The 42,489-nt window shown below is 66.3% G+C and carries 46 protein-coding genes, 1 tRNA gene and 1 pseudogene (1 of these 48 running past the window's edge); 31 read left to right on the forward strand and 17 right to left on the reverse strand.

The window, feature by feature from the left end:
* Positions 1 to 39, reverse strand: the 5' end (the start) of a protein-coding gene (gene rpmB / locus AB0H00_RS25265; RefSeq protein ID WP_067474136.1) for a 50S ribosomal protein L28. 198 nt of this gene lie to the left of the window's left edge; the window shows 39 of its 237 coding nt (coding positions 1-39); the start codon lies at positions 37 to 39; the stop codon falls past the left edge of the window.
* 101 nt (positions 40 to 140) lie between these two features.
* On the opposite strand from rpmB, the gene AB0H00_RS25270 reads away from it, so the two are divergent.
* From AB0H00_RS25270 to rpmF, 3 genes are read left to right on the forward strand one after another with little or no spacing between them, the layout of a single operon-like run.
* Positions 141 to 1,472 (forward strand): GTP-binding protein, encoded by a 1,332-nt coding sequence (locus AB0H00_RS25270; RefSeq protein ID WP_357270785.1) that lies wholly within the window; start codon positions 141 to 143, stop codon positions 1,470 to 1,472.
* Positions 1,469 to 1,735, forward strand: coding sequence for a type B 50S ribosomal protein L31 (locus AB0H00_RS25275; protein ID WP_357270787.1), 267 nt, complete (start codon positions 1,469 to 1,471; stop codon positions 1,733 to 1,735). Before AB0H00_RS25270 ends, AB0H00_RS25275 begins: the two co-directional genes overlap by 4 nt.
* Before the next feature lies 1 nt (position 1,736).
* On the forward strand, positions 1,737 to 1,895 hold the full coding sequence (gene rpmF, locus AB0H00_RS25280) for a 50S ribosomal protein L32 (protein ID WP_357270790.1): 159 nt from the start codon (positions 1,737 to 1,739) through the stop codon (positions 1,893 to 1,895).
* A 538-nt stretch (positions 1,896 to 2,433) separates the two neighbouring features.
* On the opposite strand, the gene AB0H00_RS25285 is transcribed toward rpmF, so the two are convergent.
* From AB0H00_RS25285 to AB0H00_RS25315, 7 genes are all read right to left on the reverse strand, one after another.
* Positions 2,434 to 2,877, reverse strand: a complete 444-nt coding sequence (locus AB0H00_RS25285) for a hypothetical protein (RefSeq protein ID WP_357270793.1) — start codon at positions 2,875 to 2,877, stop codon at positions 2,434 to 2,436.
* Complete coding sequence (locus AB0H00_RS25290) at positions 2,874 to 3,050, reverse strand: hypothetical protein (RefSeq protein ID WP_357270796.1); 177 nt, start codon at positions 3,048 to 3,050, stop codon at positions 2,874 to 2,876. Before AB0H00_RS25290 ends, AB0H00_RS25285 begins: the two co-directional genes overlap by 4 nt.
* A gap of 206 nt (positions 3,051 to 3,256) precedes the next feature.
* Positions 3,257 to 4,066 carry an MHYT domain-containing protein gene (locus AB0H00_RS25295; RefSeq protein WP_357270799.1) on the reverse strand — a complete coding sequence of 270 codons (810 nt, stop codon included), beginning with the start codon at positions 4,064 to 4,066 and terminating at the stop codon, positions 3,257 to 3,259.
* The gene (locus AB0H00_RS25300) at positions 4,059 to 4,616 is read right to left on the reverse strand and encodes an ATP/GTP-binding protein (protein WP_357270899.1); all 558 of its coding nucleotides are present in this window, start codon (positions 4,614 to 4,616) and stop codon (positions 4,059 to 4,061) included. Before AB0H00_RS25300 ends, AB0H00_RS25295 begins: the two co-directional genes overlap by 8 nt.
* Before the next feature lie 100 nt (positions 4,617 to 4,716).
* Positions 4,717 to 5,088 carry a DUF742 domain-containing protein gene (locus AB0H00_RS25305; RefSeq protein WP_357270802.1) on the reverse strand — a complete coding sequence of 124 codons (372 nt, stop codon included), beginning with the start codon at positions 5,086 to 5,088 and terminating at the stop codon, positions 4,717 to 4,719.
* Between the two features lie 5 nt (positions 5,089 to 5,093).
* Positions 5,094 to 5,504, reverse strand: coding sequence for a roadblock/LC7 domain-containing protein (locus AB0H00_RS25310; RefSeq protein WP_327110218.1), 411 nt, complete (start codon positions 5,502 to 5,504; stop codon positions 5,094 to 5,096).
* Positions 5,501 to 8,566, reverse strand: coding sequence for an ATP-binding protein (locus AB0H00_RS25315; protein ID WP_357270805.1), 3,066 nt, complete (start codon positions 8,564 to 8,566; stop codon positions 5,501 to 5,503). Before AB0H00_RS25315 ends, AB0H00_RS25310 begins: the two co-directional genes overlap by 4 nt.
* 48 nt (positions 8,567 to 8,614) lie before the next feature.
* Here AB0H00_RS25315 and AB0H00_RS25320 point away from each other — a divergent pair, with 48 nt between their 5' ends.
* From AB0H00_RS25320 to AB0H00_RS25355, 8 genes are all read left to right on the forward strand, one after another.
* Entirely contained in the window at positions 8,615 to 9,301 is a 687-nt protein-coding gene (locus AB0H00_RS25320) for a response regulator transcription factor (protein WP_357270808.1), read from the forward strand.
* Between the two features lie 79 nt (positions 9,302 to 9,380).
* Positions 9,381 to 10,766 (forward strand): HAMP domain-containing sensor histidine kinase, encoded by a 1,386-nt coding sequence (locus tag AB0H00_RS25325; protein WP_357270901.1) that lies wholly within the window; start codon positions 9,381 to 9,383, stop codon positions 10,764 to 10,766.
* A gap of 376 nt (positions 10,767 to 11,142) precedes the next feature.
* Positions 11,143 to 12,564, forward strand: a complete 1,422-nt coding sequence (locus AB0H00_RS25330) for a trypsin-like peptidase domain-containing protein (RefSeq protein WP_357270811.1) — start codon at positions 11,143 to 11,145, stop codon at positions 12,562 to 12,564.
* Positions 12,565 to 12,665: 101 nt separating this feature from the next.
* Positions 12,666 to 13,160 carry a MogA/MoaB family molybdenum cofactor biosynthesis protein gene (locus AB0H00_RS25335; protein WP_357270904.1) on the forward strand — a complete coding sequence of 165 codons (495 nt, stop codon included), beginning with the start codon at positions 12,666 to 12,668 and terminating at the stop codon, positions 13,158 to 13,160.
* Positions 13,157 to 13,336, forward strand: coding sequence for a hypothetical protein (locus tag AB0H00_RS25340; RefSeq protein ID WP_357270907.1), 180 nt, complete (start codon positions 13,157 to 13,159; stop codon positions 13,334 to 13,336). Before AB0H00_RS25335 ends, AB0H00_RS25340 begins: the two co-directional genes overlap by 4 nt.
* Positions 13,337 to 13,845: 509 nt before the next feature.
* Positions 13,846 to 14,520 (forward strand): MspA family porin, encoded by a 675-nt coding sequence (locus tag AB0H00_RS25345; RefSeq protein WP_357270814.1) that lies wholly within the window; start codon positions 13,846 to 13,848, stop codon positions 14,518 to 14,520.
* 66 nt (positions 14,521 to 14,586) lie between these two features.
* The gene (locus AB0H00_RS25350) at positions 14,587 to 15,258 is read left to right on the forward strand and encodes an MspA family porin (protein ID WP_357270817.1); all 672 of its coding nucleotides are present in this window, start codon (positions 14,587 to 14,589) and stop codon (positions 15,256 to 15,258) included.
* Between the two features lie 429 nt (positions 15,259 to 15,687).
* Positions 15,688 to 16,356, forward strand: coding sequence for an MspA family porin (locus tag AB0H00_RS25355; RefSeq protein ID WP_357270819.1), 669 nt, complete (start codon positions 15,688 to 15,690; stop codon positions 16,354 to 16,356).
* Between the two features lie 75 nt (positions 16,357 to 16,431).
* Here the strand turns inward: AB0H00_RS25355 and mscL are convergent, their stop codons facing one another.
* The 4 genes from mscL to AB0H00_RS25375 form a co-directional block, all read right to left on the reverse strand.
* Complete coding sequence (gene mscL, locus AB0H00_RS25360) at positions 16,432 to 16,836, reverse strand: large conductance mechanosensitive channel protein MscL (RefSeq protein ID WP_357270822.1); 405 nt, start codon at positions 16,834 to 16,836, stop codon at positions 16,432 to 16,434.
* 127 nt (positions 16,837 to 16,963) lie between these two features.
* On the reverse strand, positions 16,964 to 17,626 hold the full coding sequence (locus AB0H00_RS25365; protein WP_357270825.1) for an SAF domain-containing protein: 663 nt from the start codon (positions 17,624 to 17,626) through the stop codon (positions 16,964 to 16,966).
* 87 nt (positions 17,627 to 17,713) lie between these two features.
* Positions 17,714 to 18,025: an FmdB family zinc ribbon protein gene (locus tag AB0H00_RS25370; protein WP_357270828.1), complete on the reverse strand. Its 312-nt coding sequence runs from the start codon at positions 18,023 to 18,025 to the stop codon at positions 17,714 to 17,716.
* A gap of 69 nt (positions 18,026 to 18,094) precedes the next feature.
* Positions 18,095 to 18,703 (reverse strand): 5-formyltetrahydrofolate cyclo-ligase, encoded by a 609-nt coding sequence (locus tag AB0H00_RS25375; RefSeq protein ID WP_357270831.1) that lies wholly within the window; start codon positions 18,701 to 18,703, stop codon positions 18,095 to 18,097.
* A gap of 67 nt (positions 18,704 to 18,770) precedes the next feature.
* Here AB0H00_RS25375 and AB0H00_RS25380 point away from each other — a divergent pair, with 67 nt between their 5' ends.
* The 5 genes from AB0H00_RS25380 to AB0H00_RS25400 all read left to right on the forward strand — a co-directional run bounded on the left by AB0H00_RS25380 (position 18,771) and on the right by AB0H00_RS25400 (position 23,359).
* Positions 18,771 to 19,727 (forward strand): UTP--glucose-1-phosphate uridylyltransferase, encoded by a 957-nt coding sequence (locus tag AB0H00_RS25380; protein ID WP_357270834.1) that lies wholly within the window; start codon positions 18,771 to 18,773, stop codon positions 19,725 to 19,727.
* Between the two features lie 141 nt (positions 19,728 to 19,868).
* Entirely contained in the window at positions 19,869 to 21,125 is a 1,257-nt protein-coding gene (gene glp / locus AB0H00_RS25385; protein ID WP_357270837.1) for a gephyrin-like molybdotransferase Glp, read from the forward strand.
* Positions 21,126 to 21,137: 12 nt separating this feature from the next.
* Positions 21,138 to 21,788, forward strand: a complete 651-nt coding sequence (locus AB0H00_RS25390; RefSeq protein WP_357270840.1) for a GNAT family protein — start codon at positions 21,138 to 21,140, stop codon at positions 21,786 to 21,788.
* A 272-nt stretch (positions 21,789 to 22,060) separates the two neighbouring features.
* Complete coding sequence (gene glpR, locus AB0H00_RS25395) at positions 22,061 to 23,197, forward strand: gephyrin-like molybdotransferase receptor GlpR (RefSeq protein ID WP_357270843.1); 1,137 nt, start codon at positions 22,061 to 22,063, stop codon at positions 23,195 to 23,197.
* An 89-nt stretch (positions 23,198 to 23,286) separates the two neighbouring features.
* Positions 23,287 to 23,359 (forward strand) — tRNA-Ala (locus tag AB0H00_RS25400).
* A gap of 535 nt (positions 23,360 to 23,894) precedes the next feature.
* Here AB0H00_RS25400 and AB0H00_RS25405 read toward each other — a convergent pair.
* Complete coding sequence (locus AB0H00_RS25405) at positions 23,895 to 24,566, reverse strand: GntR family transcriptional regulator (RefSeq protein WP_357270846.1); 672 nt, start codon at positions 24,564 to 24,566, stop codon at positions 23,895 to 23,897.
* An 80-nt stretch (positions 24,567 to 24,646) separates the two neighbouring features.
* Here AB0H00_RS25405 and AB0H00_RS25410 point away from each other — a divergent pair, with 80 nt between their 5' ends.
* The gene (locus AB0H00_RS25410) at positions 24,647 to 25,063 is read left to right on the forward strand and encodes a VOC family protein (protein WP_357270849.1); all 417 of its coding nucleotides are present in this window, start codon (positions 24,647 to 24,649) and stop codon (positions 25,061 to 25,063) included.
* Entirely contained in the window at positions 25,060 to 25,821 is a 762-nt protein-coding gene (locus AB0H00_RS25415; protein WP_357270852.1) for an SDR family oxidoreductase, read from the forward strand. The genes AB0H00_RS25410 and AB0H00_RS25415 overlap by 4 nt, the downstream gene beginning before the upstream one ends.
* A 983-nt stretch (positions 25,822 to 26,804) precedes the next feature.
* Here the strand turns inward: AB0H00_RS25415 and AB0H00_RS25420 are convergent.
* A complete protein-coding gene (locus AB0H00_RS25420) occupies positions 26,805 to 27,191 on the reverse strand; it encodes a MerR family transcriptional regulator (protein WP_357270855.1) in 387 nt (128 codons plus the stop codon).
* A 31-nt stretch (positions 27,192 to 27,222) separates the two neighbouring features.
* Positions 27,223 to 28,236: an NADP-dependent oxidoreductase gene (locus AB0H00_RS25425; RefSeq protein ID WP_357270858.1), complete on the reverse strand. Its 1,014-nt coding sequence runs from the start codon at positions 28,234 to 28,236 to the stop codon at positions 27,223 to 27,225.
* A gap of 398 nt (positions 28,237 to 28,634) precedes the next feature.
* On the opposite strand from AB0H00_RS25425, the gene AB0H00_RS25430 reads away from it, so the two are divergent.
* The 4 genes from AB0H00_RS25430 to AB0H00_RS25445 all read left to right on the forward strand — a co-directional run bounded on the left by AB0H00_RS25430 (position 28,635) and on the right by AB0H00_RS25445 (position 31,683).
* The gene (locus tag AB0H00_RS25430) at positions 28,635 to 29,276 is read left to right on the forward strand and encodes a TetR/AcrR family transcriptional regulator (RefSeq protein ID WP_357270861.1); all 642 of its coding nucleotides are present in this window, start codon (positions 28,635 to 28,637) and stop codon (positions 29,274 to 29,276) included.
* A 78-nt stretch (positions 29,277 to 29,354) separates the two neighbouring features.
* The gene (locus AB0H00_RS25435; RefSeq protein WP_357270863.1) at positions 29,355 to 30,833 is read left to right on the forward strand and encodes a cytochrome P450; all 1,479 of its coding nucleotides are present in this window, start codon (positions 29,355 to 29,357) and stop codon (positions 30,831 to 30,833) included.
* Positions 30,830 to 31,018, forward strand: coding sequence for a ferredoxin (locus AB0H00_RS25440; RefSeq protein WP_357270866.1), 189 nt, complete (start codon positions 30,830 to 30,832; stop codon positions 31,016 to 31,018). The genes AB0H00_RS25435 and AB0H00_RS25440 overlap by 4 nt, the downstream gene beginning before the upstream one ends.
* 431 nt (positions 31,019 to 31,449) lie before the next feature.
* Positions 31,450 to 31,683, forward strand: coding sequence for a hypothetical protein (locus AB0H00_RS25445; RefSeq protein WP_357270869.1), 234 nt, complete (start codon positions 31,450 to 31,452; stop codon positions 31,681 to 31,683).
* Positions 31,684 to 31,712: 29 nt separating this feature from the next.
* On the opposite strand, the gene AB0H00_RS25450 is transcribed toward AB0H00_RS25445, so the two are convergent.
* A complete protein-coding gene (locus AB0H00_RS25450; RefSeq protein WP_357270872.1) occupies positions 31,713 to 32,450 on the reverse strand; it encodes a uracil-DNA glycosylase in 738 nt (245 codons plus the stop codon).
* A 357-nt stretch (positions 32,451 to 32,807) separates the two neighbouring features.
* On the opposite strand from AB0H00_RS25450, the gene AB0H00_RS25455 reads away from it, so the two are divergent.
* From AB0H00_RS25455 to AB0H00_RS25485, 7 genes and pseudogenes are all read left to right on the forward strand, one after another.
* Complete coding sequence (locus AB0H00_RS25455; protein WP_357270875.1) at positions 32,808 to 33,251, forward strand: GyrI-like domain-containing protein; 444 nt, start codon at positions 32,808 to 32,810, stop codon at positions 33,249 to 33,251.
* Positions 33,248 to 33,682, forward strand: a complete 435-nt coding sequence (locus AB0H00_RS25460; protein ID WP_357270877.1) for an effector binding domain-containing protein — start codon at positions 33,248 to 33,250, stop codon at positions 33,680 to 33,682. The genes AB0H00_RS25455 and AB0H00_RS25460 overlap by 4 nt, the downstream gene beginning before the upstream one ends.
* A gap of 250 nt (positions 33,683 to 33,932) precedes the next feature.
* The gene (locus AB0H00_RS25465) at positions 33,933 to 34,706 is read left to right on the forward strand and encodes a hypothetical protein (RefSeq protein ID WP_357270880.1); all 774 of its coding nucleotides are present in this window, start codon (positions 33,933 to 33,935) and stop codon (positions 34,704 to 34,706) included.
* Complete coding sequence (locus tag AB0H00_RS25470; protein ID WP_357270883.1) at positions 34,696 to 36,831, forward strand: Rv1355c family protein; 2,136 nt, start codon at positions 34,696 to 34,698, stop codon at positions 36,829 to 36,831. The genes AB0H00_RS25465 and AB0H00_RS25470 overlap by 11 nt, the downstream gene beginning before the upstream one ends.
* 67 nt (positions 36,832 to 36,898) lie before the next feature.
* Positions 36,899 to 38,716 carry an EAL domain-containing protein gene (locus AB0H00_RS25475; protein WP_357270910.1) on the forward strand — a complete coding sequence of 606 codons (1,818 nt, stop codon included), beginning with the start codon at positions 36,899 to 36,901 and terminating at the stop codon, positions 38,714 to 38,716.
* Between the two features lie 199 nt (positions 38,717 to 38,915).
* Positions 38,916 to 39,032, forward strand: a pseudogene (locus AB0H00_RS25480) (alpha-(1-2)-phosphatidylinositol mannosyltransferase); the annotation flags it as partial.
* A gap of 99 nt (positions 39,033 to 39,131) precedes the next feature.
* Positions 39,132 to 40,022, forward strand: a complete 891-nt coding sequence (locus AB0H00_RS25485) for an SDR family oxidoreductase (RefSeq protein WP_357270886.1) — start codon at positions 39,132 to 39,134, stop codon at positions 40,020 to 40,022.
* Here the strand turns inward: AB0H00_RS25485 and soxR are convergent.
* On the reverse strand, positions 39,991 to 40,476 hold the full coding sequence (gene soxR, locus AB0H00_RS25490; RefSeq protein WP_357270889.1) for a redox-sensitive transcriptional activator SoxR: 486 nt from the start codon (positions 40,474 to 40,476) through the stop codon (positions 39,991 to 39,993). The two genes, AB0H00_RS25485 and soxR, sit on opposite strands and share 32 nt — an antisense overlap.
* Positions 40,477 to 40,609: 133 nt before the next feature.
* On the opposite strand from soxR, the gene arcA reads away from it, so the two are divergent.
* The gene (gene arcA / locus AB0H00_RS25495) at positions 40,610 to 41,887 is read left to right on the forward strand and encodes an arginine deiminase (protein WP_357270892.1); all 1,278 of its coding nucleotides are present in this window, start codon (positions 40,610 to 40,612) and stop codon (positions 41,885 to 41,887) included.
* Positions 41,888 to 41,893: 6 nt separating this feature from the next.
* Positions 41,894 to 42,253: a GntR family transcriptional regulator gene (locus AB0H00_RS25500; protein WP_357270895.1), complete on the forward strand. Its 360-nt coding sequence runs from the start codon at positions 41,894 to 41,896 to the stop codon at positions 42,251 to 42,253.
* Positions 42,254 to 42,489: the final 236 nt, after the last annotated feature.

A 42,489-nucleotide genomic window follows, 5' to 3' on the forward strand; every position in this document is an offset into this window, starting at 1 on the left:
TCCGGGTTTGCGCCCGGTGACCTGGCAGTGGGCCGACATGCGGACTCCCTCCAGTAGATGACAATCATTTTCGACAACGGCTGTTCGACAATGTACCGTTGCTCAACAGCAAATGAAAATCGTTACCGAAAGGGGTTTCGGTGGATTCCGCCCTGCTCCCACCCGAGTCCGACCGGAGGACGCCTGTGGTGGTACTCGCCGGCTTCGCGGGACTCGCCGCGGACGGCGTGGATCACGCGGCCGCCGCGCTGCGCGAGACGGCGGGCACCGTCGTCGTCCGACACGATCTAGCCCAGCTGCGGGAAGGTGTCGTGCACCGCACGGTGCGCACAGCGACACAGGAGACCTCGGCCGTGCTCGAACTCGCGCACGGCTGCGTCTCCTGCACGCTGCGCATGGACCTGCTCCCACTGCTGTGCACGCTTGCCCAGCGCGACTCGGTCGACCGCATCGTGCTCGCGCTGGACCCCGCCTTCGAGGCGGAAGCCGTATGCCAGGCCATCGAGCAGGTGGTGGTCACCGGTGTGATCGGTCGCCTTGACGGTCCGGCCGGGCGAGACGTGCGTGTGCAGGCGGTACTCACCTGCCTGGACTCCGCCGCTTGGCTGGCCGATGCGACCGGTGACGAGACCCTCGCCGAGCGCGGTCTCGCCTACGCCGACGATGACCGGACGGTCGCGCAGCTGGCCGTCGGTCAGGTCGAGTTTGCCGATGTCGTGTTCGCTGTGGGCGCCGTAGACATGGCGGGCGGCGTGCAGGCGGATCGGGGCAAGCTCGCCGCCGTGCTGGCCCGCCTGGCGCCCGGTGCGCCGGTCGTCTGGGTGGACAATCCGAGCGAACTCACGCTCACTTGCGTCGAGACGCTGCTCGAGCGCGTCCCCGCGGACTCGCGGCGCGGCCGGGTCTTCGACGCGCACGCACCGCTTCTGCGCGGCCGACCGCCATTGACCAGCGACTACGGTGTCGTGCTCATGGAATTCGCCGCCGGAAGGCCGTTCCACCCCGCCCGCCTGCACGAGGCACTGGACGTGCTGTTCGAGGGCGTGGTGACCGCCCGCGGGCGGATCTGGCTGGCCACTCAGCCCGACGAGGTGGTGTGGCTGGAGTCCGCGGGCGGCGGCCTGCGAGTTGGCGGCGCGGGGCGTTGGCTGGCGGCCATGTCCGAGGACGAATTGGCCGAGGCGGATCCGGAGCGGAGGGCGATGGCCGCGATGCGCTGGGACGAGCGCTTCGGGGACCGGGACATCTCGCTGGCGATCCTGATACACGACGCGGATCCTGCCGATATCCGCGCGGCGCTGCACTGGGCGCTGGTGGAAGACGAGGAACTGCGGCTGGTCGAGCGGGCGCCGGATCGGGTTGCCGAATGGGAGGACCCGTTCGGGGAGTGGCACGCCGACCCGTGCGAGAACGACGAGACGGCGGGCGTGCCTGTGGAAGACGGAAAGAGCTCGAGAGGAGAGGCGAAATGAAGAAGGGTATCCATCCGGAATATCACCCGGTGGTCTTCGAGGACGCGAGCACCGGAAAGCGGTTCCGCACTCGATCCACCGCCACCAGCGCGCGCACTGTGGAGTGGACCGACGGCAACACCTACCCACTGCTGACGGTGGATGTGACCGCCGACTCGCACCCGTTCTGGACCGGCGCCCACCGCGTGCTGGACGCCCAGGGTCGGGTGGAGAAGTTCGAGCGCAAGTACGGCAAGCGCGTCGCGCCCAAGAGGGAGGTCTGACATGGCGGTTCCGAAGCGGAAGATGTCGCGGTCGAACACCCGTAGCCGCCGGGCGAACTGGAAGGCGACCCCTCCGGATCTGGTGTCGGTGACAGTCGGGGGCGTCGTGCGCCGAGTGCCGCGCAGGCTGGTCGCTGCCGTGCGGCGCGGCCTGATCTGACACTGTGTTTGTTCTGCAGCGCCTGCGGCGCTGCGTGGTCTCGGCCCCCTGATGGCTCGCGTCCGAGCGACCGACGCCGGCGACTTCGTCGTGGAGGCGTCGGCTGCTCGGAGGCGCGCCGGGCCGCGAAATGCCGTAGGTGCCGAACGCGTCGGTCGATGGTCGATGGTCGATGGACCCGAACCGGCGACAGCGCGAATCTGAGAAAAAGTTTGTGAGCGCGACGCGGCGAAGCGGCAATCTGATGGCTACCGATGTGACGTATGTCATATGGCAACATGGCGTATGAAGTGATTGCGGCAAGATAGCTGGTGGATGGAATACCTACTGAGAGTTCGTTTTTGTAGGCGGAAAAGTCCTGCGGAAGTGATGCATTCGTAGCCTGACACCGGTACCCTCATGCGGGAGGGCGGGTTCTCCTGGTCCCCAGGAGAACCCGCTCATCGCCAAAGTTTCCGGCTTCTCGCCGATGATGATCTTCCGATTCCTTTCTCCCGCAGTCGGTTGCGTATTCACGGCAGTTCTCTCTGTGTGGCGGTCAGTTCTTCGAGGTCAGCTCCGTGGGCCCGCTGCTGCTGCTCGGGGCGCACCGATTGTCGCCACCGTGACCCGGGAAACCGGGCAAGTGTGGCAACAGCGCCTCCAGTCGAGCCAACTGCTCACCGACCAGCGCAGCGGGCCCCTCGATCAGGGAAAGCGGCCACGGCCAATCCCGCCCGTTGCACCGCTCCACCCGGTCGGCGAGCTCGGCCGTCGTAGCCTCCAGTTCGCTGATCTCGGTACGTAATTCGCCGATCTGCGTTCGCATTTCGGCCGACTCGCTCTCCAACTGCTCGATCCGAATCAGCGCCGCGGCCAGCCCGTCCACCAGAGTGCGATGGCGGCCGTTCGCTTCGGTGCCGAGCTGTGGCCACCCGGACAGGTCGGGCCCGCGCAGCTGAATCTGGATGTCGCGCAGCACTGCCTCTTGTTCCGGCGTCACCTACGAGTCCTCCTGTCCACCGAATGCTCGAAATGCCGTGCGCCAGCGATCATCCGCCTCGGCCGCGGCAACCCACCGGGCAGGGTCAGGCCGCCGCCGAACGGATTCCGCACCACGGAGTCGAACCCGCCGCGGCCCTGGGCGTTCGGCAGCGTGGTCAGACCGAAACGCATGACTCCCACTGTAAGTCGGCCGACCGGCGGATTCCCGGACATCGTGGAACCGGGGTCGACTGGACCGCGTCCGATGTGGACTCCAGGGTCCGTTCCGGGTGAATCCGCCGGTCCAGGTCGGCCGCAGCGCGGAATAAGGTCGGCTTCAGCGTGATTCGGCCGATCAAGCGTATCCGCGTCAGCGCACGAGTCGTGCCGCCTTCACGTCAGCGCACGGGCTCCAGCCTCGGTCGCGGGCGCTTCGACGCAGTCGCGAACTCGCGGCGGTCCGGAGCGATCAGGACCGCGGAGATCGGCACCGCCAGCGCCAGCAAGCCGATGACGAACATCGGGAATACGAAGTCGAACAACTCCACACCCGAAGGCACCTTCGCCGACCGGTCCACATCGAAATGCAGTGCGGCAAGTGCGGTGTAGTACGTCGCGGCCACGCCGACTCCGAATAGCAGCAAGGTGACGGTCCGGGCCAGCGGGAGGCGCAGCGCCTGGAAGGACCACAACGTCGCCGTCGCGGTGATCACCGCGATCACGGCCGAGATGGTGGCCAGCCACATCGTCACGCCGACCGAACCCTGGATCTGGATCGAGCCGATACCGAGGTAGTGCGTCAGTCCGATGCCGAGGCCCAGTACCAGGCCGCCGGAAAACAGCAGCGGAAGGCGCAGGCTGCGTCCAATGATGAGCAATGTCGCGAACACCGTGACAATCGAGACCACCATGGCGGCGACCAACCTGCCCGAGTCGTAACGAATCGCGCTACCAGGAACTTTCAGGCCGAGCATGGCTACCGACGTCGCGAGCCACACCCCGACTCCACCGAGTGACACCGCCGCGGAGGCCAGCCACACCAGCCGGAACTGCGCCGAGCGCGCGGCGTGCGCAACGCATGCGAGCCCAACCAACGCGCCGAGCAGTGAGATTCCCAACGACAGCACGACCAGCCAGTAGCCCATGGCGAACTGGTCGACGGCCGGGCTCGCGTCGGTGGCTGCGGCCAGCACCGCGACCTCATGCATGCCGGGCGGTTCCTTCCAGTTCGCCCGATTTGAGCTGGGCGATCGCATACTCGGTGACCGCCGCCAGCGACTGGCGCACCTCGAGCGCGTTGCGCGCATCGATATCCACGATCGGCACGCCCTCGCGCACCGAAAGCGCCTCGCGCAGTTCGGCGATGGGAAAGCGCGGCGCGTCGGGGAACCGGTTGACCGCGATCAGGAACGGCAGCTTGCGGGCTTCGAAGAAGTCGACCGCGGCGAAGCTGTCCTCCAGCCGCCTGGTGTCGATCAGCACCACGGCGCCGATCGCACCGCGGATCAGGTCGTCCCACATAAACCAGAAACGCCGCTGACCAGGGGTGCCGAACAGATAAAGCACCAGATTGCCAGGGAGGATGATCCGGCCGAAATCCATCGCGACCGTCGTGGTTTCCTTCTCCGGCGTATCGGCGAGATCGTCGATACCGTCGGAGAAGCGAGTCACCATCGCCTCGGTGCGCAGCGGAACTATCTCCGACACGGCACCGACGAATGTGGTCTTCCCCGCGCCGAAGCCGCCCGCGACAACGATCTTCGTCGAAGCGACCCGGTTGTCGACGCCGTCCGGCCCCGAGGTGCCGCCCGGTCCGGAATTCCCACTTGGCCCGGGATTTCCACTGGGCCCCAGATTCTTATAGGGCGCGGAGTCCACGCAATGTCCTCTCCATTAGGGAACGACGCTCGTCATAACTCGCCTCGTCGGTCAGGGTCGAATGGACGCGCACGGTGCCGTCGACGACGAGATCGCCGATCACCACCCGAACCATGCCGAGAGGCCGGTCGAGATGCGCCGCGATCTCGGCGACCGACAGTTGGTGCGCGCCGAGTCGCAGTATCTCAGTTCGGATGTCACCGGTCGGCCAGTCGAGATGTGCAGTGTACGACAGGGTTTCGATCACCGCCTCGAGCGGCAGCGCGACCGCCGGTTCGGTACGCCCTGAGGTCAGGGCATAGGGCCGGACGCGTGTGGCTGGTCGTGGTCCGGGTCCGTATGGGTTGGACATCACACTCAGACAGCGGTACGGGCGGTGGCGGTGACCACCGAGCCCACCCGATCGACCAACAGTGCCATCTCGTAGCCGATGCGGCCGATGTCGTGTGATTTGTTGGCCAGCACGGCCAGATGCGAGCCGTTGCCGACGCTCATCACCAGCAGGTAGCCGCGCTGCATCTCCACGATCGACTGCATCACCTTGCCGCCGTCGAACAAGGAAGCCGCGCCCATGGAGAGGCTGGCGAGTCCCGCGGTGACGGCGGCGAGCTGCTCGGCTCGGTCGCTGGGTAAATTCGGGCTGGTGGCCTGCAATAAGCCGTCCGCTGACACCAGCACCGCGTGGGACACACCCGGCACATCCCGGGTGAAGCGGGCGACCAGCCAATTCAGATTCTCGTCCGTGGTGCTGTTGTTCGCGTTGGTCATGCGAGCCCTCCGTCGTTGTACTGCGCATTGGCCCGCCCGCTGCGGACCCCACTCAGATGCCTGGTCAAGTTGGTGCGAATTTCTTCGGGATCACGAGGCGCGGCTTCGTCCGTCGGTGCCAGGCCACCGGGCACCAACTGGGCGCCCGGCCTGCGAATCGGCAGGCCGCCGACGGTGCGCGCGGACGTCGTCGGGTGGCTGGCATCCTCGGCGGCCAGCCAGCCCGCGTCACCAGGCGAGGACCACGTGCTGTCCGAAGATTGCGAAGTAGAGGGCTCGACCAGCCATTCCGAGACCATGCGCTGGTAGATCGGGGTCGGCGACGCGCCGGCGACCGGCTGCAGCCGGGGGGAGGTGACCGTCGCGGGTTCTGGTGTCCCGTCTGGCGGCGCGTCGTCGGGTGGGGTGGTCGGCTTCCGGATCGGCAGGCCGGACCGGGCGGTGGTCTGGGGTGCGGCGGTTTCCCTCGGCACCGTCGGGTTCGGGCCCGTGATTTCGTCGCTGTCGTCGACCTCGGACCACAAATCTGTGCGCGTGGATTTCTGGTTCCCACCGCCGGACTGCTCATTCGCGGCCGGTGCTGGCGGACCGATCGGCGCGCGGTCGCCCTCCGCGCGGGGTGTGATCACCGGCCACGGCTGGGTGGAAGGCTGATCCGCCGGGTCTTCGTCGCGGCCGACCGGCGCGGAGACCGTGGGCTGGTCGGGTCCGTCGGCGACGCGAACGACCGGTCGGCGCTGCGGCAAGCCGGAACTCGTCACACCGAACCGCGCTGTGTCGCGCTGCGGCAAGCTCGGTACCGGCACCAGGTTCCGCTGCGCCGCGGGTGGTGGGGCGAGCGGGGGAAGCTGATGCTCGACAGTGAGGTCGAGCGGCTTGCCTGCCGGGGCGGTGGCGTCCATCGGCGGCGCGACCAGAGCGCCGGGCAGATGGACGCTGGCGGTGATGCCGGGCTGCTGCGCCATCGTCGAGGTGCGCCGCAGGCTGACCGTGATGGTATGCCGCTTGGCCAGTCGGCCGACGACGAACAGACCCATGCGGCGCGCGGTTTCGACGGTGACCTCACCACCGGAGGCAAGCCGGTCATTGGTCGTCTGTAGGTCCTCCAGCGACATGCCGAGGCCGCGGTCGGTGATCTCGATCAGGTAGCCGCCGTCCACCGCGCGCGACACGGTTACCGTGACCGGCGTAGTCGGCGGGGAGTAGCGCAGCGCGTTGTCGATCAGCTCGGCGAGCAGGTGCTCGATGTCCACCGCGGGCTCGCCCGCGACGATGCCGTCGGGCACCGCGCCGATCTCGGCTCGCTGGTAGTCCTCGACCTGAGAGACTGCGCTCCACAGCATGTCCGACAGCGGCACCGGGTGCAGCAGACCTCGGCGCAGCGCGGTACCCGCCAGCACGAGCAGGTTGTCGCCGTTGCGGCGCATGCGGGTGGCCAGGTGGTCGAGGCGGAACAGGCTTTGCAGCCGGTCGGTGTCGTCCTCGTCGTGCTCGAGGTCCTCGATCAGCGCCAACTGCTGCTCGACGAGAGATTGGCTGCGGCGGGAGAGGGTTTCGAACATGTTCCCGATCTGCAGACGCATGCGGGCCTGGTCGGCGGCGAGGTTGAGGGCCTGCTCATGGATCTCGTCGACGGCCCGGGCCAGCTGGCCGATTTCGTCAGTCGTGTGCACCCCGACCGGGGTGATCTCCGGGGTAGTGCCGCCCGCGCGCACCACGGCGAGCTCGTCGGGCAGCTTGACATGTGCGACCTCGAGCGCGTCGCGGCGCAGGCGGCGGACCGGGACGACCAGGGTGCGCGCAACGGAGAGAGCCAACGCAAGGCCCGCGAGGAGCATGCCGATGACGATCGTCGTCTCGCGCAGCGCGCCGGTCTGCGCCTCGATGGTGCGTGCGGCCAGTGCCTTGTCGATGGTGTCGATCAGCTGCGCCGTGGTCTTCTCGTAGGTGTCCGAACTGATCAGCAGCGAGTCGAGCACAGCGGGGTTGGTCGCCGGATCGGCGACGTTCTGGCTGAACGTGCCGAGGCGGGTTTGCACCGCGTCGAGCAGCGGGCGCATGTTGCCCGCGTAGTCCGGCAGGATCTGCGCGTACTGGTAGATCATGGTGATCTCGGCGCCCGCGGCGACCAGCACGCGTGGTCGCACGCTCGGGTTACGGCCCGCGTCGGGCGAGCCGATCAGCATGCGCTGCTGGGTGAGCACGCGGCGCGCGGTCTGCACCGACGCCAACTGCTGGAAGTATCGCTGGATGACCAGGTCGTCCACGGATGGGGAAAGCGCGAGCGCGTTGCCGATCCGCACCATGATCTCGTCGGCCTGCTCGCCGACCATCGCAGGTGAGCCGTTGCGCAGACTGTTGCGCATGGTTGTGCCGGTTGCGACGGCAGAGGCGAGTTCCGAGGTGACCCGGCCGGTGGCCTTGGTGGCGTGCAGCGCGGACTCCAGGTCGGCCAGCGCCTGGTCGAACTTCGTCAGCGCGGCGTCGGTCTGCGGGTCGGCGGTGTTGCCCCACGTGGCGGTCGCGATGACGCCGAGTTGTTCGGTGGCCGAACCGAACTTGATGATCGGACGGATGAGGATGGCTTGTTCGGTGGCCGCGTCGAGCTGCGCCATGGTACGCAGTTCGTTGTTGATTCGGAGTACGGCGAAGACGGTGGCCAAGAGCACGGGAAGCACCAGTACCACGCCGACCTTGCGGGTGACCGACCAGTTCGACAGGCTGAATTGCCAGGACCCCGGTGCAGCTTCCATCCGCTTCCGTCGCCTCCGCTTCGCGAGTGACCTCGGTTGCGCGTGGCTGTTCAGTATTGATTCAACCCGCAAAGAACCAACTAGAGGTCTTCTTTTTACCGCACGGAACATACCGTGCACAGTGATCATCGGCAATCTGGGGGATCCGGTCCGGAAATTACCGAATATGGCTATAGAGAACATGATTCGCATCGGAATGCGATAGGGACGCGTCAACATCTCGGTGCCGCCTGGAAGTCGCTGGTCACCGAGGCCGGCCGACGTGACGCGCCGAAGGCCGCTCGCCGAGGACGCGCCGCGGCGTGTCATCGATGACCCTCTCAGTTACCTCTCAGTCGGTGCGGTCAAACTGGTGGCATGCGCATTCTGGTAGTCGACGACGATCGCGCCGTCCGGGAATCGCTGCGGCGGTCGCTCACCTTCAACGGCTACTCCGTCGATCTCGCGGTGGATGGCGTGGACGCGCTGGAGAAAGCAACCATCCAGCGACCGGATGCGCTCGTGTTGGATGTGATGATGCCTCGGCTGGACGGGCTCGAAGTCTGCCGGCGCCTGCGCAGCACGGGTGATGATCTCCCGATACTGGTTCTGACGGCGCGTGATTCGGTGTCCGAGCGGGTTGCCGGACTCGATGCCGGGGCCGACGACTATTTGCCGAAGCCCTTCGCGCTGGAGGAATTGCTGGCGCGTCTGCGTGCTTTGCTGCGACGTACCACCGTGGATCCGGGTGATGTCTCGGAGGCAATGAAGTTCGCCGATCTGTCGCTGGATCCGGTGACACGCGAGGTGTCCCGCGGCGCCCGCCAGATTAGTCTCACCCGTACCGAGTTCTCGCTGCTGGAAATGTTGATGGCGAACCCGCGCCGGGTGCTCACCCGCAGCCGCATCCTCGAGGAAGTGTGGGGCTACGACTTTCCGACCTCCGGAAACGCCCTCGAGGTGTACATCGGCTACCTGCGCCGCAAGACCGAGTCCGAGGGCGAATCGCGGCTTATCCACACCGTGCGCGGCGTCGGCTACGTGCTACGGGAAACACCCCCGTAGGCCGCCGGTCATGGCACGAACAGTTCCCAAACATCCTGTGGTCGCCGCGCTCGGCCAGCGACCGCCCGAGCCTTCCGACATGCGGCCGCCGATGCCGCTGACCAGCTCGATCTCGCTGCGCTGGCGGGTCACCCTGCTCGCCGCCTCCGTCGTGGCGATCGCGGTGGCGGTGACCTCGATCGCGGCCTACGCCTTGGTGGCGCGAGCGTTGTACGCCGACGTGGACGCCCAGCTGCGTAACCGGGCCAGCGCCGTGATCGCCAGTAACCCGTACGGATTCAATATCCAGAATCTGATGGTCGCCACCGCTTTCTACAACGACACCGGCATCGCACTGATCTTTCCCGACCTCAAGCCGTATTCGCCGCCGCAATCGACCGATCCGCCGGTGGGCTCGCAGGAACTCGAGGTGGCCCACGGCGAGGCGAGTTCGTCGCTGCGAACGGTCGGCAACCAGCGCGTGCTGGCTGTCCGGACCAACCTCGGTGCGACGTTGGTTATCTCCCAGCGGCTGGATCCGACCCGGGAGGTGCTCGACCGGCTCGCCTGGTTGCTTTTCGTGGTCGGCGGTTGCGGTGTCGTGTTGGCCGCCGCGGCAGGCACTGCCGTCGGCCGCACCGGATTGCGCCCGATCGGACGGTTGACCGCGGCGACCGAGCGGGTCGCGCGAACTGACGATCTCACGCCGATCCCGGTGACCGGAGATGACGAACTCGCCCGACTCACCGAAAGTTTCAATACCATGTTGCGCGCATTGACCGAGTCGCGTGATCGGCAGCGCAGGCTGGTCGCCGATGCCGGGCACGAATTACGTACGCCGCTGACGTCATTGCGTACGAATATGGAGCTGCTCATCGCAGCGGGTCGTCCGGGCGCGCCTCGAATACCGGACGAGGATATGGCCGGATTGCGCTCGGATGTCATCGCCCAGATCGAAGAGTTGTCGACGCTGGTGGGCGACCTGGTCGACCTCGCTCGCGAAGACGCACCGGAAACCGTCTATGAGCGCGTGGATCTCGGGGAGGTGGTGGAGCGCGCACTGGAGCGCGCCCGGCGCCGTCGGACCGGAATCGAGTTCGTCGCGGAACTGCGCCCTTGGTTCGTCTATGGGCACGATGCCGGTCTGGAGCGCGCGGTGCTCAACGTCCTCGACAACGCGGCGAAGTGGAACCCCATCGGTGCGCCGGTCCGCGTCGGTATGCGCGAGACCGGTCCGGGTCTGCTCGAGTTGTCCATCGATGACGCCGGTCCCGGAATTCCCTCGGGGGAGCGTGAGTTGGTGTTCGAGCGTTTCTATCGGACCACGTCGTCGCGGTCGCTGCCGGGTTCCGGTCTCGGCTTGGCGATCGTGAAGCAGGTGGTGACAAAACACGGCGGCACGATTGCCATCGATACCTCGGATCGCGGTGGCACATTGGTCCGGATCGTGCTGCCGGGTGAGGCCGGGGCACCCGCGTCCGAGTGACAAGGCGAATCGCGTCAGGCGGTCTGCACGAGCTCGTCGCGGCGGAACGGAAGTGTCGAGGTGGCCAATTTCTACCGCGATGAGTCAGGTCAGCATTCAATATTTACCGAAAGTAAGATATTTCAGGGATCGACCCGAGATTTGCTTTCGCCACGCCGTGTCGCCGTAGCGCCGAGGCGGGGAACGCGATCGGGGCTGTGGCTCCGGATCTGCGTATCGTACTTTCCGACGGGATGAGGGCTTGCCGATGGTTCTGTCGTCCGGTGGGCCCCCGGGACGCACGGACAGATCTCGGAGAACTGAAAGCGCGGTCTCAGTCCGTTCTCAGTCGTCGTAGCCAAGCTGGTGGGCAGACGTGAGCAGAAACGAGGAGTCCATGACCGAGGATTCGAAGGATCGCCGGGAGGAGCTGGGGACGGCGAACGCCGGAAAGGACCACCGGCCTACCGAGCAGATCCACGGCGCGCCGACAGACGCCCCGTTCGGTGGTGCGACCGGAGACGCGCCGCAGGGCGGAGTATTCAAGCCGCAGGAGGCGCACAGCCACGGTTATGGCTCGCAGGCGCACTATCCGCCGCAGCACGATCCGACCCAGCAGTTCCCGCGCCCGCAGTACGCCGCCCCCTTCGACCCATCGAGGGGTGCTGTCTACGGTGCCCATCCCGCCGTTCCGCCCCGCCCGTTCCGCACCGGCCTCGTCGTCGGCGCCGTAGCGCTCGCTCTGGTCAGCGGTGGCCTGGGCGGCGCGGTCGGCGCGCTGAGTACCCGCGGCGATGACGGCCGCGCACCGGTCGCCAACGCGTTGGACGCGCCGAAGCCGAACATCGGCAATGTCTCCAACGCCCCGGCCGGATCCACCCAGGCGGTCGCGCAGAAGGTACTGCCGAGCGTGGTCATGATCAAGGTGGCGAGCAGCAGGGCGGAAGGCGAGGGCTCCGGGGTGGTGCTGTCCTCCGACGGACTCGTCCTGACGAACAACCACGTGGCCGCGGGGGGCGGCCCGAACGCCAAGATGGAGGTCAGGTTCTCCGACGGCAGCACCGCACCTGCGACGCTGGTCGGCGCCGATCCGGTCTCCGACCTGGCCGTCGTCAAGGTATCAGGCAAGTCCGGTCTGACCCCGATCGAGTTGGGCACATCGGCGACCCTGCAGGTCGGCCAGCCGGTCGTCGCGATCGGCTCGCCGCTCGGCTTGGCGGGCACGGTCACCACCGGCATCGTGTCGGCGCTGAACCGTCCGGTTTCGACCATGGGCGCGGGCGACCAGAACCCGACGGCGGTGCAGCCGGTGATCGACGCTGTCCAGACCGACGCCGCGATCAACCCGGGCAACTCCGGCGGTGCCCTCGTCGATGGCAGCGGCAAGCTGATCGGCATCAACACCGCCATCGCCAGCCTTGGTGCCGACGAGACGAGTGGACAGCAGAGTGGCTCCATCGGCCTCGGCTTCGCCATCCCGGTGGACCAGGCCCGGCGGGTCGCCGACGAGCTGATCAAGACCGGCCACGCGACCTATGCGCAGATCGGCATCAAGATCCGGCCGCAGGACACCGTCACCGGTGCCAGGGTGCTGGAGCCCACGCCCGACGGCCCGGCCGCCAAAGCGGGTATCCCCGCGGGCTCGATCGTCACGAAGGTCGACGACCGGCCGATCGATTCCGGGAACGCTCTGGTCGCCGCGGTCCGCTCCCACCAACCAGGAGACAAGGTGAAGATCACCTACACCGACGAACAAGGCAACAACTCCAAGACGGTCGAGGTCACCCTCACCGGCGCGCCCGCGGACGGTGGCCGATGATGCGAGTGCTGCCCGGTGGGCGCGCCCAGTTGGTCGAGGCCGACGCCGACGTTCTCGGCGCGGCCGCCGAGCTGTTCGACGCAGGCGCTACGGTGAGCAGCATGGAAATCGATGCTCCTGTGGCGGGGCGTGCTCTGGTGGTGGTCGTCGACGATCGAACGGCGCATGGAGGTGTTGACTCGCTCGGCCCGCTGGTCACCGAGCTGCTCACCGAGGCGGGTTTCCTCGTGGACGCGTCGGTGTCGGTGCAGGCCGATGAGGTGGAGATCCGCAACGCGCTCAACACCGCGGTGATCGGCGGTGTCGACTTGGTGATCTCGGTCGGCGGCACAGGCATGTCCCCGCGCGACGTCACGCCGGAGGCCACCTCGCAAGTACTCGACCGTGAGCTGCCGGGAATCAGTGAGGCGCTGCGCTCCTCCGGCCGGGTCGCGGGTTCGCTGGACGCCGGTCTGTCCCGTGGGGTGGCAGGCGTATCCGGAAGCACGCTGGTGGTCAATCTGCCTGGCACTCGCTCCGCGATTCGCGACGGTATGGCCACGCTCGGGCCGCTCGCCAGCAAGGTGATCGGTGAGCTGTCCGGATTGGTCGAATAATCGCGGCTGCCACCCCCTCCGACGACCCTCGCCCGGCGGCCCGCCGGGCGAGGGATGCCGCGCGTCTCGCCAAGATTTTCGGTGACGCTCTCCCCGAGACCACGAGCGACGACCGCGACGACGGCCGGTCCTCCGACGACTGGCTGCGCGCTCAGGTGCCTCCGCATCACGGTTGAGCCCAGTTATCTACGTAGTAGCTACGTATTTGCGCGCTCCCGATGTCGTGATCGACCCGAGATTACTTCCGAATCAAAGTAATTGCGGCGAAATCTTTTCGAACCTGGGTCGCTACTGATCGCTGGCACTTCTGTGTTGATTCCCGATTGAATGTGTCCGCCTCGGGGTACCAGTCTTTTATCTATGCACGTCAAACCATATTCAGATGTTCGCAACTGTGATCTACGTCACGTGGAACATTATGAAAGCTCACATTGCAGTGTGGTTGCCGAGCGTTTAATGTTCGCCATCGAGTCACCACCACTGGACCCCGAAGGCTTGGGTACCGCGCGTGCGTGGCGGTCTGGCGGGACCCGGCTCGGTTCCACTGCCACCTGGGCCGTCGCGCCGAAATTACAGCTGGTTACATGTCGGCAACAAAGGAGCGACACACTGAGCTGGGCCTGAGAGGACCACTGTCCAGCCTCGATGGTCGAGGTTGATTGTTTTAAACCTGATGAGGGGAAGTATGAGCGAGAACCGCACCATTGGTGTGCGCCGCGGTGCCCGCGTCGCGGGCATCGGCGCTGCCGCGGCCGTTGCCATGGGCCTGCTTTCGACGGGCGCTGCCAACGCCGATACCTTCGTGCCGTTGCCGGACGGCCAGAAGGCGGGGCCTGGCGTGACGATCACCCGGACGGGAGAGCGTGCCCTTATTTCGCCCTCTATGGCCGCAAACGGCGCTGGTCGCGTCGTCTGGGTGTCGGGCAACGCCGCTGCCGATGTCTCCGTCACGCCGGAAGGCACCGTCGGACCCAACAACGGTCCGGCCGGGGGCCCCGGTACCAACAACTCCTCGACCCACGGCGCGTCTCAGCTGAGCACCGGCTACGTCGTCGGCTGCCAGGTCAGCATCGCCGACGATGCGATCTCCGCGGGTGTGTCCGGTAGCGTCAACCTCAGCGGTGCCAGCGCCGGTGGCTCGATCGGTCTCAACCTCGGCCCCGGTGAGGTCAAGTTCGTTCAGATCGACTACAAGGACATTCTCAAGCCGGGTGTTTACTCCGTCGAGTACCAGGACGCCGAGATCCAGATCCAGGGCTGCGCGGGCTACGCGCAGGCGCGTGCCTACACGGTTGTCGAGATCATCGGCGACCACTACTCGAAGACCACCCTCTATGGGATGCCCTTCAGCATCGGCTGACGTCTGTCGAATCCAAACGAACGATCTTCCCGCTGAAGCGGACTCAACCCTCGAGGGGTACCAAGCATGATCAACCGTAAGAAGTTGGCACGGATGGCCGGTGTCGGCGCCGCTGCCACCATCGCCATGGGCCTGTTCTCCACCGGTGCGGCCAATGCCGACACCTTCGTCCCCCTGCCGGGCGGCGAGCTCACCAAGACACTGTCCGACGGCACCGTGGTGACGATTCGTCTCGTCGGCGAGTCGGCCAACATCAACCCGTCCCTGGGCGACACGCCGGTGCACCGCAACGCGTGGGTGTCCGGTAGCGCCCAGGTCGAGCTGTCCGGCACGGCCGGCGGCAAGATCTTCCCCGGCTACACCGTGGGCTGCCAGGTCAACATCGCCGGTGGCGGTGCCACCGGTGGTGTCGACGGGAACATGGACTGGAGCGACGGCCAGAATGTCACCGGCGGCGTCGGCGCCAACTCCGGCGGCAACCTGACGCTCGGACCCGGCCAGGCGAAGTCCTTCTACGTCCTCGATCTCGAGCAGCCCGACGACTACGGCAACGAGGCGCACAAGACCCGCAACGCCTTCAAGGGCACCAGTGGCTCGGTCACCTGGTCCGACGAGACCATCGGCCTGTCCGGCTGTGGCGGCTACGCGCAAGCACGGGCGTTCGTCAGCGTCGAGGTCGAGACCGACAACGTCATCACCTGGGTGACGCTGTGGGGTCAGCCCTTCAGCCTCGGCTGATCCAACGCGGGTGAAAGACCCGCGGGCACCAAGGAAATGGGCCCGTCGCAGCTGCGACGGGCCCATTTCCATGTGAAAAAGATTGCCACAGAACATCACCCGCGATGCTAACGGCATCGCTTGCGTTTCGACACAACTTGCTCGAAATTCCCGAAAAGTCCGGTTGACACCGTATGGCACTGTTTGCCCGAATTTCGAGAAATAGGGATCGCAAGCAGATCACTTGGCGGAGAGAACATTCGAGGTGCTGTCGGCTCTGGCGGGACATGTCCGCCTCGACCGCCTGGGGCGGGCAGCTGTGGACGCGCCCTGATCTACCGTTCGCTCGGACACCCTCGACGGGATGCGTTCAGCATCGACCGACGTCGGTAGTATCTGTGAAATCTCTTTTCGCTGAAGCGAACTCAATCCTCGAAGGGTAACGACGTCATGATCGATCGTACGAAGCTGGCGCGCGCGGCCGGGCTGTGCGCGTCTGCGGTCATCGCTATGAGTCTGCTGTCGACCGGCCCGGCCAACGCCGACACCTTCGTCCCCCTCCCGGGCGGCGAGGTCACCAAGACGCTGTCCGACGGCACCGTGGTGACGATTCGTCTGGTCGGCGAGTCCGCCACCATCAGCCCGTCTCTCGGCGCGACGCCGGTGCACCGCAACGCGTGGGTGTCCGGTAGCGCTCAGGTCGAGTTGTCCGGCGCGGCAGGCGGGTCCATCTTTCCCGGCTATACCGTGGGTTGTCAGGTCAATATCGCGGGCGGCGGCGCGACCGGCGGTGTCGACGGCGGTGTCAGGAGCGATGGGCAGAACGTGAGGCCGAGTGCCGGGGCGAACACGGGCGGCAATCTTACGCTCGGCCCCGGCCAGGCCAGGTCGTTCTACGTGCTCGATCTCGAGCAGTCGGACGACTTCGGCAATGAGTCGCACAAGAAGCGCATCCGGTTCAGGGGCGACAGTGGCTCGGTCACCTGGGCGGACGAGACCATCGGTCTGTCCGGCTGTGGTGGTTATGCGCAGGCGCGGGCATTCGTCAGCGTCGAAGTGGAGACCGAAAACGTCATCACCTGGGTGACGCTGTGGGGAGCGCCGTTCAGCCTCGGCTGAGCGCCGAACGCCACCCCACGCGAACGGGCCCGTCGCTATCGCGACGGGCCCGTTGCTTCCTGGGGCGCAGGAATTTCAGAACTCGTGCCGTCCGCCCCCGCTGGTCTGGCTCTCGGTGAGCAGATCGCGGATCTGAATCAGCACCTCCGAATCGGTGAGTGTGGTGTCGTCGGGCCGGAACCGCTTCTTCAAGTGCGTCGCGGGGAGCGCGAGCATGAGGTACAGCACTGCGGCGATGATGAGGAAGTTGAGCACAGCCGTGATGATCGGACCGATCTGAACGAACGTCTCCGGGTTGTCGGCAACCAGCCAGAAACCGATATGTTTCTCGTCATTGCCGTAGAAGACGGCGAGAATCGGGTTGATGACGGCATTCGTGAACGCGGTGATGATCGCGACGAACGCGATGCCTATGACCACAGAAACCACCAAGTCGATGACATTTCCGCGGAAGAGAAACTCCTTGAAACCCTTGAGCATTGCCGATGTCTCCTCTTTGTATGGAGCTGACCAGTTGTGCTCGGCGGCCCCGCCTGCCGGTATTTCAGATGCTAGATGATCCATATAGCAAATTGCGGGTTAACTTGACTGATCGGTATGTCCTCGGTCAATGGAAGACGACGGTGAGCGCCGTGCGCAGCGAGGCGACGGCTACGGCGGTCGCATGTTCGGCATCCATCGCGACAAGCACCACGCGTTCGGCGGCGCCGCGCCCGTCGCCAGGGCTGGAGACCAGGATGACGGAGGCATCGGCAGCCAGGGTTCTGGCCGGTCGGGTGCCGGGGCCATTCGATTCCTCGGCGCCGACCACGTCGACACGGTCGCCCGCGCGCAGGATTTCGGCGACCGCGGTATCGGCCAGCCGGATCGGTACGATCCTGGCGTCTCGCGCGCCCGTTGCCGCCGCGGCCAGCCGTGGACCGACGACGCGCAGGTCGGTGAAGACTTCGCCCTGATGCATGGCGCCGGTCAGTGTCGCACCGATCAGCGCGGTCGGATCGGCCACCGTGCCTGCGGGCAGTGTGCTCGCTTCGCGCGCCGCCGAGCGCAGATCGCCCGCTTCCAGGAGGCGTCCCGGCGTAAGATCCCGGCCCGCGACGATGACCGTCGTTCGCTCGGCGCCAGGGTCGCCGCGGAAGAAAAGGAATGCTGCGAGTACGGCGAGAGCGGCGGCGAGCAGCCGTCGGACGAGCAGGGCGTCAGCCCAAGATGGGCGCTGCCACGTCGGGTGCCAGCCGCCCCGGCCGAGGTCGGCGAGTGCGCGAGTCATGGCCGGATCTTATGGCCGGGTGCGGGGCCGACCCGGCGGGGCAACGACGGGTTGTGGATAGTGGAATGCCTGTGGAAAACCGTCGAATCAGCTGGCCACGGCGGTGCTGGTCGAGGCGGAGGAGCCGCTCGACGAGCTGGAATCGGCGGACGAGCTGGAATCGGAGGATGAACTGCCCGAGCCGCTGTCGGACTTGGCGGGGTCGCTCGCGGTGGAGCCGCCGCCGCGGCTGTCGGTCCGGTAGAAGCCGCTGCCCTTGAAGACGATTCCGACCGAGTTGAACAGCTTGCGCAGCTTCCCCGAGCACTCCGAGCACACGCTCAGTGCCTCGTCGGAGAAGGACTGAACGATGTCGAAGCGGTTATCACACTGGGTGCACGCATACGAGTAAGTTGGCACAGGATCCTCCCGCGGGTTCGTCAATCTGGCACTCTACAGCCGACAGTGCCAACATCGCCAATCGATGTTTCATTCCGCGGCCACATCGCCGCCCAGTCGTCGCAGTCCGTGGCGCGGAGTAAGGACCCAGCCCATGCGCAGATCATGAGGTTCCTCCGGCAGTTGCTCGACGAGTTCGTCGTCCCTTATCACCGCGACCAACCGGGCGTCGGAGCGTGCGGCCGACAGGGTTCGGTCGTAGTAGCCCGCGCCGCGTCCTAGGCGGACGCCGCGCCGGTCGACCGCGAGAGCGGGGACCAGGATCAGCTCGGCCCGGCCGACAGCGGCAGGCGGCAGCACCGCGCCGGTCGGTTCCAGTAGTCCATAGCGCGCCCGGCGCAGTGTCTCCCCGCCGGTGTACTCGGCCCAGCTCAGCGGTCCGGGCGGGCCGGTGACCGGCAGCATTACCTGCGCGCCACCCGCCCGCAAGGCCTCCAGCATCGCCGTCGACCCAGGCTCCAGCCCGACCGGCACGTACGCGCACACCCACTCGCGCGCGCCGAGCGTACCGACCGCCGCGGCCAATTCGAGTGCCTCGTGCTCCCGTTCCGTGGCGCTCACCACAGCCCGCCGGGCGACCAGTTCGGCGCGCCATGCATGTTTGTCGCGCTGGCCGGGCATCTCCACAGTGATCACCATAGGCTCACCGGGTACCGGGTCGGCGCGATGCCGTTCCGGCGGCATGATGGACGGATAGGGTATGCGCATGACAGCAAAGGCCGGACAGCCTGGTGACACCGCGTTGGTGTCGTGCTTCCGCACGGCCGTGGTGCCCGCGGCCGGGCTCGGAACACGGTTCCTGCCCGCTACCAAGACAGTGCCCAAGGAACTCCTCCCGGTGGTGGACACCCCGGGTATCGAACTGGTCGCCACCGAGGCCGCGAACTCGGGCGCCGAGCGGCTGGTGATCGTCACCTCCCCGGGCAAGGACGGCGTCGTCGCGCACTTCGTCGAAGACCTGGTGCTGGAGAGCACGCTGGCCGAGCGCGGCAAGTTCCACCTGCTGGAGAAGGTGCGCAAGGCGCCGGGACTGCTCGACGTCACCTCCGTCGTGCAGGAGGAGCCGCTCGGACTCGGCCACGCGGTCGCCCAGGCGGAGAAGGTCCTCGATGACGACGAGGACGCGATCGCGGTGTTGCTGCCGGACGATCTCGTGCTGCCCTGCGGTGTGCTCGACGTGATGAGCCGGGTGCGCCGCAAGCGCGGCGGAACGGTGCTGTGCGCCATCGACGTACCGAAGAACGAGGTCAGCGCCTACGGTGTGTTCGACGTCGCGACGGTGCCCGACGCCGTGAACCCGAATGTGCTGCGCGTCAACGGAATGGTGGAGAAGCCTGCCCTCGCCGAGGCGCCCTCGACCTTCGCCGCCGCCGGCCGGTACCTCTTGGACCGCGCCATCTTCGATGCGCTGCGCCGCATCGAGCCCGGCGCCGGCGGCGAGCTACAACTCACCGACGCCGTCGCACTGCTCATCTCCGAGGGACATCCGGTTCACGTCGTTGTGCACCGTGGGTCGCGCCACGATTTGGGCAACCCGGGCGGTTATCTTCGTGCTGCGGTCGATTTCGCATTGGAACGTGAGGAATACGGCCCCGCCCTACGGGAGTGGCTGCAGCACCGCCTCGGTCCGGACTGGGATCCGCAGCTGACGACCTACGACTGACGACGGTTCGGTCGGGTTTCGCCGAGCGTGGACCATCGGGTACGAATGAGGGTTCACCGCGGTGCGCGCGAACGCGGGTGCGCCGCGCGATCACGATGCGGCGGAGTCGGGTGGAGTGCGGAGAGGATCAGGAAGGGCTGGATGCGCTCGGTTGAGGATCAGCAGATCAAGGTGACCGCGGCGGCGGTCGCGCCTCGGCCGGTCCGGGTCGCGATTTCCGAGGCCCAGGGGCTGCTGTGCGCCGAGGATGTCGTCACCGAGCGGCCGCTGCCCGGCTTCGATCAGGCCGCGATCGACGGTTACGCGGTGCGCAGCGTCGACGTCGCCTCCGCGGGAGCCGACATCCGCAACGAGGACGGCGATCTCGTCGACCTGACGCTCCCCGTCGTCGGCGAGGTGGTTGCCGGATCGCGTCAGCCGATTCGGCTGCAGCCGCGTCAGACGGTTCGGGTGGACACCGGCGCGCCGATGCCCACCCTCGCCGACGCCGTGCTTCCGCTGGACTTCACCGACGGCGGGCGGTCCAGAATCAAGGTGTACGAGCCGGTGCGCTCCGGTGACTACGTGCGGCGCGTCGGCGACGACGTGCAGCCGGGCGACGTCGCGGTGCGCGCGGGAACCATCATCGGTGCGGCCCAGGTGGGTCTGCTCGCCGCGGTCGGGCAGGACAAGGTGCTGGTGCACCCGCGTCCCCGGCTGTCGGTGATCTCGATCGGCGGCGAGTTGATCGACATCGATCGCACACCCGGCCCGGGACAGGTCTACGACGTGAACTCCTACGCGCTGGCCGCGGCCGCGCGGGACGCCGGCGCGGACGTCAACCGCGTCGGCATCGTGAGTTCCGATCCGCGCCGACTGCGCGACGTCGTCGAGGGGCAGTTGGTGCGCTCCGAGGTCGTCGTCATCGCGGGTGCGGTCGGCGGCTGGGCCTCCGAGCAGGTCTGTGAGGCGCTCGAAGGGCTGGGGGAACTCGAAATCACCCGCGTGGCCATGCATCCTGGATCGGTGCAAGGTTTCGGCAAGCTCGGTCGCGACGAGGTGCCGACCTTTCTGCTGCCGTCCAACCCGGTCGGCGCGCTGGTGGTCTTCGAGGTGATGGTGCGGCCGCTGATCCGAATCGCGTTGGGACGCAGGCATCCCATGCGCCGGGTCATCCGCGCCAGGACCATCACGCCGATCAACTCCATGGCCGGGCGCAAAGGGTATCTGCGTGCACAGCTCATGCGCGACGAGGCGACCGGCGATTACCTGGTGCAGCCCCTCGGCATCACGAACTCGTCCTCGCACCTGCTCGCGACGCTCGCCGAGGCGAACAGCCTGATCGTGATAGACCCGGAAGACATCGAGATTCGCACCGGCGACGAGGTCCAGGTCGCTTTTCTCGCACAGCGTGGCTGAGACGTGGAAGCGATGAACGTCTTCCGGGCCACGCAGCATCCGGGGTGGCCCGCGCGACTCGGTCCGGTGGGTGTCGCGGCGGGACAGGTGACCTTGCGTCCGGTGCGGCTGCGCGACGCGGCGGCGTGGAGCCGAATTCGTTTGCGCGACAGGGCACATCTCGAGCCGTGGGAGCCGACCGGGCGCGGTGCCTGGGAGGCGCGCAACCACGCGTCCAACTGGCCCTCGCTGTGGTCGAGTCTGAAGGCGGAGGCGCGGCGTGGCGCGATGATCCCGTTGGTGATCGAGGTCGACGGCGCGTTCAGCGGGCAGCTGACCATCGGAAACATCATGCGCGGTGCGCTGCGCTCGGCCTGGATCGGCTACTGGGTCGCCAAGGACCTCAGCGGACAGGGGGTGGCGACCGCGGCGCTGGCGCTCGGCCTCGATCATTGCTTCGGACCGGTCGGTCTGCACCGAGTCGAGGCGACCGTGCGACCGGAGAATATGGCCAGCCAGGCGGTACTGCGCAATGTCGGGTTCCGCGAGGAGGGGCTGCTGCGGCGCTACCTCGACGTCGACGGTGCGTGGCGGGATCACCTGCTGGTCGGCCTGACCGCCGAGGAGGTGGCCGGAACGGTCCTGGACCGGCTGGTTCGGGAGGGGCGGGCCAGCCTGCTGTGAACCCGGCGCGCCAGTATTCCCGAGGCGCGATGAGAGTGGTGGAAATGTGACGGATGTGGCGGATGTGCACGGCGCGCCTGCCGGATCTTGCCGCTACCCGGAATTAGCCTACGGACGTCGATGGTGCGTCTTGTGCCATCGGCAGGGAGCCTGCGAGGCGACCGGCGTCCAGCCGCTGCATCGGATGGAGACCGGACGGACGCGGGGCGTGTTACGCACCGCTCGCGGGCCGAGCCGGACAAACCCAGGCGGGGACGGAGGTGCTGACCGAGATGCCGAATTCGATCCTGTGGATCGGTCTGGTCGTGCTCTGGGTCTTCGTCCTGTTCCCGATTCTCGCCGACCGCCACCCGAGAATCCGCCGGACCACCGACGCCGCGCTGGCGACCAGGGTCCTGCACCGTGGCGACGGCAAACCACGTCTCAGGAAAGGCCCGGCTGCCGGGCATGAAACCGACCCGAACTGGCGGCCCCGCCGCGTACCGAGAAAGTATTCCCACAGCGATGATGCGGAGGACCGGATGACAACACCGGCCGACGAGCCCGTCACCGAGGCTGACGAGGAAGACAGCACCGCGGCCGCCGAGTCCGCGGAATTCGACATCGCTGACGCCGAATCGGATGACATCGAGGCAGTCGACGCAGACCTCGAGTCCGTCGAATCGGATTACGAGTTGGCGGATTACGAGTCGGATGACTACGAATCGGCGGATTACGAATCGGATGACTACGAGTCGGATGACTACGAAGCCGCCGAAGGCGCTGCGCGGAACGACGCGGCGACCGATGATGACGGCGTGGGCGAATACCATCCCGAATCGACCGCGGCCAGAATCCCGCCCGCGCGCTCCACCACGCCCGCCCGCCAGGCCCATGACGAAGACGACGAAACATATTCGGACGACCCCGAATTCGTTCCCACGCGCCGCGGCCGCGGCGGCTTCGACCCTGAGGCCGACGCCATCGCCCGCGCGGCCCGCTACACCTTCCGCCAGCGTGCCGTGCTCGGCCTCGTACTCGCGGCCATCCTGTGCGGCGCCCTCGCGGTCGTGTTCACCCCGCTGCTGTGGTGGGCCTCCGGGCTCGCCACGGTCGTGCTGGTGGGCTACCTCGCTTATCTGCGCAAGCAGGTGCGAATGGAAGAGGAGATCCGCCGCAGGCGGGCCGCCCGCCTCTCCCGCAGCCAGCAGCTCGGCGACGCAGGCCACCGCCCACGCCAAGCCGGCGCCCGCGTACCGCACGGCAGCATGGACCGCGACACCGCCCGTGCCCTCCGCCGCCGCTCCGCACTCGTGGAGCCCGATGACGATGACCCCATGTTCGACCACCTCGACCCCTTCGACCCCGCCGCCGCCCGCGCCCTGCGCACCCGCACCAGTGGCGACATCCGCCGCGCCGCGGGCGAGTAGCACTACTAGCCGGGCAGGTCAGCCCACCGATTCGGAGACTTCACCGGTGGCCTGATACAGTGTCACAGCGCGGTTCCCCGGAGCCGCACGGGGCTATAGCGCAGTTGGTAGCGCGTCTCGTTCGCATCGAGAAGGTCAGGGGTTCGATTCCCCTTAGCTCCACAATAGGTGAACCCCCAGGTCAGAGACCTGGGGGTTCACTGTTGCTACTGGACGCTCAGCCTGGACGCGGCGCTGAGCAGGGGGAATTCTGGTTTATGGGGGTTCTAGTTCCCCTAAGGTGTCTTTCGTTGCTCCTGTTGTTGGTCAGGTCGGGAGGCCTTGGCTGGCTCACAGGCCTACTGGCTGTCGGTTGTCAGGGCCGGGCTCGATATCGTTGGAGAGCAGCATCGACGTGTGCGGAAACTGGCGGCCGAGGCGTTCGCGCCGACACGTGGAAGCGTTGATTGCCGACATGCGGTCTCATTCCGAAGCGGCGGTCACACAACGTGTCCTGCGCAACGGTCACACGGTCGGCTCCCAGAGCGTGCCGGTGATCGGGCCGGGCAACGCGCTCCACGGCGCACATGTGTGGTTGGGTTTCGATGGGACGAAACCGCAGCCGCGACCGGTGAGTCGGCTTTCGCGTTCACCTGGGACTCGCACCATCAGGGTCGGCGATCGGCTGTCGATCACCTGACTTGGTCTCGGTGATCATCTATCCCTGGAGGTCGGCTAGCAGACTGCGGCGGGCGGCATCGACATGTTCCTCGGCGCGGCGAGCTAGGGTCTGCAAGTTTCCGGATCGAATCAGCGCCGCCAGCTCCCGATGTTCGGCGACGAGCTGATCGCGGTAATGGTTGCCGCCTATCGCGATTCGACGTAGCTGGAAAAGGTGCACCTGAGAACGGACCGCCTCCCAAGCACGGGACAGCCGCTGGTTTCCAGCGGCTGTGTAGATATGGTCGTGGAAGGTGATGTCGAGGGCGAGTAGCCGTGCGTCGGGCGCGTCCGCGGCGGATTCCTCGGCCATTCGGTCCACGAGTTCATCGAGCTCGGTGAGTTGATCGGCAGTCGCGGTGCGCCGTGCAGTGACAGCGGCGAGCCGATCCAGCGCTGCGCGTAGGGCGTAAACGTCTTCGACGTCGTGGGCGGTGATCTCGATCACGCTCGTACCGCGGTGCCAGCCCCGGTGGATGAGCCCTTCGTTGTCGAGCAGCGCCAGCCCCTCCCGGACCGATCCCCGGCTGACACCCAGCGCAGCGGCTAGTTCCACCTCTCGTAGCGGCGCACCCGGTGCGAAGCCGCCGGCGAAGATCGCCGAGCGGATCAAATCGGCAGTCTCCCGGGCCAAGCCGCGACGCGGAACCTTGGGCAACGAAGCACTCATGTCCTAATGTTGACATTCGGACATTGATGCATGCAAGGTGAAGGCACCGGCGAAAGACCGACATACGAAGGAGTCCCGGCATGCGTCCAGCAGTTCACCTCGCAGTCCCGGTCGATGACCTCGAGACCGCACGCCACTTCTACGGTGAGGTGCTGGGTCTCGAACAGGGTCGAAGCGGCGACCATTGGATCGACTGGAACCTCAGCGGACACCAGTTGGTGACCCATGTCATCCAGCACGCTCATGAGGAAGTGGGGAGCAGTGAGGTCGACGGGCATCACGTACCGATCCCGCACTTCGGATTGCTGTTGTCGCCGGATCACTTCCATGATTTGTCTGACCGATTGCGTTCGACCGGAACGGAATTCCTGATCGATCCCTACCTGAGATTCCCTGATCGCCCTGGTGCGCAGTGGACGATGTTCTTTCGCGATCCGTCCGGCAATGCGCTGGAGTTCAAAGCATTCCTCGATGAGTCGCAGGTGTTCGCGCGATGAGACGGGTGCTGGTCACAGGGGCCTCGCGCGGGATCGGCCGAGCTGTGGCCATGGCTTTCGCCGAACGTGGAGAACGAGTCGCGGTGCATTACGGGCAGGATCGTCTCGGCGCCGAACAGGCCATCTCGGACCTGCCGGGCGCCGGTCATGCCCTCGTATCCGGCGATGTCGGTGATCCGGACACCGCCCAGCGGATCGTCGACGATGCGGTGGCGGCATTGGGCGGAATAGACATCCTGGTCAACAACGCGGGACTCGCGCCGACCGCCGCCAATGTCCACCGCGTGGCCGAGGTGGAATTCGATGAGTGGCAACGCACCTGGCGCCGAATGCTTGAGGTGAACCTGCTGGGACCGGTACACCTGAGCTACGCCGTCGCCCATCACCTCATCGGCCGAGGTACCACTGGCCACATCGTCAATATCGGGTCACGCGGCGCGTTCCGCGGCGAGCCCAACTTCCCGGCCTACGGTACGAGCAAGGCCGCGCTCCACGCGTTTGGGCAGTCGATGGCCATAGCGCTCGCCCCATACGGGATCAGCGTCACATCTGTGGCCCCGGGGTTCGTAGGCACCGAACGTCAAGCATCGAAACTGGAATCACCCGAGGGCGATATGGTGCGCTTGGAAAGCCCGTTCGGCAGGGTCGGCACTCCGGCCGAAATTGCCGCCGCTGTAATCTATCTCGCATCCCCGGAGTCGACATGGGCATCAGGAGCGATCCTCGATCTCAATGGCGCCTCCTATCTGCGCACCTGAATTGCATCCAACTGATGATTCTCCCGGGTGGAGGCGTGCCCGTCCGTGCGGATCTCGTGTGGGTATTCCGCGTCGGCGTAGTGCGGTCAGAACGGTGGTGTGATTGACGTCGAGATGCTTACCGACGCGTGCGAGTGACCAGCCGAGTTGGTAGAGATGGATGGCGGTATCGATCTGGTCGGGGGACAGGCCGCGGCGTCGCATCGGTACGTCGTGTCGGTGCAGGATGCTGCTGACCGTGCGTCGTTCGATACCGAATCGGTCGGCCAGTTCGTACACGGTTGCTCCAGCCTGGTAGCCGGTGATCAGCTTCGCGACTCGGTCGGCGTCGAGTCGACGTGCCCGCTGTGGTTTGTCGTTCCATGGGTGGCGGTGCCGGTGTTGTGGTGTCGGGTAGCTTCTGGATCAGGTTTTCCAGGGCTTCTAGCCGCGTTTCAGGTCTTCTACCTGTGGGTTTAGGGTTGTAGTAAGGTCCCCCAAGCTCCACTTGAGGCCTCTCACCGAATCGCCAGGTGAGGGGCCTTTTCGTGTTCTATTGCCATATGTGAGAAATAATCAGTTGTCTTTCCGATCATCCGGGAAGGTACTCCCTTCCGGTCATCCACAGTAGATTTCGACCATTGCTCGCCTTTGTCGCGGACAGGCGGTGTGGGAGCGCGGCCCACGATTGGCTCTGCTCGATGTCTCGAGTATGCGGGTGGGTCGAGGGTCAGGGGCCGCCGGCAGTGTCCGGCGAGACCCCGTTGCGTCCTGTCGTTTGGCTGCGCCTGACAGCAGAGCTTCCGCAAGGTGCTGATCATGTGCAGGCGGCGTCGGTGTAGTGGCTGATGAAGTAATCGCGTTACTGCGCCGGCTCGGCACCGATAGGGCCCAGCGTCTGGTGCGGTGCACTGATCTTGCCGAGCCACTACCGATCCCGGGCTTGGTCCAGTCCGGCGTGGGCGTTGGCGTACCCTGCCGTAGCTTGAAGCTTTCCCTGGTGATCAGGCGGAGCGGCCGTTGTACTGCTCGTCCAGCCAGGGCATGCGGCTGACGAGACGGTCGCGAAGTTCGGTCAGCCGCGCGATGCGGTTGTTCAGGTCGGCGACCCGGGGAGGCCCGACTGCCGCATACCCGTTGGTGCACCGCGGCTCGAACGGGAAAACGCCTGGTATTTCCCTGTCCAGATACGGCAGGAAGGAGCGTACGTCGTCGATGGTGAAACCGATCTCCAGCAGTTCCCGGATGTTGCGTACGCGTTGGACCGCGTCCGCGTCGTACGTCCGATATCCGGATGTCGTGCGGGCACAGGTCAAGAGGCCCTGCTCCTCGTAGAACCGGAGTGCGCGCGTTGTGACGCCGGTACGTGCCGCGAGCTCGCCGATAAGCATCGTCTTTACCTTTCGATGTGTTCGCGTGAGTTCAACGCGCGAGCCGTACGACAACCTTCCCGGTGTACGCGCCGCGGACCAGATCGAGTAACGCATTCGGGGCATTCTCCAGCTCGTCCACGATCGTTTCGGTGTGCACGATTGAGCCCTCGGCGACCCAATTTCGCAGCCGCCGGCCGAATTCCGGGGCGAGATTGAGATGGTCGAGTGAGGTGAAGCCGCGCATCGTGAGTCGTTTGCCGATCATCGGAAGCAGATCGCCGGGTCCGTCATCGGGTGTGCCGCCGGCTTGCTGCCGGGCGAGGGCACCGCAGAGGGCGATGCGTCCGCCGACATTCATCACCTCGATCGCCGCCCGCAATTGCGCACCGCCCACGTTGTCGAAGTACACGTCGATCCCGTCTGGGGCGGCCGTGCGGAGACGATCGACGATCGGCCCGTCGTGATAGTCGAATACCGCATCGTAGCCAAGCTTTTCGACGGCATGAACCGCCTTTTCCGGTGAACCCACGCTGCCCACCACTCGGCTGGCCCCGAGCAGGCGCGCGATCTGCCCGGCGAAGCTACCTGTGGCACCGGCCGCGCTGGAGATGAATACGGTATCGCCCTCGCGAAGTTCGGCCGCCACGGTCAGACCGACGTAGGCGACGAGACCGAATCCGAGGTAGGTCGACGGTGACGGGTAGGTATCCGGGTCGACAGCGCGCACCTCGGCCGCGTTTGCCACTGCATACTCCCGCCAGCCGAGCCGGTGCAGCACCAGCGTCCCCTCGTGCACGTTCGGGTCATTGGACGCGACGACCTCGCCGATCGCATCTCCGTACATCGCCTCGCCGATTCGATACGGTGGGAAGGGGATTCCCTCGTAGGCGCCGATCTGCATCAGCATGCCCGGGTCGAGCGACATGAAGAGATTGCGCACCAGCACTTGGCCGGGCGCAGGGTCGGGGATGGGTTGCTCGACCAGCTGAAAGGCGTCCAGTCCGGGGAATCCGTGCGGGCGGTGGGCGAGCTGCACCGAGCGAGTAGTTCGAATCGCGGTCATGCCGCCGACGCTAAAGGTTGACGTATGGGTGAAGGTCAAGCGTGAGCGCGCGGTCGGCCCCGCAGCAATCCCCACGGTCCACGGACGGTAGCGAACCACTGGTCTGTCGGAGGCCGTGATTCGAATGACCGCAGCTATGCGTATACGTACCTGACCGCGGCTGGTGAACTCGCGGAGCTGCACGAGGCACGATTGCGCCGACCAGTTGGGGAGACCGACGAGATCGACCGGGCGCGGTTGCGTTGGGTGGAGGCTATCGACCGCTGGGCGGCGTTGATGGCGCCAGTGCCCTCGGCAGAGACATCTGCTCGAATCCCGGGCCGATCGCTTCCGGACAATTCGCGCAGTTCGCCGGAACCGGCCCGGCTCGACTCGCGCGAATGCCTAGCATCGGATAGGTGGAGCGAGGATCGTTGCTGAAGGCGCGAGCCGGTGGGAAACTACACGGCGGCAATCATGGGATCGCGCCGGAAGATGTCGTGGCGGCGCAGCGCGGGCGCATGCTGGTGGCGATGATCGAGGCGGCCGCCGCCAAGGGATACGCGGCGGCGACGGTGGCGGATGTACTGAATCGGGCCGAGGTCTCTCGGATGACCTTCTATCAGCATTTCGCGAACAAGGAGGCGTGCTTCCTCGCCGCCTACGACCTGGCCGTCGAGATCGTGATGACGCGCACCGCGGCCGCGCTGGGGGCCGGCGCTCCGCTCGAGCGCATCGCCCGCGCGCTCGACGCGTATTTCTCGACATTGGCGCAGGAGCCGGAGGTCGCGAAGGTCTTCCTGGTGGAGGTGTACGCGGCGGGAACGGCTGTGCTGGAGCGGCGACTGGCGACGCAGGCGGTGGTGGTGGACCGATTCGCCGCGGTGCTCGGCGCGACCCGGACCGATCCGCGGTTGGTGAGTGAGGCGGTGATCGGCGCGGTCGTCTCCTTGGCGACCAACCGCATTGTCACGGGCGACTGTGCCGCATTGCCGGGTCTGCGCGAGCCACTGATGTCTTTGATCACGACTCTGGTGCGGGACCAGCAAGCCGTCCCGTGAGCGCGGGCAGTCGATCGATCATCGCCACGGTGAGGATAGCTTCCGATATGGTCGAGGGGTTCGCAGTATCGCGAAGGGATGAAGGCTATGAATCTTCTTGCGCCCCAGACGATCAACGAGGTTGCCGACCGTGTCCGCCAGGCGCGGGCCAGGTTGGCCTGGCGCGCGCAGCGGGCCGGTGCGCGGCTGGCCGAGCGCTACCCCGTCTCGGCGCGGCCGCTGGCCGAGCCGCCATCGGGTAGCGGACTGAAACCGGTGTCGGGAGACTTCGGTCTTCCCGGAATCGGGTACACCTTGCATGCGTTGGCTGATCCGATTCAATTTTCGCGCAAGAGATTCGATCAGTGGGGGCCGATCCAGTGGTTCGGGCTGCTCGGTCGCCGCGTGGTCGGGATCGGCAGTCCGGAGGGGCTCGAGGCGGTCATGATGGACCGGAACAAGGCATTGTCGGCGCAGCGCGGTTGGGACTTCCTGATCGGCCCGTTCTTCCGCGGTGGGCTACTGCTCCGCGATTTCGACGAGCATCTGTTCCATCGGCGCATCATGCAGCAGGCTTTCACCAGGCCACGGTTGATCGGCTACCTGGATCTGACCACCCCGCGCATCACCAGCGCAATCGCGGGCTGGCAGCCCGGCAGCGACTTCCGCGTGTACAGCGCGATCAAGAAACTGCTGCTCCAGCAGGCCACGGAGGTGTTCGCGGGCGCCGAACTCGGCAGGGAGGCCGCTCGGTTGCAGCATGCTTTCGAGGACGCGGTGCGCGGTGGAGCGGCGCTGATCCGGACGAACATGCCGGGTGGTGTGTGGGCCCGCGGTTTGCGCGGGCGGCGGACGCTCGAGAGATACCTACGCCGCGAGCTACCGAAGAAACGTGCGGGCAAAGGCAACGATCTGTTCAGCGTGCTGTGCCGGGCGACCACGGAGGAGGGACATACCTTCACCGACGTCGAGGTGGTCGAGCACATGATCTTCGTGATGATGGCCGCGCACGACACCAGTACCATCGCCGCGTCCATGCTGGTCTACGAACTCGCCAGGCACCCCGAATGGCAGGATCGGCTGCGGGCCGAATCCGTCGCGCTGGGGAAGCCGTCGCTCGACTACGACGATCTCGATCGCTTGCCTTCGCTGGACCTCGCGTTCAAGGAGGCACTGCGGATCTATTCGCCGGTGGCCCAGCAGCTGCGCGAAACCCTCAGGGATACCGAACTTCTCGGTTACTTTCTGCCGAAAGGGACGCTTGTCCTGAGCGGCACGTACGCCATCATGCGCACCGACGAGTACTGGCACGATGCGGATGTCTTCGACCCGGAGCGTTTCGCCGACGACCGCCGGGAGGACAAATCGCACCGCTTCGCATGGGCTCCCTTCGGTGGTGGCGCGCACAAATGCATCGGCCTCTACTTCGGCGCGATGACTGTGAAAGCTCTTGTGCACCAGATGTTGTTGAACTATCGCTGGAGCATTTCCGACGGCTACCGGGTGCCCTTGGTCGCAGGAACCGGCCCTACGCCCGCTGATGGACTGCCGATTCACCTGGAACGGATCACCCGATGAAAATCATCGCCGACCGCGCGATCTGCGAGGGGCACGGCATGTGCGAAGCCTTGGCACCCGATGTGTTTCGGGTCGGCGACGACGGGATCGTCGTTCCGCTTGCCGACGCGGTGTCCGCGTCGGGTCACGCAGTGATCGAACTCGCCGTCGACACCTGCCCGGTCCAGGCGCTACGGCTGGAATGAGATCCCGTTGCCGACCGACATGCGGCGGGCGAGTTGGCGGTCGGGACGGCGGATCGGCACGGTCGACGCCCATCCAGATAGCGCGGACCGTTCGCGAGGGCCGCGGCGACTTCGCGGTCGTCCGTGACAGCGGGGTACGGGTGTAAGGCCCGGCGATGCAGGCACCATCGTAGGTGGGTGTGCAGAGCGGTGCCCAGTCGTTCATTTCGCCGGTCGCGGCGTGCCGATCCCGCATAGCGGCACTCGTCGAGGTGCCCGTTCTCAACGAAGGGATGCCGGGGCGATCGGTGTGTCCACGTCGGCCTCGACGGCGACCAGCGCGCTGCCGAGCGGGCGTCGTCATTTCTTCCGCGTTCGTTTCGCACCGTCACCTGTGGGTACCGCGAAGCGGGACTGGCTGTCAATCGATTCGAGAGGAGAGGTGATGCCCCATGGCCACCTGCGACACCTGTGGAAACGAGTACGACAAGACATTCACGATCACCCGTGACGGCCGATCAGCCATCTTCGACAGCTTCGAATGCGCGATCACCGCGCTCGCCCCGGTGTGCACGCACTGCTCCTGCCGGATCCTCGGGCACGGCGTCGAGGCGAGTGGAGACTATTTCTGCTGCGCGCACTGCGCTCACGAGGCGGGACACCCAGCCTTGGTGGACCACGTCTAGGCCGAAGGAGCGGCATCGGTCTGAAAGATTCACCGACGAGGTAGGGGCGCGGAATGTCCGCCGATCCCCGCGGCCGCAGCGGCGTCGCTGAGCACTGCCTCGAGCATGGCCGGTGTGAGCCGCCCGGTGAAGGTGTTCTGCTGGCTCACGTGATAGCAACCGAACAGGTGCAGCGGCGCCCGGTCGACGTCGACCGGGGCCAGTTCCACGTGCGCTCCGTGGCCGAACCGCGGTCGCGGTCGCGGCACGAGCCAGCCTGCGTCGGCCAGCACCGGGAGCAGTGCCTGCCAGCCGAACGCCCCGAGCACCACCACCGAGCGCAATGTCGGTGTCAGCAGAGATAATTCGGTGTCCAACCAGTGACGGCAGCGGTCCCGCTCGTCGGGGGTCGGCTTGTTGCCCGGTGGAGCGCAGTGCACCGGGGCGGTGACCCGCACGCCGGACAGCCGCAGCCCATCGTCGATGCTGGTGGCCGTCGGCTGGTTGGCCAAGCCCACGGCGTGCAGCGCGGCGAAGAGCACGTCTCCGCTGCGGTCTCCGGTGAACATGCGCCCGGTCCGGTTGCCGCCGTGCGCGGCAGGTGCCAGGCCGACGATCAGCATCTGTGCGTCCGCCGGTCCGAATCCGGGAACCGCACGACCCCAATAGGTTTGGTTCCGGAAGGCGGCGCGTTTCTCCCTGGCGGCGAACTCACGCCATGCGACCAGCCGCGGGCAGGCGAAGCAGTCCGCGACCGCGGCGTCGAGTTCGGCGATAGTGCGGCACATGTCAGCTCGGGATGAGGGCAGGGTGGTGATACGCCGCGTGCGGTCGCACTCCGGTGATCAGGGTGGTGCGGTTCCGGCTGTCCTGCATAAGACTCCGTTCGGTGGTAGCTGTGCTGCCACATGATCGGTGAATCGGACCATCATGCTCACTATGCATCACCTAGCGCGGCTCGATCGGCTCTTTTCCCATCGGACCGGATCGCATCCACCGGTCATCTGTCCAGTTCAGCGGGGTGCCGTCGGCGGATAACGAGCCGGACAGGTGATCGGTACCACTCGGTCCGTGTTGGTAGCATGGCCTTCCTAACCGACCGGAAGCGGGTTCTCACCCCCGGATTCACCTCGAAAGAGTCCTCCATGCAGTTTGAAATCGTCGAGCGGGACGAGACGTGGGTTGCCGGGCTACCGGTGCGCAGCCCGAAGCGTGCGCTCGGAGAACTGCGTGACCGTGATCTGGAGGCCGCGTGGGCGGCTGTTTTGCACCAGGAACTCGGCGGCCCGCTGGCCAGCGCCTACACCGACTACTCCGGCGAGCTCGGCACCTACAACACGCAGATCGTCGGCTATCAGTGCGCGTCGTTCGACAAAGTCACCCGCGGTCACTTGGTCGCCCGGTTGCGGCGTGGCCGCTACGCCCGGTTCTCCTCGGTCGGTAACTTCCCGCAGGTGATGACCGACCTGTGGACGCAGATCGCCTACGCCGAGGAACACAAGCAGATCAAACGGACGTATACCGGCGATTTCGAGTGTTATCCGCACGCGTACAAGATCGACCTCTACCTGGCGGTCGAGGCGCGATGACCTATGCGATCGTGGTGCGTGCCGAGGCGATCTACGGCGGACTGGTCGTTCCGCGGGTGCGTCCGAGTTTCAAGGTCAGCAACAGCGACCTGATCGAGTTCCTCAAGGACCGGCTGCGCGACCGGGTCGGCGCGGATCAACCGATGTACACGGTGTACGTGCCCGATCCGGCTGGGAACTACAACGCGGTGGTCTGCTTCGAATACCCGGCGGCGGAGGCCGTTCCGGTGGGTGACGTTCTGGTGCGTGTGCCGAAAGGCGTCTATGCCCGTTTCGCGCCGAACGGTGATTATCACGATCCGATGGAGGATGTGTGGGCGCAGGTCGACGACGCGACGGCGTCGGCCGAAATTACTCGCGCCTACCGTGAAGAGATCGAGATCTGGCGGGGGCCGGAGTCGGTCGAGCTGTTCATCTCTATTCTGGTCTAGATTGCTAATCGGTAGCTGACCAAGAACCGACTGGTCTCCATGTTCTATTCTGTCTCGACGTCGGCTGTTCTGACCTGCTAAAAGACCTCATCGCGCCCAGGGTTTTCGGAAGATTAGCCGGCCGGCTGGTCAATTCCTGTCGGATGACGGATACTGCCCTGGGCAACGTCATCTCGGCTCATGGGCCGCGGGGTGCTGCATGAGGCTGGACTATCGCGCATTGCGGCGCGGCGATGGAGTAGGGAACAACATGACTGTGGAAGTGATTGCAGTCGTGCCGGCGAACTCCCTTGGGCGGGGAGTGCTGCGGTATTACGACAGGCAATCCGAGTGCGCGTTCTTTGCCTCCCAGCCGGATGTCCGGCCGGTGCTCTGGAACAGATATCTGGGCGGAGCGCTGGAGGTTTACCGGCATTTCGGGGTGGAACACGCACTTGAATACGACGCGGTCGCCGACGGTCGGTCGACTTCGCTGTTCTTCGTCGCGGTCGACTCCGCAGGGGAAGTGGTCGCCGGCGTGCGGTTGCAAGGGCCCTACGCGGATGCCGGGCAGGCGCACGCGTTGGTCGAGTGGAGAGGCCATGCCGGCGAGAACGATCTGCGCACGATGATTGCCTATCGGATATCGGAGGGCGTGGTCGAAGCCAAGGGCGCATGGGTCGCTCGCGACGCGACGCACCGCTCCGAGCTGAGCGCTGCCATCTCGCGCACGGTGCTGCACGGCGCGCGCTTGCTCGGGGCGCGTTACGGCTTCGCCACGGTGGCTTCCTACACCGTGGCCAGACATCGGGCATGCGGAGCGGTGCCCGCTGAGCGAATCCCCGCGGTGCCGTATCCGGACGAGCGCTACCAGACCGTCCCGCTCTGGTGGGACACTCGGGGATATCAGGCGTTTGCCGAGGAGCCGCAGCGGTCGCTGGTCGAACTCGAGCAGGAGACGTTCGGCATACCGGGTGCCTGTCCGCCAGAGCTGCGGCGAGGGACTGGAAGGGGAAGGGAGGCTCGGCACCGACATGGGCGATGACCGGAGCCGGCTGGCGCGTCATCGGCCACTGATTCTCGACCGGACCGATCCGGAAGACGCTCGGACACTTGCCGCGCTGCGCGCGGATCCGCACCTCGAATTCACCGATCTTCGGGGGTTGCTGCGTGCTGAAATCGGCAAAATGGTTGCTGCCCCGAACATTTCGGAGGGCTCCGAGGCGGACCGGTGGATCTACTATCCGTGGCGGGCCGCGGTGATCGGATTGCCCGGCCCGCGAACTTTTCGAATGATTCGGCTCGACCGAAACCGGAACAAGCTGACCAGACCCGAGCAGGAGCGCCTGGCGAATCTCGCGATCGGAGTTGTCGGACAAAGTGCCGGACATGCCATAGCGCACCTCCTCGCACTCGAAGGTGTATGCGGAAGTTTGCGGTTGGCCGACTTGGACGATATCGAGTTGTCCAATCTCAACCGGGTTCCGGGAACGCTGTTCGACATCGGCGTCAACAAGGCGGTCGTGACGGCCCGACGTATTGCCGAACTGGATCCCTACCTGCCGGTGGAGATCTTCGGCGCAGGCGTAGACGAAAATTCGGTGGACGAGTTCGTGGACGGTCTCTCGATCGTCGTCGAGGAATGTGATTCCCTCGATATGAAGCTCGTGATCCGCGAGGCGGCCGCGAGACACGGTATTCCATTACTGATGGAGACGAGTGACCGCGGTTTGCTGGATGTCGAGCGTTTCGATATCGAGCCACAGCGCCCCGCATTCCACGGTTTGCTCGGCGATATCCACGCGGCTGACCTGCGCGGGCTGACCGCGAGGGAGAAGGCGCCGTTCGTGGTGAAGCTGCTCGGTGCCGCCGGGCTGTCGCCGCGGCTGGGCGCGAGCCTGGTCGAAGTCGGTGAGACCGTGACCAGCTGGCCGCAGCTGGCCGGCGACGTCACCCTGGGCGCCGTGAGTGTCGCCGCCGCCGTCCGGCGTATCGGACTCGGGATGCCGCTGAATTCCGGTCGTATCCGGGTGGATCTGGAACGCCATCTGGACGAGTTGGCCGACCCGTCGCCCGCCGGTGAACAGGTGTGGAAGGAGGCCGTGGCCGACACCGTCGACGGCCCGATCGACAGCGTGCTCGCGTGTGCACAGCGCGCGCCGTCGGGGGGAAACATGCAGCCCTGGTCACTGCGTGCCGAGTCGGGTGACATTCGCATCGAGCTGGCGCCTGAGTACACGTCGGCGATGGATATCGGCTATCGCGGTAGCGCTGTCGCGCTAGGCGCGGCCGTGTACAACGCGCGCGTCGCGGCCGCCGCGCACGGCATTCTCGGCCCGCACGAGTTCATCGAGGGCGCGCCCGGCTCCGGCGAGCTCGTTGCGAATCTTCGGCTGGGCGGTGACCGGAATCCGGCGCTCGCCGCCGACTATCCCGCGGTGTTGCGCCGCGCGACCAACCGCCGGGTCGGTACCGGCGCCCGCCTTGCCGACGGCGTGCTGGATTCGCTTGTCACGGCCGCCGAATCGGCTGGTGCGCATCTTCGCGCCGTGGTCGATCGACCGGGAATCGAACAGGCTGCAAGTTTGCTGGGCGACTCTGATCGAATCCGCTATCTCACGCCGCGGTTATATGAGGAAATGCTCGCCGAAGTCCGCTGGCCCGACGACGACCCGGAAACCGGGATCGACGCGCGCAGCCTTGAACTCACCGACGACGAGTGGGCGGCATTCGAGATCATCACGCGCGCCGATGTCATGGCGCAGTTGCGATCCTGGTCGGGAGGTGCGGCTCTGGGGAAATACACCTGCGACCGCGTGCTGTCCAGCTCCGCCATTGTGGCAGTGACATTCGATGGCGCGAACCCGCGGTTGACCGAGTATGCCGAGGCAGGTGCCGCGGCTGCTTCGGTTTGGGTACATGCCGAGCGGCTCGGTTTGTGCGTACAACCGATTTCGCCCGTATACCTGTATGCCCGACGCCCTGGCGAACTTACCGCGATTTCTCCCGACTTCGTGGATACACTAGCGTCACTTCAGGGCCGTTTCCTGAACCTGCTGGAAGTGCCTGAGCATGAGATCATGGCGTTGGTGCTTCGCCTGAGCTACGCCTCCGCCGCCACGGTTCGCAGCAGGCGGCGTCCGGTGCTCGGTGTGGACACCAGTAGCTAGCGCGATCGGAGACAATGTGCCACGGCGGACACTCGACTCGTTGGTGACCCAGGTCGCCTCGGAGCTGATGGGTGTGGACGCCACGACGATGGTGGCCGCGACCGAACGTGTGCTCGCTCAATTGGTCGAATACTTCGACGTGGATTTCAGCTATGTACGACACACCGACCGCGAACGTCGAGCAACCGTCCTCGTCGCGGAGTGGCCGCACCGGCAGAACGTGCCCGATCCGGACCCCTTGGGAGTGATCTATTTCGACACCGCCGACCCGGTATTCCGTGCGCTGGAGAATGCGACCGAGCCGATGGTCGCGCGTCCGACGCCGGAGTTCGCCGATTACCAGGAGACGGTCCGGCGGGCGTCCGGCATCGCGGCGGTGACCTCCGCGGCCGTGCCGCTGCTGTCCAGGGGTGAGCCGACCGGTGCCCTAGGGTTCGTGAAGGAGGGCGATCGGGAGTGGAGCACTCGTGAAATCAATGTTCTCAAGGCCATCGCGGCGCTCTTTGCTCAGTTACAGGCGCGGGTGGTCGCCGAGGAACGGCTCCGATACATCGCGCTGCACGACGACCTGACCGGGTTGGCCAATCGGCGGGCGCTGCTCGAGCATATGGAAGAAAGATTACGTACCGGAAGCCCCGGTCCAGTGGCGGCTTTCTTCCTCGACCTCGATCGTCTGAAGGCACTCAACGATTTCCTCGGTCACACCGCGGGGGACAACTTCATCCGCACGCTGTCGACGCGGCTGCGGGAAAACCTGGACCCGCACGACATGATCGCCCGATTGGGCGGCGACGAATTCGTTATCGTTCCCGCCAAACCAATGGACGCGGTGGCCGCCGAGTACGAGGCGAACCGCATCCAGCAGTTGATCGCCCGGCGCGTCACCGTCGGCGGAGAATCCGTCAGTCGCGCTGCCAGCGTCGGCGTGGCGCTCGGAAATCCAGGCGAGACCACTGTTGCCGACGTGCTCCGCCGCGCCGATCACGCGCTGCTCTCGGCGAAGTCCGGCGGCGGCAACGGCGTCGCGGTGTTCACCGACACCATGCGCGCCCAGTTCGAACTACAAGACGACGTGGAACTCAACCTGCGCGGTGCGGTCTCGGACGGCTCGCTGCTGCTGCACTATCAGCCCGAGGTAGACCTGCGCACCGGTCGCATCGTCGCGTTGGAGGCGCTGGTTCGCTGGTTGCATCCGACCAGGGGCCTGTTGCCGCCCGGCGCGTTCGTCACCGTCGCCGAGGCCACCAATCTGGCAGGCGAGCTGGGGCGCTGGGTGATCCGGTCGGCGTGTGCGCAGTTCGCCGAATGGCGGCGCCGCGGCATGGCAGCCAATGTCGTGATGCGGATCAATGTGTCACCGGTGCAGTTGGTCAGCCTCGATTTCGTCGAGCGAATCGAAGACATCCTGCGGCTGTTCGGCATCGACGGAAGTTCGGTGTGTCTCGAGATCACCGAGCACGTCGTGGTGCAGGATCTGGCCAGAACCCAGGTCACGCTGCGCGGACTGAAGCGAATGGGTGTGCAGATCGCCATCGACGACTTCGGCACCGGATACAGCTCGCTCTCCCACCTCAAAGCGCTGCCCGTAGACGCGGTGAAGATCGACCGGGGCTTCGTGCAGCGCCTCGGCGCGAGCACGGACGATCTGGCCATCGTGAAATCCATCATCGGCCTTGCCGGTTCGTTCGGCCTCGGCGTGGTCGGCGAAGGCGTGGAGACCGCGGTCGCCGCGCGGACGCTGGTCGGCCTCGGATGCTATCGGGCGCAGGGTTTCCTGATCGCGCGGCCGATGCCCGCCGAGCAGGTCGAAGCCCATCTCGCCGTCGGCAAGATCGCGCTCGACCTGGATCTGCCCCGTGCGGGTCGCGGATTGGCTACGCACTGAATCGCGGCCCGCGTGTCCGGCAGTTCGTGACTGTTTCTCGAAACGCTCGGGAAATCCGAGGTACGACACTCTTGTCAGCGGCGGCGCCCTGACCATAGATCGGGTCGATCCGCTGGTTAGCCGGTTCTTTCACGGTTGTTCGCGCCCCGTTGGGCGCATCGGTTCCTGCGGTAACCCGATCCGCTGCACGATCGGCGAAGTGCGCATTGTTCAGCTTGCGAACTTCTACGGCCCCCGGTCGGGTGGGTTGCGCACCGCGTTGCACCACCTCGGCGATGGCTATGTCGCCGCAGGACACGAGGTGGTGCTGATCGTCTGTCGCGGGCATGTGCTCGCGGTGCTCGGCCGTTAGCGGCGGTGGCCGTCCGACTCGGATGCTCGACTACCCTGCGGGAAACCGATTCGGCGATTCGAGATGGGATGCGCAGTGCTTGGTATTGGTCGCGGGCGCGCGGGCCGCAAGACGGTGCGCGGCGCAAGGGTTCTGGTCACGGGCGCTGCCAGCGGGATAGGCCGGGCGACCGCGCAGGCCGCCGCCGCGGCCGGCGCCGAGCTGGTGCTCACCGACATCGACGCGGCCGGCTTGGCCGAGACGGTGGCCGACATCCGTAAGTCCGGTGGTGTCGTCGCTGTGGCCGAGGCGCTCGACATCACCGACTACGACGCGGTCACCGCCTTCGCTGAGCAGGTGCACGCTCAACTCGGCAGCCTCGACGTGGTCATGAACGTCGCGGGCATCTCCGCGTGGGGGACGGTCGAGAACCTGGAGCACCGGCACTGGCGGCGGATGGTCGAGGTCAACCTGATGGGCCCGATCCACGTGATCGAGAACTTCGTGCCGCCGATGGTGCGCGCCGGCCGGGGCGGCGCGCTGGTGAACGTGTCGTCGGCGGCGGGGCTACTCGCCCTGCCCTGGCACGCGGCCTACAGCGCGGGCAAGTACGGCATTCGCGGTGTGTCGGAGGTGCTGCGCTTCGATCTCGCACAGCACGGCATCACAGTGCACCTGGTGGTGCCCGGCGCGGTGAACACACCGCTGGTGCGCAGCGTCGAGCTGGTCGGAGTGAACAGGGAGGACCCGAGGATCAAGCGGCTCACCACGACCTTCGCCGAGCATGCGGTGGCGCCGGAGCGGGTGGCGACGGCGATCCTGCGCGGGATCGAGCGCAACCGCTTTCTGGTCTACACCTCGTTCGACATCCGGTTCGGCTATTGGTGGGCGCGCAAGTTCGCCTTCCCGTACGAGTTCGTCATGCGGCGCGCCAGTGCGCGGTTCAGCAGGTTGCTGGCTTCGTCGGGCAGTTGAGGTGCACGTCGAGTACGCGGGCGCCGGGGCCCTCGGCGCCGAGCCGGTCGTGCTCGTTGACCAGGCGGCAGCTACCCAGCGACAGGCAGCCGCAGCCGATGCAGCCGGTGAGGTTGTCGCGCAGGCGGGTCAGCTGAGTGATCCGGTCGTCGAGGTCCGCACGCCATGTGGTGGAGAGCGTCTCCCAGTCGCGCCGGGTGGGGTTGCGGCCCTCCGGGAGCTGATCGAGGGCGGCCCGGATTTCGCTCAACGGGATGCCGACTCGCTGGGAAATGCGGATGAAGGCCACTCGGCGCAGCGTCTCGCGGGCGTACCTGCGCTGGTTCCCGCTGGTGCGTCTGCTCGTGATCAGCCCTTCGCGTTCGTAGAAGTGCAACGCGGATACCGCGACTCCACTACGCTCGGAGAGCTGCCCGGGGGTCAGCTCCTTCGCTCGCCAATCGGCTGTAAACATGCGCTCTCCTCTATTCACCTCAACAATACTTCAGGTTAGGATGAGCTGGGGTCGGAATCCGACAGTGCGGGCCGATCGGCGCCAAGGACGAGAATTCCGTGCTCTCGGGGCCGCGGCGAACTACGGTCTGATCATGGGAGCAGACGCTGTGCCTACGCGGCACGGAGAGGATCCGAACCCGGCGGGGCCCGATCCCGAGCCGGACGGCCCACGACTCGCGGTGACGTCTGAAGTGGGCACCCTGCATACGGTGCTGCTGCATCGGCCGGGTGACGAGCTGCGCAGGCTTACGCCGCGCAACAACGATCAGCTGTTGTTCGACGGCATCCCGTGGGTGGAGCGCGCACAGCAGGAACACGACACGTTTGCGGGCGTTCTGCGTGAACGCGGTACCGAGGTGCTGTTGCTGTCGGACCTGCTCGCGGAGACGCTCGCGGTCAGCGGCGCCGCCCGCATCCAGGGCATCTCGGCCGCGGTGGACGCGCGCAGGCTCGGGCACGCGCTCGCCGACGAGCTGGCTGCCTTTCTGCGCGGCGTTCAGGCCAGGGAACTGGCAGGCATTTTGATGGCGGGGATGACCTTCGATGAGTTGCCGTTCGGGCCCGACGCCACCTCGCTGGTCCGCCGCATGCACCACGGCGCGGACTTCGTCATCGATCCGCTGCCCAATCTCCTTTTCACCAGGGACTCCTCGTTCTGGGTCGGCCCGCGTGTCGCGATCACCTCGCTCGCGCTGCCCGCCAGGAGCAGAGAGACCTCGCTGACCGACCTCATCTACGCCTTCCATCCCCGCTTTCTCGGCGTGCGCCGCGCCTACGAATCGCATACCGCGCCGATCGAGGGCGGAGACGTGCTGCTGCTCTCCCACGGCGTCGTCGCGGTGGGCGTCGGCGAACGTACCTCGCCCGCAGGCGCGGAAGCGCTGGCGCGCAGCCTGTTCGACGACGACCTCGCGCACACCGTGCTCGTGGTCCCGATCGCGCAGAGTCGCGCGACCATGCACCTGGACACCGTGTGCACGATGGTCGACGCCGATGCCGTGGTGATGTATCCCGCCGCGCGAGAGTCGTTGCGCGCGTTTACGATTCGCAAGGAGAGTGACGGTCGGGTCAGCATGAGCGGTTCCGACCCGTTTCTGCCCGCCGCCGCCACCGCGATGGGCATCGACAAGCTACGGGTGATCGACACCGGGCTGGACGGGGTCACCGCTGAACGCGAGCAATGGGACGACGGCAACAACACTCTCGCCCTCGCCCCTGGCGTAGTGGTCGCGTACGAGCGCAACGAGATGACCAACGCCAGACTGGAGGAGGCGGGCATCGAGGTGCTGCGCATCCCCGGTTCCGAACTGGGATCCGGCCGAGGCGGACCCCGCTGCCTTTCCTGTCCGCTGTCCCGGAATGACAGGTGAGTCCGCATGTTCACGATCACGGTGTCGCACGAGTCGGCCGTGCCGCCCTACGAACAGCTTCGCCTCGGCGTCATCGCCCAGGTGCGTTCCGGCGACCTGACGGCCGGAACCAAGATCCCCACCGTCCGCGCACTGGCCGCCCGACTCGGTCTCGCCCCGAACACGGTGGCGCGGGCTTACCGCGAACTGGAGGCTGAAGGGGTGATCGAGACCCGAGGCAGACAGGGGTCTTTCATCGCTTCGTCGGGTGACACGACGCGGGACGTAGCGGGGCGGGCGGCTACCGCGTATGTCGCGACAGTGCGCAGGTTGGGGTTGGACGACGAGGCCGCTCTACGGTATGTGCGGGCAGCGCTGGAAGGCTGACATACAACTCGGAAGCGAGCCACGAAATACGGCACACCGGATGCCGCAGAGCCCCCTCGAGCAACTACTCGGCCCAACCCCGACTTTCGAGCGCAGCGAGACTGAGCATTGCCCGTTCGCGGCCCGGCTCGCGTCCGAGCGGCCGACGCGTTCGCGACGAAGTCGCCAGCGGCGGTCGCTCGGACGCGAGCCCTGAGGGGGCCGCGAACACGCCGCGCCCGCGCGGCCAAATTACC

It is taken from the genome of Nocardia sp. NPDC023852 (assembly GCF_040639505.1).
GTDB lineage: Bacteria > Actinomycetota > Actinomycetes > Mycobacteriales > Mycobacteriaceae > Nocardia.

Bases quoted from the DNA above. Each gene is read 5' to 3' on its own strand.
- soxR (WP_357270889.1), bottom strand. From the start codon at position 40,476: ATGTTTACAGCCGATTGGCGAGCGAAGGAGCTGACCCCCGGGCAGCTC.
- AB0H00_RS25305 (WP_357270802.1), bottom strand. From the start codon at position 5,088: ATGTCCAACCCATACGGACCCGGACCACGACCAGCCACACGCGTCCGG.
- mscL (WP_357270822.1), bottom strand. From the start codon at position 16,836: ATGCTCAAGGGTTTCAAGGAGTTTCTCTTCCGCGGAAATGTCATCGAC.
- AB0H00_RS25290 (WP_357270796.1), bottom strand. From the start codon at position 3,050: ATGCGTTTCGGTCTGACCACGCTGCCGAACGCCCAGGGCCGCGGCGGG.
- AB0H00_RS25380 (WP_357270834.1), top strand. From the start codon at position 18,771: ATGACAGCAAAGGCCGGACAGCCTGGTGACACCGCGTTGGTGTCGTGC.
- AB0H00_RS25500 (WP_357270895.1), top strand. From the start codon at position 41,894: ATGTTCACGATCACGGTGTCGCACGAGTCGGCCGTGCCGCCCTACGAA.
- AB0H00_RS25445 (WP_357270869.1), top strand. From the start codon at position 31,450: ATGGCCACCTGCGACACCTGTGGAAACGAGTACGACAAGACATTCACG.
- AB0H00_RS25450 (WP_357270872.1), bottom strand. From the start codon at position 32,450: ATGTGCCGCACTATCGCCGAACTCGACGCCGCGGTCGCGGACTGCTTC.
- AB0H00_RS25410 (WP_357270849.1), top strand. From the start codon at position 24,647: ATGCGTCCAGCAGTTCACCTCGCAGTCCCGGTCGATGACCTCGAGACC.
- AB0H00_RS25425 (WP_357270858.1), bottom strand. From the start codon at position 28,236: ATGACCGCGATTCGAACTACTCGCTCGGTGCAGCTCGCCCACCGCCCG.
- AB0H00_RS25455 (WP_357270875.1), top strand. From the start codon at position 32,808: ATGCAGTTTGAAATCGTCGAGCGGGACGAGACGTGGGTTGCCGGGCTA.
- AB0H00_RS25460 (WP_357270877.1), top strand. From the start codon at position 33,248: ATGACCTATGCGATCGTGGTGCGTGCCGAGGCGATCTACGGCGGACTG.
- AB0H00_RS25320 (WP_357270808.1), top strand. From the start codon at position 8,615: ATGCGCATTCTGGTAGTCGACGACGATCGCGCCGTCCGGGAATCGCTG.
- AB0H00_RS25335 (WP_357270904.1), top strand. From the start codon at position 12,666: ATGGAAATCGATGCTCCTGTGGCGGGGCGTGCTCTGGTGGTGGTCGTC.
- AB0H00_RS25375 (WP_357270831.1), bottom strand. From the start codon at position 18,703: ATGGTGATCACTGTGGAGATGCCCGGCCAGCGCGACAAACATGCATGG.
- AB0H00_RS25390 (WP_357270840.1), top strand. From the start codon at position 21,138: ATGAACGTCTTCCGGGCCACGCAGCATCCGGGGTGGCCCGCGCGACTC.
- AB0H00_RS25275 (WP_357270787.1), top strand. From the start codon at position 1,469: ATGAAGAAGGGTATCCATCCGGAATATCACCCGGTGGTCTTCGAGGAC.
- AB0H00_RS25470 (WP_357270883.1), top strand. From the start codon at position 34,696: ATGGGCGATGACCGGAGCCGGCTGGCGCGTCATCGGCCACTGATTCTC.
- AB0H00_RS25310 (WP_327110218.1), bottom strand. From the start codon at position 5,504: ATGACCAACGCGAACAACAGCACCACGGACGAGAATCTGAATTGGCTG.
- AB0H00_RS25355 (WP_357270819.1), top strand. From the start codon at position 15,688: ATGATCGATCGTACGAAGCTGGCGCGCGCGGCCGGGCTGTGCGCGTCT.
- AB0H00_RS25415 (WP_357270852.1), top strand. From the start codon at position 25,060: ATGAGACGGGTGCTGGTCACAGGGGCCTCGCGCGGGATCGGCCGAGCT.
- glpR (WP_357270843.1), top strand. From the start codon at position 22,061: ATGCCGAATTCGATCCTGTGGATCGGTCTGGTCGTGCTCTGGGTCTTC.
- AB0H00_RS25330 (WP_357270811.1), top strand. From the start codon at position 11,143: ATGACCGAGGATTCGAAGGATCGCCGGGAGGAGCTGGGGACGGCGAAC.
- AB0H00_RS25405 (WP_357270846.1), bottom strand. From the start codon at position 24,566: ATGAGTGCTTCGTTGCCCAAGGTTCCGCGTCGCGGCTTGGCCCGGGAG.
- AB0H00_RS25365 (WP_357270825.1), bottom strand. From the start codon at position 17,626: ATGACTCGCGCACTCGCCGACCTCGGCCGGGGCGGCTGGCACCCGACG.
- AB0H00_RS25345 (WP_357270814.1), top strand. From the start codon at position 13,846: ATGAGCGAGAACCGCACCATTGGTGTGCGCCGCGGTGCCCGCGTCGCG.
- AB0H00_RS25350 (WP_357270817.1), top strand. From the start codon at position 14,587: ATGATCAACCGTAAGAAGTTGGCACGGATGGCCGGTGTCGGCGCCGCT.
- AB0H00_RS25465 (WP_357270880.1), top strand. From the start codon at position 33,933: ATGACTGTGGAAGTGATTGCAGTCGTGCCGGCGAACTCCCTTGGGCGG.
- arcA (WP_357270892.1), top strand. From the start codon at position 40,610: ATGGGAGCAGACGCTGTGCCTACGCGGCACGGAGAGGATCCGAACCCG.
- AB0H00_RS25485 (WP_357270886.1), top strand. From the start codon at position 39,132: ATGGGATGCGCAGTGCTTGGTATTGGTCGCGGGCGCGCGGGCCGCAAG.
- glp (WP_357270837.1), top strand. From the start codon at position 19,869: ATGCGCTCGGTTGAGGATCAGCAGATCAAGGTGACCGCGGCGGCGGTC.
- rpmF (WP_357270790.1), top strand. From the start codon at position 1,737: ATGGCGGTTCCGAAGCGGAAGATGTCGCGGTCGAACACCCGTAGCCGC.
- AB0H00_RS25295 (WP_357270799.1), bottom strand. From the start codon at position 4,066: ATGCATGAGGTCGCGGTGCTGGCCGCAGCCACCGACGCGAGCCCGGCC.
- AB0H00_RS25420 (WP_357270855.1), bottom strand. From the start codon at position 27,191: ATGCTTATCGGCGAGCTCGCGGCACGTACCGGCGTCACAACGCGCGCA.
- AB0H00_RS25325 (WP_357270901.1), top strand. From the start codon at position 9,381: ATGCGGCCGCCGATGCCGCTGACCAGCTCGATCTCGCTGCGCTGGCGG.
- AB0H00_RS25475 (WP_357270910.1), top strand. From the start codon at position 36,899: ATGGGTGTGGACGCCACGACGATGGTGGCCGCGACCGAACGTGTGCTC.
- AB0H00_RS25315 (WP_357270805.1), bottom strand. From the start codon at position 8,566: ATGACACGCCGCGGCGCGTCCTCGGCGAGCGGCCTTCGGCGCGTCACG.
- AB0H00_RS25440 (WP_357270866.1), top strand. From the start codon at position 30,830: ATGAAAATCATCGCCGACCGCGCGATCTGCGAGGGGCACGGCATGTGC.
- AB0H00_RS25435 (WP_357270863.1), top strand. From the start codon at position 29,355: ATGAAGGCTATGAATCTTCTTGCGCCCCAGACGATCAACGAGGTTGCC.